Raw genomic sequence first — 40,539 nt, forward strand, 5'->3', positions numbered from 1 at the left:
GGACGTACGTCGACGGCACCGGCCGCGCGGTGCTGACAAAGGCGCAGGCTGAACCGGCGGGCAACCAGGCGGCGTCGCGCTGGGTCGGCACCGGCCGGACCGTCCACAACAACAAGGGCAACCCGATCAAGCAGTACGAGCCCTATTTCGCGCCCGACGAGACCTTCGACACGGAGGCGGAGCTGGTGCTGCGCGGGGTGACCTCGGTGCTGTACTACGACCCGCTGAACCGGCTGATCCGCACCGACAACCCGGACGGCACCTTCGCGACCGTGCGGTTCGACGCGTGGGAGGAACAGGAGTGGGACGGCAACGACACCGTGCTGGAGAGCGATTGGTACGCACAGCGGATCGCTCTGCCGACCGACGACCCGAGGTACACGGCCGCCAACGCCACCGCGCCACACGCGGCCACCCCGTCCCGGACCCGGTTCGACACCCTCGGCCGACCGCACGCGACCGTACGGGACAACGGTGCCGGGGTGCTGTTCGAGACCGTCACCGGGCGCGACGTACAGGGCCATGAGCTGACCACCACCGATCCGCGCGGACTACTGGTGCTGGAGCGGCGCTACGACATGCTCGGCCATCAGGCGTACTCCCGCGGAAGCGACTCCGGCGAGCGGTGGCAACTGCTGGACGTCGCGGAGAAGCTGGTGCTCGGCTGGGACGGCCGGGGCACGGCCACCCGCTGGCGGTACGACGCGCTGCGGCGCCCGACACACGCCTACGCCACGCCGGCCGGGGCCGCGGAACGCCTGCGGGTGCTGCATTTCTACGGGGAGTCGCAGAGCGACGGGCAGGCGCACAACCTGCGCAACCGCCCCTGCGCGGTCTTCGACGGTGCGGGGCTGCTGCGGACCCTGGACGTGGATCTGCAGGGCAACACCGTCTCGGAGGAGCGGCAACTGGCCACCGATGCGGGGACCGAGCCGGACTGGTCTCCGCTGGCGGAGATCGCAGACCTCGCGAGCGCTCTGACGGCCGCCGCCCCTCGGCTGGAGGCCACGCCGTACCGGACCACAGCCTCCTACGACGCCCTCAACCGCCCCGTCCAGGTCACCGCGCCCGACGGCAGCGTCACCCGGAACACGTACAACGAGGCCAATCTGCTGGAGCGCGTGGAGGTGCGCGAGGCAGGCGCGGCCGACTGGACGCCGATGGTGACCGACCTCGACTACAACGCACGCGGCCAGCGCACCCTGATCGCGCTGGGCTGCGGTGCCCGCACTGCCTACACCTACGAGCCGGACACCTTCCGGCTGTCCGTCGTGGACGCCAGAGGCGCGGGCGGTGAGCGGCTGCAACTGCTGCACTACACCTACGACCCGGTGGGTAACGTCGTCGTGGCCGACGACGCGGCACAGGACACCTTGTTCTTCGCCAACGCGGTGGTGCCCGCCTCCCGCGTGTACGGCTACGAACCGACCTACCGGCTGGCGACGGCGGCCGGCCGTGAGCACATCGGCCAGAACAGCCCAGGCCAGCCGGGGCCCGACGGCCCGACGCTGTACCAGGTGCCGCACGTCAACGACGCGACGGCGATGCGGCGCTACACCGAGACCTACCACTACGACGCGGCAGGCAATATCGAGCGGGTCGTGCATTCGGCGGGCAGCGACGGGAGTTGGACCCGGCGGTACTCCACGGCGGCCGATGGCAACCGCCTGCTGGCCACCTCGGTGCCCGGCGACGCGGACGGGGTGTTCTCGGCGGCCTACACCTACGACCCGGTCGGCAACATGACCTCGATGCCGCACCTCTCCCGGCTCGACTGGGACGCCGACGACCGTCTGGTCACCGCGGCCCTCGGCGGCGGTGGCACCGCGTCCTACCAGTACGACTCCCAGGGCGCCCGGGTGCGTGCCACGGTCACCAGCGGTGGCACCGTCGAAACCCGTGTCTACGTCGGCCAGTTCGAGCACTACCGGAAGACAGTCGCAGGCAGGACCGTAACCGACCGGGACACCTCGCATGTCATCGACGGCACGCACCGGGTCGCCGTCCTGGACACCACGACGATCGACGACGGCGCCACCGTCGCCGAGCCGTTGCCGGTGGCGCGCTATCAGCTCGCCGACCAACTCGGCAGCACCACCGTCGAGTTGGACGACACATCGGGCGTCATGTCGTACGAGGAGTACCACCCGTACGGCACCACGTCCTTCCGCTCCGCGAAGGGTGCCGCGCAGGTCAGCCTCAAGCGCTACCGGTTCAGCGGCAAGGAGAACGACGCCGAGACGGGGTTCTACTACCACGGAGCCCGCTACTACGCGGCCTGGCTCGGCCGATGGACCAGTACCGACCCGGTGCAGCCGAGCAGCAGCGGAAACCCCTACGCCTACGGTGCGTTCAATCCGCTGCGCTTCACCGACCCGGACGGCCGCAGCGAGAAGGACATCGTGTCGAAGATGGCGGACGCCTACCGGGGCAAGGCGGTGCAGATCAAGGAGTTCACCAAGCAGGCAGCCCAGGTGGGCGACATCAAGCCGTACAACCAACAGGGACGTGCGGGCTGGTCGACGGTCTGGCGGAACTGGCGCAAGGGCGTGCGGCTCACCGAGGCCGAACACCCGCTGGCGGGCGCGGCGGTCAAGGTTTTCAACAAAGCCTGGAAATACAAGGAAGCGACCACGATCGTCATCGAGCGGGATATCGCCACGATGAAGACGGTCATCGACAAGCGCCTGATCAAGGCGGTGAAGTCCGGGGCGATGGGTATGGCGGAATTCGCGGACAAGTCCAAGCGCGCCTTCCTGAAGGCCTACGACTCGAAACGCGCCCAGAATCCGTTCGGCGCGTCGGCCGCGCCCCGGGAGAAGGTCGTCGAGGCGATCGACAAGGCGACCCAGGAGGCGCTGCCCCAACTGGCCAAGAAGGGCGAACAGGCCGGTGCGAGCACCACGAAGATGCTGACCGCTCTCAAGAAGGAGGCGACCGGGGTGAAATCGTTCCTCGGGGAGGCCTCGCACGCGGTGATGCCCCAGCTGAAGTCGGTGACCGCGGCCTCGCACGAGGCGGCACCCGTACTCAAGGCGGTGGCCAAGGAGAGCAAGTTCGCCGGAAAGCTCGTACCCGGGATCGGCACCGCCCTGTCGGTGGCCGCCGTGGCGTCCGACCTGAAGAACAAGGACTACTTGCAGGCCGGTATCGACAGCATCGCGGCGGTCCCCGGGATCGGCAACGTCGTGGCCGGGATCGACATGGGCGTACAGGCCGTCGTCGATCACATCGCGATTCCGCTCATCCACACCAACAAGCCGTTCCGGGCTTTCATGACCCGGCTCTTCAACTGATCCAGCCGGCCAACTTATCTGACTGATCGTCAGTCCTGCGAGAACGTGGCGGTGTCACGACGCCCCGCAGGCGCGCGCAACGGCCCATGAGCTGCCACACCTCCGCTCACCGGCCTTCAAAGACTCAGGCGCAACAAGAACGGGTGGGACCATGACCAGCGAGGCCACTGAAGCCATCGCACGTACGGGAGTTGTCAGCGGCCGGGTGACCCATGCGGACGGCGCCCCCGCCGTCGCGGTGACCGTGTCCGTGACCGCGAGGAAACTGCGCTCGGCGGCGCCGTTGGGGCAGGTCGCCACCGACGCGTCCGGCGCCTATCAGTTGGAGTTCGTCATCCCGGCCGGTACCACGGCCTTCGTGGTGGAGGCGGACGCGGAGGGGCAGGACCCGGTCCAGGTCGTACGCCCGGTCTCCGGCCCCCTGGAGGGCGTCGACTTGACGCTGGCCGAGGTCCAAGGGCCGAGCGACTACGCCCGACTCCTCGCCGAGGTCACCCCGCTGCTCGCCGGCACCGCCCTGACCGACCTGGTCCAGGACGACACCCACGACGACCTGACCAATCTCGCCGTGGCCACCGCCCGGCTCCCCCGGCAGATCGGCGATCTCGCCGCCGCGACCCGCCTCGCCCAGGTCACCGGCCGGAGTGCGGAGGCCTTCTACGGCCTGCTGTCACAGGATCTGCCCGCCGACATCCCGAGGCTGGCGCACCGGACCACCGAGCAGGTGTCCGCCGCGCTGGCCAAGGCGGCCGACGTGGGCACGATCGCCTCCGCCGAGGGCGCCGACGCGATCCTGAAGGCGGTCCGCGCGGTCGACCTCGGGCTCGCCCCCGACGGTACGGCCGTCCCGTCCGCCACCGCGTCCGCCAACGGCGCCTCGGCCGCACCGCGGTCCCCGCTGGCCGCCGTCTTCGGCGTTGCCGTGGCCGACCCCGCAGACCGCGAGCGGCTGTACAACACGTACCTGGACGAGGGCCGGTCGGCCCGGTCGGCCGCCTTCGTCGCGGACCGGGCCCACGACGACCGCCTCAGCCTGGCGCTGCACGTGGGCTCGCTCACCGACAACAACGCGCCGCTGGTGCGGAGCGTGCTCGCGCGGTTCGACAGCGATGAGCTGACCGAGCCCCGTGATCTGGTCAAACTGGACGGCGCCTGGGAGCAGTTGGTCACCGAGACCGGCGGCGCACCCAGGACCGCGCCGCGTGCCCGGGCTACCTCGCCCACGGCCGACCCCGCCACTGGCGCCACTGTCACGGCCACCGCTGCCGCCTCCGCCGACGACCTCTCCGCGTACGTCGAGAAGATCCGCACCCGGGTAGCGAAGGCGTACCCCACCCCGCACATCGCCTACAAGCTCGCCTCGGACCCCGAGCACGCCGAGGCACCCGCCACCGGATTCCTCGCCGCCAACCCGGACTTCGACCTGATCACCACCCCGGTGACGGCCAGTGCCGTGCCCGACCCCGCTGCGCGCGCCGAACTGGGCGCCATCCAGCGGACGTTCAAGGTGGCACAGACCTACGACGCGATGCAGGCGCTGCGGGCCAAGGGCTACACCTCGTCGTACGACATCGCCTCGATCGGTGCCGACAGCTTCGCCCGGAACGTCGAGGGCAGCCTCGACGCCGTCACCGCCAGGCAGGTGCACGGGCGCGCCACTCAGGTGCACGCCGCCGCCGTGAACCTGCTCGCGGAGATGCGGACGGCCACACAGGTGCCGGTGCCGTGGCTGCCGGGCACCGGCGCCGCGACCGCTGCCGATGGCACGGCCCCTGGTTCTGCCGAGACCTCTGCCGACGCCACCGCGAGCCTCGTCCAAGTCCCCGACTGGGAAGACCTGTTCGGCTCGGCCGACTACGCAGTCGTCGAGGAGTACCGCTCCGTCTACGGCCAAGGCGCCTACCTGGTGGACCTGTTGTACTACCTGCGCCGGCTCGGCCACGGCCGGATGCCGGTCCCGGACCAGCCGGACGACCCGAGCGTCCCGCGCAGCCCCACCGAGGACGGCTACCTCGCGCTCGCCCTCTACGCGCGCCGCCCCGACCTGTGGGACCTGGAGATCACCAAGGAGAACACCGAGCTCTCCGTCCCCTACATCGACCTGGTCAACGAGCTGCTGGAATCGGCCGTCGCGCCGGACACCGAGGTGCCGGCCGCCGAACGCCAGAGCAGCGGCAGCGGCGACGAGCTGCGCATCCAGCCGCAGTTCGTGAACGCGGCAGCGTACGACAAGCTGCGGGCGGCCGTCTTCCCCTGGGACCTGCCGTTCGACCTGTGGCGGGAGCAGACCGTCACCTTCCTCGACCACCTCGGGGTGAACCGCCGCACTCTGCTGGACACGCTGGGCACCGGCACGCTCGACGCCGACCGGAGCAGCGCGCTGCGCACCGCCGAGAACCTGGGCCTGTCCTTCAACGCCCGGCGGATCATCGCCGGCGAGGCGCTCACCCCGAGCCGCAGTCTCGCCGAGTTCTACGGTCGTCCCGTCACCACCAGCGACCTCGACCTGGCGACCCGGCTGTCCAACGTCCGCACCCTGCTGGACACCGCGGGCCTGGGCTACGGCGAGCTGACGGACCTGCTCGGCACCCGGTTCGTCAACCCCGGCCGGACGCTGACGATCCTGGCGGACGCGGAACTGCCGTACGACACCACGAAGATGACACTCCAGGGTCTGAGCACCGCCGCCCTGGACCGTCTGCACCGCTTCGTGCGACTGCTGCGCGCGGTCGGTGGCACCGCCGCCGAACTGGACCGGCTGATCCAGGCCGCGGACGGCTCCGGGCTCCTGGACGCGGCGGCCCTGCGCTCGATCGCGGCGGCCCGCACCCTCGCGGACCGGCTGAACATCCCTGTGGAGCAGGTGCTTTCGCTGGTCCGGCCGCTGGACACCTACGTCCACCCGGCCGCCGACGAGCAACTGCCGCTGTACGACCGGCTGTTCCTGGACGCCTCCGTGGTCAGCACGCCGCCCGGCCAGGCCAGCCCGTTCGCGCTGAACGCCGACCGCACGGAGCTCGCGGTCACCGGCAGCCTGGACTCCCCGGCGGTGTCGGCGGCGCTGCTGGCCGTACTCCAGGTCTCCGACGCCGAGTTGACCGCGATGGTCGGCGGCCCGGACGCGGCCGTCGCGGGCAAGACACTGAACCGCGCCAACCTGACGATCCTGCACGCCGTCGTCACGCTCGCCAGGGCCCTCGACCTGAGCATCCCCGACCTGCTCCGGCTGGCCAGGATCAGCCCCACCGGCGCCGCCTGGGCGGCGCTCGCCCCGACGACCGCGTCCTCCTTGACGCGCTCCTCGGAGCTCGGCAGCGGTCAGGTCATGTCGCTGCCGGCCGACTCCGCAGCCCCGCCACCGCACAACGAGCCGGCCGCCGGGGACCTGTCCGGTCCGGCCGGCGGGGGAACCGGCGACGGGCCCCCGATCATCCCAGGAGCGGCGGGCATCGCCCTGGAGACACTGCTGGCCTCGGTGACCGCCTTCCTGGACCTCATCGGTCCCGTGCTGGCGGCCGGCTTCACCGTGCCGGACATCGACGCGGTCCTGACCGCGACCTACCCGGCCACCGGCGGCCCGGTGCCCGACGACGCGGCGCTCGCCACCACCCTCACCGCACTGCGGGCCGCGCTCCAGACCGTCTTCCGGCAGACCGCCACCGACACCGACGACAAGGGCACCCTGACCGGCAAGCAGCTCTCCCTGCTCGGCTGGGACAGCGCCCTGGTGCAGGAGGCGGTCTCCACCCTGCTGGGCTCCACCGTGTACAGCACCCCGCTGGCCGCGCTGCCCACCGCGGTGTCGCTGCCGCTGACCCTCCCGGTCCGCTACCAGGGCGGCGACCAGCCCGGCGAGGGCCGGCTGCTGTTCACCGGCCCGATGGACGACACCCAGAAGCAGCAGTTGCTCGACCTGTCCGCGCCGACCGACACCGCGTACCGCACGGCCGTCGAAGCTCTCTACCAGGCTCCCCGGACCTTCGTGACCGGCCGGATGAAGTGCTTGCGCCCGCCCGTGTTCAGCGGCCCGTTGACCGTGCTGCCGCCCGGCTACCAGATCCCGGCGGCCCTGTCGGGCAAGGTGTTCTACGACGCCACCGCACGGGCGCTGCGCTCCCGCACGTACCTGACCGCCGCCGAGCTGACGTCGCTGTCCACCGCGCCCGGCGCCGACTCGCACGTGGCCGACGCGGTGACCGCCCTGGGCACGGCTCAGGAGGCACCGGCCCAGCCGGGCAACGCCTTCCTCACGGCGGACGACCTCACGCCGCTGTTCGCCCCGGGCGTCACCCCCGCCGACCGCTTCCACCTCGCGCTCGGCCGGCTCAACCCGTATCTGCGGCGCACCCTCAGCGTGACCGCTGTCGTCCAGCAGCTCGGCCAGGCCGCGGCCCTGGACCCGGCCGCCGCCCAGGAGTTGATCGCGGGCGCGCTGCTCAACCCGGCGGGGAAGCCGGTCGTCGAGGACTTCCTGCTGCCGGAGTTCGCCGGCAGCGACACGGCGGTGACCGTCGGCCGGGCCGCGTTCGGCACGCAGTTCGACCGGCTGGCCCGGATCCACCGGGTGGCGCTGGTGGTCAACCGGCTGCGGCTGACCTCGGACCAGATCGCCTTCGTCGTCGCCTTCGACTCCGCCGGCGGCTGGCTGGACATCAACGCACTGCCGTCCACCCGGGTACCGGTCGCGGCCGGCTTCCCGGCCCTGCGCGCCCTGACCGAACTGATCTCGGTCCGCGACGCGACTCCCGGCGGCATGCCCACCGTCCAGGCCGCGGTCGGCCGCGCGCTGACCACCGGCGCCGCCGTGGCGGACGTACTCGGCGTCTTCGGCTCGTACGCCGCCTGGGACACCGCCGACCTGGCGGCCGTCGCGGCGAGCCGCCAACTCACCGCCGCCGCCCAACTGGCCAGGCCCGCCGCCCTGCTGGCCCTCATCCGGGGCTACCGCCTGCTCGGCAGGCTCGGCGTCTCCGGCGCCCGCGCCACGCTGTGGCTCACCCCCGAGCCCACGCCGGAGGCCGGACAGGCGGCCTGGGGCGCGGCCAAGGCGCTGCACTCCAACGCCGACTGGCTGAAGGTGGCCGGGCCGCTCCAGGACCTCGTCCGCAACAGCCGGCGGGCGGCGCTGGTGTCGTATCTGATGGCGAATCCGTTGACCTATGTGCCGTCCAGCGGCGGCGAGTCGCTGGCGCCCGCGGCCGCCGCCCAGGATCCCGTGCCGCACTGGACCGACTCCGACGGTCTGCACGACTACTTCCTGATCGACGTCGAGATGAGCTCCGGACAGCTCACCACCCGGGTCGCCCAGGCCGTCTACACCGTCCAACTGTTCGTGCAGCGCCAGCTCATGCACCTGGAGAGCGTCTCGACCTACGGTGACGACGAGCTGTGGGCGCAGTGGGAGTGGATGAAGCAGTACCAGCTCTGGGCGGCCAACCAGAAGATCTTCCTGTACCCGGAGAACTACTTCGAGCCCGACCTGCGCGCGGACAAGTCACCGATCTTCAGAGACCTGGAGACCGAGCTGACGCAGAAGGACCTCACCGACGACAACGTCCAGGAAGCCCTGGCCAACTACCTCGACGGACTGGACGAGGTGGCCCGGTTGCAGCCCAGCGGGCTGTACAACGACAAGGCGCCGAACAGCGCCGTCGGCGACTACTCCGGCGAGACCGTGCATGTCCTTGCCCGCAGCGAGTCCGACCCCAAGGCGCACTACTACCGCACCTGGGTGAACCGGCTCTACTGGACGCCGTGGCAGAAGGTCAACCTGGACATCAACGGCGACTCGATGACCATGGGGATGTGGAACAAGCGGCTCTACCTGTTCTGGCCCACCTTCATCCCGGACGCGGACCCACAGGTCATCCATGCGCTGCCGGACGGCACCAACACGGCCAACGACGTGAAGCCGGCCCCGAAGCACTGGCGGATCCAGCTCAACTGGAGCGAGTACCGAAACGGCGCGTGGACGCCCAAGCGGATCTCCGGCGAGACCCTCGACACGAACATCGTGCTGCCCGACTCCTATGCCTCCTACACCGACGACCACGCCGTCGTCGCCTTCAGTTCCGAGAACACCCAGGCGTACATGTTCCGCCCGGACGTGGACTACTACAGTCACGAACCGGTGATCTGGGCGCACTACAACCGGAGCTTGAAGGTGAAGAGCTCGGCCCCCGGCGCCATCGCGTCGTTCAGTTGGGTCTGGGGCCGGTTCAGGCTCAGCAAGCGTCGTGGCACGCTCGTCACCGATCAGCTGGAATGGGCCATCGCCGAGGTGGGCCGGCGGAAGAGCGGAACCCCCGACGACCCGATCGGCATGATCTTCGGAGAGGGCCGATACGGGCTCACCAGTGCACCGCCCGGAGCCAACACCGTCAACAACGACTGGGTGGAGGACCAGAGCGGCAAACAGGTGCGCAACCAGTTGTACGCGCCGTACGAGAGCTTCTTCTACGACAGCGCCGATGCGTCGACCGCTCCGTCGACCTGGCTGCTCCTGGAGAAGACCCCGACCTCCCTGCCGTTCCGGGTGGTCCGGGACCACCAGACGATCATGCTCCCCACCGACTACCTGCTGATGTTCGCCGACAGCGAGCGGACCTACGTGATGCGGACGCGGGACATCGAGGACCCGGAGGCGCGGATCTGGCACTACGAGTTCATCCCCAACTACCACCCGCACGTCGAGCTTCTGAAGACGCGGCTCGACGGCCTCGGTCTCGACTCGATCTTCGACCGGGACCTTCAGCTCAACCCCGAGGCGCAGGGCGTCTATCAGTCCTTCGCCGATCGCTATGCACCCGGCGACCTCGTGCAACTTCCCTACCCCGAGGAGCCGTTCGCCTTCGAGTCCTCGGCGCCGTACGCGGGCTACAACTGGGAGCTGTTCTTCCACGCCCCGCTGTACCTGGCCGAACGGCTCTCCACCGACCAGCAGTTCAAGGCCGCGCAGACCTGGTTCCACCGGATCTTCGATCCCACGGACCGGCACGGCGGCGGGGCACCGGGCCGGTTCTGGCGGACCAAGCCGTTCTATCTGACCTCCACCGACCCGGACGATCCCAACGGCTACCAGCAGCAGCGCATCGAGGAGATCCTCAAGAGGGTGGCGGCCGGCGGATCGGTGGAGTCCGCCGAGGTCGACGCCTGGCTGGCGGACCCGTTCCAGCCGGACGTGGTGGCCCGGATGCGGACGACCGCGTACCAGAAAGCCGTGGTCATGAAGTACCTGGACAACCTGATCGCCTGGGGTGACCAGCTCTTCCGGCAGGACACGCTGGAGTCGGTCAACCAGGCGACCCAGTTGTACATCCTGGCGTCGGAGTTGCTCGGGCGCCGCCCGGACGAGGTGCCGCAGGTGCCGGCCGCCGAGCCGATGACGTACCGGAAGATGACCTCCTCGCCGCTGTCGGGGGGTGGGACGGCGGGCGTCGCGGCGGCTCCCGTGACCGACCCGGCCCACGTCGTCGCCGAGAGCCTTCAGCCGGCCGCCGTCTCCAGCGCCGCGCCCTCCCTCGCCCCCGGTCTCGGCATCCGGTGGCTCGACTACTTCGGCATCCCCCGCAACGAGAAGCTGCTGTCCTACTGGGACACCGTGGACGACCGGCTGTTCAAGATCCGCAACGGTCAGAACATCGACGGAGTGGTCCGCCAGACCGCGCTGTTCGGCGCCGTCATCGACCCGTCCATCCTGGTCAAGGCGACGTCCGCGGGCGTGGATCTGGCCACCGTGCTGGACGACATGAGCGCGCCGCTGCCGCACTACCGGTTCGGCCCGATGATCGCCAAGGCCAAGGAGTTCACGAACGAGGTCAAGTCCTTCGGCGCCGCACTCCTGTCCGCACTGGAGAAGCGGGACGGCGAGGAGCTGGCCCGGCTGCGCTCCACGCACGAACTGTCGCTGCTCAACGCTGCGTTGGACGTGAAGAAGAAGCAGAAGACAGAGGCCGAGGACTCCTACAAGGCGATCAAGGACTCCCAGGCCATCGCGCAGGACAAGGAGCGTTACTACAAGCTCAAGACGCAGAACCGGCTGAACGACAAGGAGGTCACGGCCAGCGACCTCAACAAGTCGGCGGTGACCTACCAGACGGTCGCGGCGGGTGTGCACACCGCGTCGGCGGGTCTGTCGGTGTTCCCCGAGATCAAGATCGGCTCGCCGATGACGGTGGGCGCCAGCTTCGGCGGCTCCAACCTCAGCGCCTCGCTGTCCGGCATGGCCAACAGCATCCAGGCGTTCCTGGCGGCCGACACCATGAAGGCCCAGCAGTCCGCGACCCTCGGCGGCTACGACCACCGGTGGGACGACTGGGACTTCCAGCGGCACCAGGCGGTACTGGAGGTCTCCCAGTACGACACCCAACTGACCGCGGCCCAGGTGCGCAAGGACATCGCGCAGAACGAACTGGACAACCAGAAGCTCCAGATCACCAACGCCCAGTCCGACGGCGCCTTCCTCTACTCCAAGTACACCAACCAGGAGCTCTACGACTGGATGGTCGGCCGGCTGTCGACCGTCTACTTCCAGGCCTACCAGCTCGCCTACGACGTGGCCAAGCGCGCCGAACGCGCCTACCGCCACGAACTGGGCCTGGGTGACTCGAACTTCATCCAGTTCGGCTACTGGGACAGCCTGCACAAGGGGCTGTTGTCGGGGGAGCGGCTGGCCGCCGACCTGAACCGGCTGGACGCCGCCTACTACGAAGGCAACGCCCGGGAGTTCGAGCTGTCGAAGCGGATCTCACTGGCGCAGTTCGACCCCGAGGCGCTGCTCGGTCTGAAGGAGACCGGACGGGCGTACATCTCGCTGCCCGAGGCGCTGTTCGACCTGGACACCCCCGGCCACTACATGCGGCGCATCAAGTCGGTCAGCATCACGGTCCCCAGCGTGTCGGGCCCGTACAGCGGAGTGAACCTGACCGCGACGCTGCTCAGCAGCACGGTCCGGGTGGAGTCCCGGCTCAACAACGGCAAGTACGCCCGCAGCGCGTCCGACACCCGGTTCCGCGACTTCACCGGGCCGATCGAGTCGATCGTGACCAGCACCGGACAGGAGGACTCCGGCCTGTTCGAGACGAACCTGCGCGACGAGCGGTTCCTGCCGTTCGAGGGCGCGGGCGCGATCGGCGAATGGCAGCTGTCGCTGCCGGACGAGTTCCGGCAGTTCGACTACGAGACGATCAGTGATGTGGTGCTGCACGTGCGCTACACCGCCCGCGACGGCGGCAACACGCTGGGCACGGCGGCGGTGAGCGAACTGCGGTCGGCCGTCAACGGCTGGCTGCACGCGGGCGGTGGCAAGGGCCTGCACCGCACGTTCAGCGCGCGCCGAGAGTTCCCCGACCAGTGGAGCCGCTTCCTGGCCACCGCGCCGGGCACCCCTGCGGCGCTCACGTTCACCATCTCGCGGACCCGCTTTCCGTACCTCTTCCGCGACGAGACGATCAAGCTCGCCTCGCCGGAGCTGGTACTGGTGCTGTCGGCCGACCTCGTGGCCGACAACAGCAAGCGGTACGTGTCCGCCTACCCCGGTGGCGGCCGGCTGACCGTCACCCTCACGGGCCCGGGCGGCACCCCGCACGCGGACGGCACTCTCGTGGCCGATCCCGGGCTCGGCGGACAGCCGCACGCCGGCTTCGACAACATCGCCGGGAAGGTGACGGAGACCGGCCAGGACTGGGTGATCACCATTCCGGCGGCTCAAATCGCCGCGCTCGCACCCGAGTTGCTCAAGGACGGCCGGCTGAACCCGGACGCGGTGGCGGACATGCTGCTCGTCTGGAACTACTCCGTGGAGAAGGTGAACGAGGCGTGACGACCTCTTCTACGGCGCCGGGTACTACGCCGGTTGGGACGCCGGGGGTGGCAGTACCCGGTGTCGGGCCCGCGGTCGGCGGCCGACGGCCGGCTCGTAGCGCCGTGGCTCCCACGGGAGACTCGGCTGGTGCTCGGTCGGCGGTGGCCGCAACCGCAACACCAGCCGCAGCCGCAGCCGCAGCCGCAGCCGTCGCCACCGGCACCTGGTCCGCGACCACCCCCGCGCCCTTCGCCGGATTCTGGGCGCAGGCCGACGGCGCCGCCGTGCAACTGCTCGACGGCCGGGTGCTGATCGCGGGCGGCGAGGACGGCGGCCGCCACCCGTTCGCCGACGCGGCGTTGTTCGAGCCCGTCGGTGGTGCCTGGTCGCGTACCGGCTCCCTGTGGACCGCGCGCCGGCTGCACACCTCGACCCGGCTGGCCGACGGACGGGTGCTGGTGGTCGGCGGCATCGGCATCGCGCCCGCCTTCCCCGCCCAGGGGCTGGTCTCCGCCGAGATCTACGATCCGGCGACCGGTCGGTGGACCAGGACCGGCGACCTGCGTCAGGGGCGCTTCTCGCACTCCGCGACGCTGCTCAAGGACGGCCGGGTGCTGGTCGCGGGCGGCTGCGCGGCACGCTCGGCGCAGTCCAACGGGTCTTTGCGCTCAGCCGAGTTGTACGACCCGGGCACCGGTCAGTGGACGACGACCACGCCGCTCACCGACGCGCGCTTCGGCCACCCGGCGGTCCGCCTGTCGGACACCGGCGGCCGCGTGCTGGTGGTCGGCGGCGTGCTGACGATCGGGCAGGGCCGGCACGCGGCTCTCGGCTACTGCGAGGCGTACGACCCGGTCACCGCGAAGTGGACGCCGACCGCCAGTCTTGCCAACCAGCGCAAGAGCCACCAGGCCACGCTGCTGGGCGACGGCACGGTGCTGGTCACCGGCGGGGACATGCGGGGCTTTGTGCCGGACAGCTGGACCTACGACCCCTACAGCCAGTGGACGAACGAACGCTACGACCCGGTCAGGGACACCTGGACGACGGAGACCGCGACCCTGGCGTGGGGGCGCAGCCACCACCGCGCGGTCCTGCTGGCCAAGGCCAGGACCGTCCTGATCGTCGGCGGCACCGACGACTCGTCCTTCGACGTCGGCTACCAGAACGCCGAGATCTTCGACCCGGTGGCCCGCGCCGCCTCCGCCGTCATCCCCACCGTCGAGGGCCGCTGGGCCCCGGCGGCGGTCGCCCTCGCGGACGGCCGCGCCCTCGTCCTCGGCGGCATCACCCTGTCGGGCGCGGCGGCGCCGGTGATCGGCGAGAACGTCATCACGGCGACGGCGGAGATCTTCACGCCGACGGGGTGGGCGCCGCCCACCTCATCGACCGTCACGGCCTCATCGACCGTCACGGCCTCATCGACCGCCACGGTCTCGGCGACCGTCGCCACGCCGGGAGCCCCGTCATGAGCCGGCCGGCACTGCTCACGGGCGGCGGGGAACCGCTCGCCGCCTCCGCCGCGCCGGCCGGGACCTGGTCACCCGCGGGGACGCTGCCGACCGGGATGCGCTGGTACGGGCAGGACGAGGGGCCCCAACTGCTCAAGGACGGACGGGTGTTGGTGGCCGGCGGGACGAACGTCGACTTCGCCTCGGTGGCCGACACGGCGCTGTACGACGCGGCGGCCGGCACCTGGTCGGCCGCCGGCCCGCTCGCCACCGCCCGCCGGATGCACAGCCTCACCGCGCTGCTCGACGGGCGCGCGCTGGCCGTGGGCGGCGTCACCGGAGGCCAGTCGTTCCCGGGCCCCGGGCTGGCCTCGGCGGAGCTGTTCGACCCGGAGTCCGGCACCTGGTCGCCGGCCGGACCGATGACGTACCCGCGGACCGGCCACAGCGCGACGCTGCTGCTCGACGGCCGCGTCCTGGTGACCGGCGGCCAGCACGTGCGCTCCGCCCGCTCCGAGCTGACCCTCACCACGGCAGAGCTGTTCGACCCGGAGACCGGCACCTGGACCACCACCGGCGCGATGAACGACGCGCGCTGGCATCACCAGGCCGTGCTGCTCGGGGACGGCCGCGTCCTGGCCATCGGCGGGCTGGCCGACATCGGCTACGCGAACACCACGGCGCTCGCGCTGTGCGAGGTGTACGACCCGGTGGCCGGTACCTGGTCACCGGCCGCGACGACGAGCGCGCCGCGCTTCGCCCACCAGGCGGTACGGCTGCTCGACGGCAGCGTGCTCACGGTCGGCGGCGGCTCCGCCCGGCTGGCCGACGACGGCACCTTCGACCCGTACAGCATGGCCTCCGCCGAGCGCTACGACCCCGGCGCCGACCGGTGGAGCGCCGAGCCCGGCATGCCCTGGGGCCGCAGTTACCACCGGGGTGTGCTGCTGCGCTCCGGCGACTACCTCGTCATCGCGGGCGCCGACGACGCCAACCTGGACGTCGGCTTCCGGAACGCGGTGCGCTACGACCCCGTCACTCGGCGGTGGACCCCCACCGGCGGGATGGTCAGCGGCCGTTACGCGTTCGGTGCGACCGCGCTCGCGGACGGCCGGGCGATCGCGGTCGGCGGGACCAGCCGGATGGGGTACTCCTGCGCTGTCCTCGGCCACGACGAGTACGTGCCGACCGCGGAGGTCTACACGCCATGACGGTGTCTCTCACCGAAGCCGCCAACGCCGTCCAGGGCCCCGGCAGTTGGGCCTCCGTCGGCGAACTGCCCTGGGCCCGCAGCCACTTCGGGGCCGACGGCGGCGGCGCCGTGCTGCTGGCGGACGGCCGGGTGCTGGTCGTCGGCGGTGCCGACGGCGCTCTCACCGCCACCGCGGAAGCCGCCGTCCTCGACCCCGCGGCCATGACCTGGACGGCCACCGGACCCCTGGCCACCGGCCGCCGGATCCACACGGCGACGCGGCTCAAGGACGGCCGGGTGCTGGTGGCCGGCGGCCAGCAGGGGGCGGTCGCCGATCCCCTCCGTCCGCTGGCCTCGGCGGAGATCTACCACCCGGCGTCCGGGACCTGGTCGGCGACCGGGGCGATGGCCCAGGGCCGGTTCGGTCACTCGGCCTCGCTGCTGCCGGACGGCCGCGTGCTGGTGGCCGGCGGCCACGGTCTGCGCACCCCGTCCGCCAACACGCCTTTGTATACAGCGGAGTTGTACGACCCGGACAGCGGCACCTGGTCCCCGGCGGCGCCCATGAACGACGCCCGCTTCCGCCACCCGGCGATCACCCTGCCCGACGGCCGGGTGCTGGTCGTCGGCGGCCTGGTGACGTTCCGTCCCGGCTACGGCGTCGGCCTCGCGTTCTGCGAGATCTACGATCCCGACACCCACACCTGGTCCCCGGCCGGCACCATGGCCACCCCCCGGCACAGCCACCAGGCCACCCTGCTGTCCGACGGCACGGTCCTGGCCACCGGCGGCGGCGACCCGGGCGCGGGGGCCGACAGCGGTTACGTCGACCCGTACAGCCGGGCCCTCACCGAGCGCTATCTCCCGGCGACCGACACCTGGATCCCGGACACCCCCATGCCCACCGGGCGCACCCAGCACTGCGCCTTCCCCCTCGCCGGCGGCCGTCTCCTGGTCGCGGGCGGCACCAACGACGTCACCCTCGACACCGGCTACCGGAACGCCGTCGTCTACGACCCCCTGACCCGCGCCTGGACACCCGCGGCCCCCATGGCCCTGCCACGCTGGCAGAGCGCCTTCACCTCGCTGTCCGACGGTCGCGCCCTCGTGGTGGGCGGTGCCGTCCGCAACGGCTACGCCGCCGCGCGGCTGGGCGACGACGTCCTCACCGCGACCGCGGAGGTCTTCACCCCGCCGCCCTGAGCGGCAGACGCCCCTCCGGGACGGCCTACCCTTGTCGTATGACCACCAGCAGCGACCGGAGCCCGGCAGTGGATGTTCAGCAGTCGAAGACGTACGAAGTGCGCACCTACGGGTGCCAGATGAACGTCCACGACTCCGAGCGATTGTCCGGGCTACTGGAGGACGCCGGTTACGTCCGCGCCCCCGAGGGGTCGGACGGGGACGCCGACGTGGTCGTCTTCAACACCTGCGCCGTGCGCGAGAACGCCGACAACCGCCTCTACGGCAACCTCGGCCGGCTCGCGCCGCGCAAGGTCTCGCGGCCCGGGATGCAGATCGCGGTCGGCGGCTGCCTCGCGCAGAAGGACCGCGACACCATCGTGAAGCGGGCGCCCTGGGTGGACGTCGTCTTCGGCACGCACAACATCGGCAAGCTGCCGGTCCTGCTGGAACGCGCGCGCGTGCAGGAGGAGGCGCAGGTCGAGATCGCCGAGTCGCTTGAGGCGTTCCCCTCGACGCTGCCGACCCGGCGCGAGAGCGCGTACGCGGCGTGGGTGTCGATCTCCGTCGGCTGCAACAACACGTGCACGTTCTGCATCGTCCCGGCCCTGCGCGGCAAGGAGAAGGACCGCCGCACCGGCGACATCCTCGCCGAGATCGAGGCCTTGGTCGACGAGGGCGTCTCCGAGATCACGCTGCTCGGCCAGAACGTCAACGCGTACGGCTCCGACATCGGCGACCGCGAGGCCTTCAGCAAGCTGCTGCGGGCCTGCGGGAAGATCGACGGCCTGGAGCGCGTCCGCTTCACGTCCCCGCATCCCCGCGACTTCACCGACGACGTCATCGCCGCGATGGCCGAGACGCCGAACGTGATGCCGCAGCTGCACATGCCGATGCAGTCCGGTTCGGACACGGTCCTCAAGGCGATGCGCCGCTCGTACCGCCAGGAGCGCTACCTGGGGATCATCGAGAAGGTCCGCGCCTCGATCCCGCACGCGGCGATCACGACCGACATCATCGTGGGCTTCCCCGGCGAGACCGAGGAGGACTTCGAGCAGACGCTGCACGCGGTGCGCGAAGCCCGCTTCGCCCAGGCCTTCACCTTCCAGTACTCCAAGCGGCCCGGCACGCCCGCGGCCACCATGGAGGGGCAGATCCCCAAGGAGGTCGTCCAGGCGCGCTACGAGCGTCTCGTCGCCCTCCAGGAGGAGATCTCCTGGGACGAGAACAAGAAGCAGGTCGGCCGCACCCTGGAGCTGATGGTCGCCGAGGGCGAGGGCCGCAAGGACGGCGCCACCCACCGCCTCTCCGGCCGCGCCCCCGACAACCGCCTCGTCCACTTCACCAAGCCGGACGTCGACGTCCGCCCCGGCGACGTGGTCACGGTCGAGATCACCTACGCCGCCCCGCACCATCTCCTCGCCGAGGGCCCCACCCTCGACGTGCGCCGCACGCGCGCGGGCGACGCATGGGAGAAGCGCAACGCCGCGGAGGCCGCGAAGCCGGTGGGCGTGATGCTGGGCCTGCCGAAGATCGGCGCACCGGAGCCGCTGCCGGTGGCCACGGGGAGCGGCTGCGGCTGCGACTGACCTCACGGTCATCGACTTGATGGTCACCGACGTCATACCTCACCGACGTGCTCATCGAGGACTGACGCCCGCCAGCCCCGCAGGGCTACGCTGGCGATCATGCTTGTAGCCGCCGCAGTCTGTCCCTGCCCGCCGCTCCTGGTGCCCGAGGTCGCCGCCGGTGCCGCTGCCGAGCTGGACGTCGCGCGTGCCGCGTGCACGGACGCGCTCGGGGTGCTGGCCGCCGCCCGGCCCGACCGGCTCGTGGTCCTCGGGCCCGCCGAGCAGAGCGGGCGCGGGCCGCATCCCGAGGGCACGCCGGGTTCCTTCCGGGGATTCGGCGTCGACGTGGACGTACGGCTGGGCGGTCGGGGGTCGGACGCCCCGCCCGAAGGGCAGCTGCCGCCCTCGCTGGCCGTCGCCGCGTGGCTGCTGGAGCGGACCGGGTGGTCCGATGCCCCGATCGAGGGACTCGGCGTGGGGGAACCTCTCGCCGCCGAGCGGTGTATCCAAGTCGGAAGGGACATCGCGACCCGGGCCGAGCGGGTGGCACTGCTGGTGATGGGCGACGCCAGCGCGTGCCGCACGCTCAAGGCGCCCGGCTACTTCGACGAACGGGCGGCGCCGTTCGACGCGGAGGTCGCACGGGCGCTGGGCACGGCGGACGTGGCGGCCGTGAAGGCACTGGACAGCGAGCTGGCGTATGAGTTGAAGGCCTCGGGCCGAGCCCCTTGGCAGGTCCTCGCGGGCGCAGCCGAGAACGCGGACCTCACCGGCACACTGCTGTACGAGGACGCGCCGTACGGGGTGGGGTACGTGGTCGCGACCTGGTCTTGAGGCGGGTCGTCGACGCGGGCCTCGCGGATCCTGAGGCGGGTCCAGGGGCGGGCTGTCCGGGAGCCGGCCACGGCGGTCCCGGGCACGGTAGCTCCGAGACGGCAGCTCCGAGACGGAGGGCGGGCCTAGGGGCGGGCTGTCCGGGAGCAGGCCACGGCGGTCCCGGGCACGGCAGTTCCGGACACGGCGGACGGCCGGGAGGCCTTGGGCTCCGCGGCCGTCCGTCGATGTGTCGTGTCGGTCAGGTGGTCGGCGGGGGCGGAGTGTCCGGCGGCGGTGTCGGGCCGCCGCTCGGGGGCGTGCCCGTCGGGTCGTCCTTGTGGGCGAGCCGGTCCACGGCGCCCTTGGCCTTGCCCGTCCCCGTCTGGATCCGGTCGCTGTACTTGCCCTTGGTCTTCTCGTCGACGACCTTCGCGGCCTTGTCGATACCGGTCGAGATCTTGCCCCCGTGCTGCTGCGCGAGGCCCGAGACCTTGTCCTTGGCCGGAGAGAGCTTGGCCTTCAAATTGTCCAGGAGACCCATGGTCCACCTTCCGTGTGTCCCGGCCCCCGTGCGCCTGGCGGATACCCCGTCGGCGCACGCGTATGCCGGGCGGCTACGTGCGGGCGCCCTCGCCGGCCTCGCTGTCGGCCGTCGCCTCGGCGGACTGCTGCTTGGGGATCTCGACGCCCTCGCCGGAGCCGGCCTCGGAGTCCGCCGTCCCGGCCGGGGTCTCCGCCTGCGCCGCCGTCGGCTCGACCTCGGCCGCACCCGCGTCCTCGGACCTGACCTCGGACGCCTCGGCCGACCCCTTCGCCGCTGCCGCCTGCTCCGCCGCCGACTCCGAGCACGCCGTCAGCGCGCCGTCCTGAGCCTCGGCGGTCGACGCCTCCTCCGTGGCCTTCGACCTCCGGAGAAGTCGTGCGAAAACACCCATATCCACTCCATACGTTACTCGTGCGGGCGAAATCCCGCGTCGTCCGGTGCGCCCGTTCGCGTCACCCGCCCCGCCGCCTCCTGCGAACCGGCGGCGAGGACCTCGACCGGGCAACGACCCCGTCCCGTCACCGTCACGTAACTCGTTCGAGGAGTGCTCGCCGGGTTTGCGAGACTGGTCCGGTGAGCACCGCACCCCCCGCCCCCCGAGTCATCGCCGTCGTCGGACCCACCGCGGCGGGAAAGTCCGATCTGGGCGTCTTCCTCGCCCGGCAGCTCGGGGGCGAGGTCGTCAACGCCGACTCCATGCAGCTCTACCGGGGGATGGACATCGGCACCGCCAAGCTGACGCCCGACGAACGTGACGGAGTGCCGCATCACCTCCTGGACATCTGGGACGTCACCGTCACGGCCTCCGTCGCCGAGTACCAGCGGCTCGCCCGCGAGCGGATCGACGCCCTGCTCGCCGAGGGCCGCTGGCCGATCCTCGTCGGCGGCTCGGGCCTGTACGTCCGCGGAGCCGTCGACAACCTGGAGTTCCCCGGCACCGACCCGGAGGTCAGGGCCCGCCTGGAGGAGGAGCTCACCCTGCGCGGCTCGGGTGCGCTGCACGCCCGCCTCGCCGCCGCCGACCCCGAGGCCGCGCACGCGATCCTGCCCAGCAACGGCCGCCGTATCGTCCGCGCGCTCGAAGTGATCGAGATCACCGGCCGGCCCTTCACCGCCAACCTCCCCGGCCACGACTCGGTCTACGACACCGTCCAGATCGGCGTCGACGTGGCCCGCCCCGAACTCGACGAGCGCATCGCCCGCCGCGTCGACCGGATGTGGGACGCGGGGCTCGTGACGGAGGTGCGCGCGCTGGAGGCGCAGGGCCTGCGCGAGGGGCGTACGGCCTCGCGCGCGCTGGGCTACCAGCAGGTCCTGGCCGCGCTCGCGGGCGAGTGCACCCTCGACGAGGCGCGCACCGAGACCGTCCGTGCCACCAAGCGCTTCGCGCGCCGTCAGGATTCGTGGTTCAGGCGCGATCCACGGGTGCACTGGTTGAGTGGGGCCGCGGCGGATCTCACAGAACTTCCGCACCTCGCACTGGCGTTGGTCGAACGACCGGTCACAGCCTGATCACGTCATGGCATCGGGACGCTCCGGCCGTCATCGCGGCCTCCGGTGCCGTGCCATCATCGAGCTTCGATCGACCTAGTTCCTAAGTTGGGAGGGCGCGTGGCGATGGAGGCCGGCCCTCGCGACACCGCACACGGCACCGAGCCCCTGACCGCTGAGAGCAGTGGGCCGGAGCTGGAACTGGACGAGGACCGTCTGAGCCCCGACGGGCCCGACGACACCCAGGGCGGAGTGACCGCGGACGGTCCCGAGCCCGAGGAGATGTTCGCGAGCGGCCCCGAGGTCGAGGTCGAACTGCGCCCGCAGCGCCGACTGCGCATCTGGCAGCTCGCCCCCATCGTCGCCCTGGCCGCGGTCGGCTCCCTGATGTTCGCCTTCCCGCTCGCCTTCGACTTCGGCGACAGCGGCGCGGTGATCGCCATGCTGGGCCTGCTGATCTGCTCCTGTGCGGCCGGCTGGGGCATGATGGCCGCCCGCCGCGTCGGCTACACCGGACCGGGCCTCCCGCAGCGCGGCTCCGGCTCCCGGCCGGACTGGCGGGTCGTGCTGGCGTACGTGGTGGTCGTGGCCGCGGTGGTCGTGCTGGCGGTCTGGCGCGTGGCGCGGCTGCGCTGAGTTTTCAGGGGCGAGCGGAACCGCGCGCCCGGCCACGAAGGCGCCGCACGCGCCCACGGGCCGACACCACCCCATCACTTACGATCGGGACATGAGCACCCGCGCGCGGATCCCCTTCCTCAAGGGCCACGGCACCGAGAACGACTTCGTCATCGTCCCGGACCCCGAGAACAGCCTCGACCTGCCGCCGACGACCGTCGCCGCCCTGTGCGACCGCCGTGCGGGCATCGGCGGTGACGGACTGCTGCACGTGGTCAGGTCCGCCGCGCACCCCGAGGCGCGGGAGATGGCTGCCGAGGCGGAGTGGTTCATGGACTACCGCAACGGCGACGGCTCGATCGCGGAGATGTGCGGCAACGGCGTTCGGGTCTTCGCGCGCTACCTCCAGCGCGCCGGACACATCGGCGAGGGCGACCTGGTCGTGGCCACGCGCGGGGGTGTGAAGGCCGTGCACCTTGCCAAGAACGGTGACATCACCGTCGGCATGGGTAGGGCGCGGCTGCCCGAAGGAGACGTCACGGTGAGCGTCGGCGAGCGCAGCTGGCCCGCGCGGAACGTGAACATGGGCAACCCGCACGCGGTGGCCTTCGTCGACGACCTCGCGCACGCGGGCGACCTGTACTCGCCGCCGCCGGTCGGCCCGGCCGCCGCCTACCCGGACGGGGTCAACGTGGAGTTCGTCGTCGACCGCGGCCCTGGGCACGTGGCGCTGCGCGTGCACGAGCGCGGGGCCGGCGAGACCCGTTCGTGCGGCACGGGCGCGTGCGCGGTCGCCGTGGCCGCCGCGCGCAGGGACGGCGCCGATCCCGCCGTCACCGGCGCCCCGGCGACGTACACCGTCGATGTGCCCGGCGGGACGCTGGTGATCACCGAGCGGGCCGACGGCGAGATCGAGATGACCGGCCCCGCGGTGATCGTCGCCGAAGGCGAGATCGACGCCGAGTGGCTGGAAAAGGCCGCCAGTTGAGCGGTGTGGTGGCTTGGTATCCGAGGCGTCCACGCGTGCGTGGTGCATGAGCCGGCGCCGGTTGAGCGGTCGTGGGTTCGAAACCACGGGCGACCGCTTTCCTTGTGGCGCGAAACCGTAAACCTACAAACCTTCGCTCGAATGGGTGATCCGTTTCACGCTCGACGAGAGGCGGTCAGTCGCACGTGGTGGGCTCGGTAGCATCAAGCACCGGCCCGGACGGGGGAGTGTCGCCGCCCCCAGCGCCGTGTCCGCCCTGGGGCACCCCGTCCGCCGGTCCACGCAGCCGGAGGTGCCCATGAGTGCGGAGGCCACGAACCCCGCGACCCCAGGTCCGATGACCGGGTCCGCGGCTCGCTGGCGGGCGCGGATCGATCTGCGCCGACTGGGCCGGGCGGCCCTGCTCGGCCCCACGGCCCGTGACCGGCTGCCCGACGCCATCGGCCATGTCGCCGAGGCCCACCGCGCCCACCACCCCGACGCCGCCCTCGAACCCCTGCGCCGCGCCTATGTGTTGGCCGAGTCCTCGCACCGCGGCCAGATGCGCAAGAGCGGCGAGCCGTACATCACGCACCCCCTCGCCGTGACCCTGATCCTGGCCGAACTCGGCGCCGAGACAACGACCTTGACGGCCTCTCTGCTCCACGACACCGTCGAGGACACCGACGTGACGCTGGACCAGGTCGGCGAGGAGTTCGGCGCCGAGGTCCGCTATCTCGTCGACGGCGTCACGAAGTTGGAGAAGGTCGACTACGGCGCCGCCGCCGAGCCCGAGACCTTCCGCAAGATGCTCGTCGCCGCCGGCAGCGACGTACGCGTGCTGTCGATCAAACTCGCCGACCGGCTGCACAACATGCGCACCCTCGGCGTCATGCGCCCCGAGAAGCAGGCGCGCATCGCCAAGGTCACCCGCGACGTCCTCATCCCGCTCGCCGAACGGCTCGGAGTCCAGGCGCTCAAGACCGAGCTGGAGGACCTGGTCTTCCAGATCATCCATCCCGAGGAGTACGAGCACACACGGGAGTTGATCGTCGACAACGCCTCCCGCGCGGACGATCCGCTGGCGGAGATGGCCGAGGAGATGCGCGTGGTGCTGCGCGACGCCGACATCCCGGCCGAAGTCCTCATCCGGCCACGGCACTTCGTCTCCGTCCACCGCGTCGCCCGCAAACGCGGCGAGCTGCGCGGCGCCGACTTCGGGCGGCTGCTCGTGCTCGTGAACGAGGACGCGGACTGTTACGCCGTCCTGGGCGAGCTGCACACCTGTATGACGCCCGTCGTCTCGGAGTTCAAGGACTTCATCGCGGTACCGAAGTTCAACCTGTACCAGTCGCTGCACACCGCGGTGGCCCGCGGGGACGGTCAGGTCGTCGAAGTCCTCATCCGCACCCCCCAGATGCACAAGGTCGCCGAGGCCGGCGTCGTCGCGCTCGGCAATCCGTACGCGCCCGCGCCCGAGGACCCCGCCGACGGCGAGCGCGTCGACCCCACCCGGCCCGGCTGGCTCTCCCGCCTGCTCGACTGGCAGGAGGCGGCGCCCGACCCCGACACCTTCTGGTCGACCCTGCGCGAGGACCTCGCCCAGGACCGCGAGATCACCGTCTACCGCCCCGACGGTGGCACCCTGGGCCTGCCCGACGGCGCCACCTGCGTCGACGCCGCGTACGCGCAGTACGGCGAGGACGCGCACGCGTGCATCGGCGCCCGCGTCAACGGCCGCCTCGCGACGCTCAGCACGGCCCTGCGCGACGGAGACACCGTCCAGCTCCTAATGGGGCAGGACCCCGCCTCCGAGCCCTCCAGGGAGTGGCTGGAGCACGCGCACACGCCCGCCGCCCGCATCGCCATCCAGCGCTGGATCACCACCCACCCCTCGCAGGACGCCGCCGAGGAGGCCGAGGGCCCGGCCGTCACGCAGCGGCCCACCGCCGAGGCGCCGACCACCCGCCCCGCCACCGACCACGTCACCGTCGACCAGCCCGGCGCCACCGTGCGCCTGGCCGGCTGCTGCACGCCCGTACCGCCCGACGAGGTGACCGGCTTCGCCGTGCGCGGGGGCGTGGTGACCGTGCACCGCGTGGAGTGCGCCGGGGTGGCGCGGATGAAGACCGCGGGGCGCCCGGAGGTCGGCGTGCGCTGGGGCGACACCGCCGAGTGCCGGGTCACCCTGGTCGCCGAATCGTTCGTCCGACCCCACCTGCTGGCCGACCTCACCGAGGCCATGGCCCTCGAAGGCGCGGAGATCGTCTCGGCGACGGTCGAACCGCCGACGCAGCAGCAGGTGCGCCACACGTACACCGTCCAACTCCCGGACGCGGCCCACCTTCCCGCCCTGATGCGGGCCATGCGGAACGTGCCCGGGGTGTACGACGTGAGCAGGGCGCACACGGCGGGGCTGTGAGCGCGGGCTGGAAGAGCCAGGTGTGCGGGCGGGGCTCTGACGGCGGGCTCGCCTTCGTAGCAGCGGACCTTCGGCCTGCTGGCCCGCACCCCGCGAGGGGCGTGCGCGGTAGCTGACGCGCCGGGGTGTCACGCCATGCACCCCCGCCCGACCTACCCGTTCGGGTGGGCCGAACGCGCGCCGTCGCCGCAGCGCACGCGCGCGCTGGTAGGCCGTGGGGCATGCTGCTCACCCCCCGCGTCCGGGCGGCCCGCCCCCAGGCCGCCGCCCCGCACACCGCAGGCCCTCGCACGAGGAGCCCCCGCCGCCTCAGGGCGACCGCGCTGCTCGCCTCCGCCGTCTCCGTCTGCCTCCTCGCCGCGAGCGCCCCGGCGGCCCCGCTGGGCGTCGGCGACCGCCTCTTCCCGTACCTCGGCAACCCCGGGTACGACGTGGCGTCGTACGACCTCTCCTTCGTCTATCCGGGCTCCAACAGCAAGCCCCTCCAGGCGGTCACCACGATCGACGCCTGGACGACGACCAACCTGGACCGGCTCAACCTCGACTTCGCGCACGGCAAGGTCGAGTCGGTCGAGGTCGACGGCGAGCCGGCGTCGTACACCAAGGCCGGTGACGACCTCGTGGTCACGCCGCGGGAGCCGCTGACCGAGGGGAGCTGGACGCGGATCACCGTGCGGCACACCAGCGACCCGGTGCCCGCCGACGGGCAGGACGGCGGCTGGGTGCGCACCAAGGACGGGCTCGCGATGGCCAACCAGGCCGATGCCGCGCACCTGGTGTTCCCGTGCAACGACCACCCCTCCGACAAGGCGATGTTCACCATCAGGGTCACCGCCCCGAACGGCTACACGGCCGTCGCCAACGGCCTCCCCGCGGGCGTGGACCGCGTCGGCAGGGCGACCACCTGGACGTACCGCACCCAGCACCCCATGGCCACCGAGCTCGCCCAGGTCTCCATCGGCCGTTCCAGCGTGGTGCACCGCGACGGGCCCAACGGGCTGCCGGTGCGCGATGTCGTGCCCACCAAGGACCGCAAGGCGCTCGAACCGTGGCTCGCCAAGACGCCCGACCAGATCTCCTGGATGGAGAGCAAGGTCGGCCCGTACCCCTTCGAGACGTACGGCGTGCTCATGGCGGACGCGACCACTGGCTTCGAGTTGGAAACTCAAACCCTCTCCCTCTTTGAGAAGGACCTCTTCACCGAGCCCGCCTACCCGAAGTGGTACGTCGAGTCGATCATGGTGCACGAGCTGTCCCACCAGTGGTTCGGCGACAGCGTCAGCCCGCGCGCGTGGTCCGATCTGTGGCTCAACGAAGGACACGCCACCTGGTACGAGGCCCTGTACGCGCAGGAGAAGGGGGGCCGCTCGATGGAGGCGCGGATGAAGGCCGCGTACGGCGCCTCGGACCGCTGGCGCGCCGCCGGAGGACCGCCCGCGCGGCCCAAGGCGCCCGCCCCCGGCCAGAAGATCAGCATCTTCCGCCCGAACGTCTACGACGGCGCCGCGCTCGCCCTGTACGCCCTGCGCGAGGAGATCGGCCGCTCCGACTTCGAGCGCCTGGAACGCACCTGGGTCGAACTCCACCGCGACGGCACCGCGACGACCGCCGACTTCGAACAGCTCGCCGCCGAGATCTCCGGACACGACCTGGACGACTTCTTCAAGGGCTGGCTGTACGGCGAGAAGACCCCGCCGATGCCCGGTCACCCGGACTGGAAGGCCGTCGACCCGGGCACGAAGGCCGGGAAATAGGCGGCCGAGGCCTGAAAGGAAGGCGCTGGGACCGGGAAATAAGTCGGTGACGAGACGGGGCGTCCCGTGCGACCATCGTTCGGTCGGCGCGGGACGGGACACGGGAATCTCCCGGGGTACTCGGACGTTGAGATTGATGAGCGCCGTATCGCACTCCCTATCTACGTAAGGATCCAATGACCTCCTCTTCTTCCCCTTCCCAGGACGCCAAGCGCTTCGCGCACGACAACCCCGACGGTCTTCGGGCCAATGCCCTGATGGAAGAGGACGTCGCCTGGAGCCACGAGATCGACGGAGACCGGGACGGCGAGCAGTTCGACCGCTCCGAGCGCGCGGCCCTGCGCCGCGTGGTCGGCCTCTCCACCGAGCTCGAGGACGTCACCGAGGTCGAGTACCGCCAGCTCCGGCTGGAGCGGGTCGTCCTGGTCGGCGTCTGGACCACGGGAACCGCACAGGACGCGGAGAACTCCCTCGCGGAGCTCGCCGCCCTCGCGGAGACCGCCGGCGCACTCGTGCTCGACGGCGTCGTCCAGCGTCGCGACAAGCCCGACGCGGCCACCTACATCGGCTCCGGCAAGGCGACCGAGCTCAGGGACATCGTCCTGGAGACCGGCGCCGACACCGTGATCTGTGACGGTGAGCTCAGCCCGGGCCAGCTCATCCATCTCGAAGACGTCGTCAAGGTCAAGGTCATCGACCGTACGGCCCTGATCCTCGACATCTTCGCCCAGCACGCCAAGTCCCGAGAGGGCAAGGCCCAGGTCGCGCTCGCGCAGATGCAGTACATGCTGCCGAGGCTGCGCGGCTGGGGTCAGTCGCTGTCCCGCCAGATGGGCGGCGGCTCGGGCGGCGGCCTCGCCACCCGTGGTCCCGGTGAGACCAAGATCGAGACGGACCGGCGACGGATCCGCGAGAAGATGGCGAAGATGCGCCGGGAGATCGCGGAGATGAAGACCGGCCGCGACATCAAGCGCCAGGAGCGCAAGCGCCACCGGGTGCCGTCGGTCGCCATCGCGGGCTACACCAACGCCGGCAAGTCGTCCCTGCTCAACCGCCTCACGGGCGCGGGCGTCCTGGTCGAGAACTCCCTGTTCGCGACCCTGGACCCGACCGTCCGCAGGGCGGAGACCCCGAGCGGCCGGCTGTACACGCTGGCCGACACCGTCGGATTCGTCCGGCACCTGCCGCACCACCTGGTCGAGGCGTTCCGCTCCACCATGGAGGAGGTCGGCGAGTCCGACCTGATCCTGCACGTGGTGGACGGCTCGCACCCGAACCCGGAGGAGCAGCTGGCCGCCGTGCGCGAGGTGGTCAGGGACGTCGGCGCCACCAAGGTGCCCGAGATCGTCGTGATCAACAAGGCGGACGCGGCCGACCCGTTGACGCTGCAGCGGCTGATGCGGATCGAGAAGCGCTCCATCGCGGTCTCGGCCCGTACCGGCCAGGGCATCGCGGAGCTGCTCGCGCTCATCGACAACGAGCTGCCGAGGCCGTCCGTCGAGATCGAGGCGCTCGTGCCGTACACCCACGGCAAGCTCGTCGCCCGCGCGCACGACGAGGGCGAGGTGATCTCCGAGGAGCACACCCCGGAGGGCACCCTGCTCAAGGTGCGCGTGCACGAGGAACTGGCGGCGGAACTCACGCCGTACGTTCCGGCGCCGCTGGTCTGAGCGTCGTAGGACGTCTGTCGGTGTCGGCTGGGCATCCGGTGTCGGCCGGGTGTCCGCGGCGTGGGCATCCGTCCCGTTGAACGGCCCGAAGGCCCGCCCCTGTTGGTCAGGGGGCGGGCCTTCGGCTTTGCCCGCTCACTGACCGGCGAACTTCTCGCTCACCGAGTCGTACACGCCCTTCGCCACGTCGCCGAGCCGCGGACCGGCCAGCCAACCCGCGGTCACCGGACCGATCGAGGTGTTGGACACCAGCGCAGGCTTGCCGTCCGAACCCGTCGCGACCCAACCCCCGCCGGACGAACCGCCGGTCATGGTGCACCCGATCCGGTACATCGTCGGGTCCGCGGCATTGATCGACAGCCGACCCGGCTTGTCCTGGCACTGGTACAGCAGTTGGCCGTCGAACGGCTCCGCCGCCGGATAGCCGGTCGCCGTGATGCTCGACACCTTCGGCACGGCCGGAGCCTTGAAGTTCACCGGCAGCGCCGAACCGACCGTCTCCTCAAGGGACTTGCCGTTGCTGCCCTTCTCGGGCGTCACATGAATGACGGCATAGTCGTACGAGGCTCCGTCGCCGCCGGTCTCGCCGCCCTGCTCGATCCACTGCTGGGAGGTCTGCGCCCAGTCACCCCAGTACACGCCGTAGGGGGCGGTCTCCTCGCGGGTGGCGTTCTCCAACTCGGCGGCCGACTTGCCCTGGTCGTTGTACGACGGCACGAACGCGATGTTGCGGTACCAGCCGCCCTTCTTGCCGGCGTGCACGCAATGGCCCGCCGTCCAGACCAGGTTGGACTTGCCCGGGTGCGCCGGATCCTGCACAACCGTCGCCGAGCAGACCATCGTGCCCTCGGGGGAGTCGAAGAACACCTTGCCGGCCGTCGCCGCGTTGGCGTGGTACGTGGGCGGCACGGCCTTCGCGTCCACCGGCTCGGGCGTCGGGTCGGTCACGCCCTGGTCGCCCGAGAGGTCGCTGTCGTCGACGCCCTTGTCCGGGTCGTCGGCGTCACGCATCCGCTCCGGGTCCCACAGACCCTTGATGATCGGGTTGACGAAATCGTCGGCCTCGCGCAGCCAGTCCTCCTTGTCCCAGTTCTTCCAGGCGCCGTCCTTCCACTTGTCGATGTCGATCCCGTGCTCTTTGAGCTTGTCCCTGATGTCGTCCGGGATCTTGATCCCGCTGTCGTCCGACGCGGCGGCAGCGGCCGAGGCCCGCCCGTCCGCCTTGGTGTCGTCGCCGGAGCCACAGGCGGTGGCGGTGAGCGCCAGCGCGGAGGCGATCGCGACGGCGGTCAGCACGGGGGAGACTCTGCGGCGCGCACTCCTCCCCGGGCGGGTGGTGAAGGACGGCCGGATGGGTCGCATGGTCTGACTCCCCCTGGGTTCAACGGAATTCGGCGGAACGGCATCACAGACTATGGGTCCGCTGTGGGTGCCGTCCCACGGAACGGCAACGGTTCGGCTACAAGCGGTCTGACCTGGGTGTCGAGGGTTCTGAACTGCTTGAAGAGGGTGCGGAGGCGACCCGCTCCGCCGACCCGGCGGGCCCTGCCGAGCCGGACGGTGCCGATGGGGCTACGGTGTTCACCCATGGGGACTCGTCAGCCGCTGAACGCCCTGTCCAGGCTCGCCGGCGCGACGGTCCTCGGAGCCGTCGTCGGTGTGGGTGTCTGGCTGCCGACCGACCCGGCCCTGGGGGTGCTGGCCGGCATCGCCGCCACCGAACTCATCTTCGTCGTGACCGGCTGGGTGGTGCTGTGGCCGATGGACGCCACCGACACCCACCGCAACGCCCAGCGCGAGGACTTCCGGCCCCTCGTCGAGGAACTCCTGGTCGTCGCGGTCGCCCTGTGCGGGCTGGTCGCCATCGTGCTGCTGCTCGTACGCGGCCGATCCGACCCCGGCCACGCCGCCGCCACGACTGCCCTGTGCGGGGTCTTTCTGGCCTGGGCCGCGCTGCACCTGATGTACGCCGCGCGCTACGCGTACATGTACTACGAGACCGGCAAGGGCATCGACTTCAACTCCGACCAGCCGCCGGCGTACCGGGACTTCTTCTACTTCAGCTACAACCTCGGCATGACCTACCAGGTCTCCGACACCGACGTCTCCAGTCCGGAGATCCGCGCGATCGTGCTGAGGCACTCGCTGCTGTCCTACGTCTTCGGCACCAGCATCCTCGCCACCGCCATCAACCTCGTAGTGGGCCTCGTCGGTGGCTGAGTCGCTGTGTCCTCGTGCGGATTTTCCGGGGACCCAGCAGGATGGCGGAGAACGGACCCACCTCGGGCCCCATCGCGGGACCCGTCTCGGACAGGTTGAGGAGGCCGACCCGTGGTCGAGCCGCAGGCAGTGATCGTCCCGCCGGCCAGGGCCGCCATCTTTCTCGTGGTCACCATCGGGCCGGGGCAGGAGGAGACGGTCCGCGATCTGCTGGAGGACGTCTCGGGGATCCGCCGCTCGGTCGCCTTCCGCGCCCCCGACGACGAACTCACCTGTGTCGTCGGCATCGGATCGGAGGCCTGGGACCGGCTGTTCAGCGGACCGCGTCCGCGACAACTCCATCCGTTCGTGGAGCTGGCCGGTGACCGGCACCGGGCCCCGTCCACGCCGGGGGACCTCCTCTTCCATGTGCGGGCCCGGCGGACGGACCTCTGCTTCGAACTGACCCGGCTGTTCGTGGAACGGCTGGCCGGCGCGGTCACGGTCGTCGACGAGGTGCACGGCTTCAAGTACTTCGACGAGCGCGACCTGCTCGGCTTCGTCGACGGCAGCGAGAACCCCGAGGGCCGGCTGGCGTCCGACGCCGTGCTCATCGGCGACGAGGACCACGCCTTCAAGGGTGGCAGCTACGTGATCGTCCAGAAGTACCTGCACGACATGACGGCGTGGAACGCCCTGCCGGCCGACGAGCAGGAGAACGCCATCGGACGCACCAAGCTGACCAACCTCGAACTCCCCGACGACGTCAAACCCGCAGACTCCCACGTGGCCCTCAACGTCATCACCGACGAGGACGGCAACGAGCTCAAGATCGTGCGGGAGAACATGCCCTTCGGGACCGTGGGCACCGGCGAGTTCGGCACGTACTTCATCGGCTACGCCCGTACGCCCGACGTGACCGAGCGGATGCTCCGGAACATGTTCCTCGGCGACGGCGGGGCGAAGCACGACCGGATCCTGGACTTCTCGACGGCGATGACGGGATGCCTGTTCCACGTGCCGACCGCCGGATTCCTGGACGACCTGCCTGCGGCGCCGACGGGCTGACCTGGGCTGGTCGGAGGGGCAAGCGGTTCGGGCGGGAGCCTGTCCTGCCGAATCGCGTCGGCGTGGGCACTGTGGAATCGTAGATGTCTGGAAAGCGCAATTCTCCTGGTGCCTGCCCGCCCGGACGGGGAGATGGTGAGACCCGTGACCACCACGCACGACGGCCAGAACGGTCCGCAGCCGCACGTGGGGCCCGATCCGCAGGGCGAACCGCAGGCCCACCCCTACCGCCACCCCGCCGCCGGCTGGGGCGCGGCCAAGAGCGTGGGCAAGGTGCTGGCGCGCCAGGGCGCCCTCGTGGACGGGCCACGGGCGATCATGCGGATGAACCACGAGAACGGCGGCTTCGACTGCCCCGGATGCGCCTGGCCCGACGACACCAAGGGCCTGCACCTGGACATCTGCGAGAACGGCATCAAGCACGTCACCTGGGAGATGACCCCCAAGCGGGTCGGCCGTGACTTCTTCGCCGCCCACTCGGTCACCGAACTCTCCGGCTGGAGCGACTTCGACCTGGAGGACCAGGGCCGGCTCACCGAGCCGATGGTCTACGACCCCGAGTCCGACCACTACGTCCCGATCGGCTGGCACGACGCCTTCGAGACGGTCGGGCGTGCCCTGCGCGAACTGGACAGCCCGAACCAGGCCGCGTTCTACACCTCCGGCCGGCTCGGCAACGAGGCCACCTTCCTCTACCAGTTGATGGCCCGCGAACTGGGCACGAACAACCTGCCCGACTGCTCCAACATGTGCCACGAGGCCAGCGGGCGTGCGCTCACGGCATCCATGGGCACCGGAAAGGGGACCGTCGACCTCAAGGACTGGGAGGCCACCGACGCCCTGTTCATCATGGGCGTCAACGCCGCCTCCAACGCGCCCAGGATGCTCACGGCCCTGGCCGAGGCCTACCGGCGCGGCGCGCAGATCGTGCACATCAACCCGCTGGTAGAGGCAGCGGCGACCCGCACCATCGTGCCGCACGACTTCACCGACATGGCCCTCTTCAAATCGACGCGGACCAGCACCCTGAACCTGCAGCCGCGCATCGGCGGTGACATGGCGCTCCTGCGCGGGGTCGCCAAGGCGATCCTGGAACAGGCCCGGACCGACCCCAAGGCGCTGGACCAGGTGTTCCTCGACCGCCACACCGAGGGCTTCGACGCCTACCGGGCGCTGTGCGAGAAGACCTCCTGGGCGGAGATCGAGCGGCAGTCCGGGGTCGACCGCGACGACATCCTCAAGGTGGCGCGCGTGTACCGCGACGCCGACCGCAGCATCATCAGCTGGTGCCTCGGCGTCAGCCAGCACGAACACGGCGTCGACACCGTCCGCGAGATCGTCAACCTCCTTCTGCTGCGCGGCAATCTGGGGCGCGAGGGCGCGGGACCGTCGCCCGTCCGCGGGCACAGCAACGTGCAGGGCAACCGGACCTGCGGCATCGACCACCGGCCCAACGAGACGTTCCTGGAGCGCCTCGCCGAGGTCTGCGCGATCGACCCGCCGCACGAGCACGGTCTGGACACCGTCGGCACCGTCCAGGCCATGCACCGCGGCGAGGTGAAGGTGTTCGTCGGCATGGGCGGCAACTTCGCCCTCGCCGCCCCCGACACCCCGTACACCTACGAGGCGCTGCGCACCTGCGACCTCACCGTCCAGGTCAGCACCAAGCTCAACCGCAGCCATCTCGTCCACGGCGAACGGGCGCTCATCCTGCCGTGCCTGGGTCGCACCGAGAAGGACCAGCAGCGCCACGGCGTCCAGAGCACCTCGGTCGAGGACTCGATGAGCATGGTCCACCTCTCCCTCGGCATGAAGCGCCCCGCCTCGCCCCGCCTGCTGTCCGAACCCGCAGTCATCGCCGGAATGGCCCGCGCCGCCCTGCCCGACAGCTCCACCCCCTGGGAGTGGTACGTCGAGGACTACGACCGCATCCGCGACACCATGGCCCAAGTCCTGGACGGCTTCGAGGACTTCAACCGCCGGGTACGGCTGCCCCTCGGCTTCCGCATCAAGCAGCCCGCCCGCGAACTGGTCTTCCTCACCCCGTCGGGCCGCGCCGAATTCTCCACCGCGTCCCTTCCCGACGTGGTCCCCGCCCCCGGCACCCTGGCGCTGGGCACGATGCGCTCCCACGACCAGTGGAACACCACCATCTACTCCGACAACGACCGCTACCGCGGCATCGAGAACCTCCGCACCCTCGTCTTCATGAACAAGGACGACATGCGCGAGCGCGGCCTCGCCGAGTTCGACCCGGTCGACATCACCAGCACCGCCAAGGACGGCAGCCACCGCCACCTCGACGGCTACCTCGCCGTCCCGTACGACATCCCGCGCGGCTGCGCGGCCGGCTACATGCCGGAGATGAACGTCCTGTGCGCCATCGGCGACTTCAGTACCCAGAGCGACCAGCCCCTGATGAAGCACGTCAAGGTCACCATCGAACCGGCCGCCTGACTGGGCGACTTGGGGCACGACGACGTCAACGACCCTGTCAACGGCCCCTCTCCGGCAAGGATCTTGAGGCAAGCCGTAACTCCGTGCAGGCTGCACGGTTGGTACCGATGGGGGTCCAGCTGTCCGTGTCCGGTCCCCGTGATGGCGGGGCCGAGACCTCAACGCGCGTGCCGCTCTGCCGACTGATTTCCACATCTGCCTGTTGCCCCCCAACTCCTTGCATTCAGAACACCGGGACGAACCGCCAGCGCGAGCCAACCGCACGGCCCAGAACCACCTATGAGGAACGACCTTGAACACCACCTCCGCCCCCGACCCCCATGCACCGACGTCCACACCGGTGCCGCACCAGCAGGGCGATGTCCCGGCACAGGCCAGGGTTCCGGAGCAGGCCAAGGCGCCAGGGGCCTCGGTCCCGCCGCAGAGCCGAACCTCACTTGTCGAGCCACCGCGACCGCCTCACCCCCTCGCCGACCCTTTGGAACACGCCGACCCGGTCACCGCAGCCGACGCCGCCACCGTCGAGAACCTCCTCCGCTGCTGGGCACGCGAGGCCGACCTCCCCGCCCCCACTGACGGCACCCTCCGCATCCCCCTCCCTGCAAGCGGGACGACTCTGCACGCCCCGATCCACTACTGGTCCCCGACCGGCTGGCACCGTTTCGGCACCCCGTACTTCGCCAACACCCCTGACCCCGGCCGGTCCTCGCCGGCGGACGCGGTCACGATCGCGGCGCTGTTCGCCCGCGAGATGCCTGTCGGCATCGACGACTACCTCGGCGTCGAGGGCAGGTACGGCTCTGAGGGCGGGCAGGGCGGGCACGGCTCCGAGGGCGGACACGTCGCTGAGTCACCGGCGAGCCCCGCAGCCACACTTCATCCCACCTCTCCACCCGACCTCACCTCCACATCCGGCGCCGACCTGGTCGCCCGCGTCATCGACTCCCTCCGCCATACCGCCACCTTCCTCACCGACCGCCGCCGGCACCCTTCCGACGGCCCCGATCTCTTCCTCGCAGCCGAGCAGGCTCTCCTGCTCGGACACCCCCTGCACCCGACTCCCAAGAGTCGCGAGGGTCTCTCCGAGTCCGAAGTACCGCTGTACTCACCGGAATTGCGCGGCTCCTTCCCCTTGCACTGGCTTGCTGTCGCCCCGTCCGTACTCGCCACCGACTCCGCCTGGACCGAGCGCGGTCGCCTCGTCCCCGCGTCCCACCTCACGGCACGACTCGCAGGTGACGAGCGTCCGTTGTCACTGCCCGACGGCTACGCGGCCCTGCCCATGCACCCCTGGCAACTGCGCGAGGCTCGTCAGCGCCCCGAAATCGCGGCCCTGCTCGACGCCGGACTTCTCCGCGACCTCGGACCACATGGCCTCCCGTGGCACCCCACCTCCTCCGTACGAACCGTCCATCGCTCCGGCGCCCCCGCCATGCTCAAGCTGTCTCTGGGCCTCCGCATCACCAACTCCCGTCGTGAGAACCTCCGCAAGGAACTGCATCGAGGCGTCGAGGTCCACCGCCTGCTGCGCAGCGGCCTCGCGAAGCAGTGGCAGGCAGCCCACCCGGGGTTCGACATCGTCCGCGACCCTGCCTGGCTCGCCGTCGACGGTCCGAACGGTGTCCCGGTCGCCGGCCTCGACGTGGTGATCCGGCACAACCCGTTCAGCCCCTCGGACGACGTCTCCTGCGTCGCCGGACTCGTCTCGCCCCGACCGCGCGGCCCGGAGGCGGGCCGGCCGACCCTGCGGTCCCGACTCGCCGACCTCGTCACCAGCCTGGCTCGCCGAACCGGCCGTCCGTGTGGGGCCGTTGCCGCCGAGTGGTTCCTGCGCTACCTCGAACAGGTCGTCCGGCCCGTGCTATGGCTGGACGCGGAGGCCGGGATCGCGCTGGAGGCCCACCAGCAGAACACGCTGCTTCTGCTGGACGCCGAGGGTTGGCCCGCGGGCGGTCGTTACCGCGACAACCAGGGCTACTACTTCCGCGAGTCCCGTCGCGCGGACCTTGACGCCCGGTTGCCCGGCATCGGCGAGCAGAGCGACACGTTCGTCTCCGACGAGGTCACCGACGAGCGGTTCGCCTATTACCTCGCCATCAACAACGTGCTCGGCCTCATCGGCGCGTTCGGCTCCCAACGCCTGGCCGACGAACGCGTGTTGCTCGCCGCCTTCCGTCGCTTCCTCGGTGACGTCGCTTCCGGCCCCGCCCCTCTGCGCACCTCCCTGCCCGCCCGCCTGCTCGACTCACCCGTACTGCGCTGCAAGGCCAATCTCCTGACCCGACTGCACGGCCTCGACGAACTCGTCGGTCCGGTCGACACCCAGTCCGTCTACGTCACCATCGCCAACCCCCTTCATTCCTGAGCGGATGGGTCCCTGGGTCCCTGAGCACGAGCACCTGAGGGACATGTCCCACCCCCGCCTACTGAGACCTCTGAGACCTCTGAGGCCTCTGAGACCTCAGTGACCTCAGAGAGGAGCGTCACCGTGCCTCCCACCGACGCCGGAGCGAACGCAGCCCCAGCGCCAGCGTCAACCTCAGCCTCCGGCTCCGGCTCCGGCTCCGCAGTCTCTTCCTCCGCCGTCACCGACCTGGGCGCCGGCATCGGCTCCGACTGCGAGGACACGCTGGACCTGCGTCTGACCGACGAGTCGATCGCGCTCTTCGCTCAGGACACCAGCACTGGCATCGGTACTGGCACTGGGACTAGCACCTGTATCGGCACCTGTACTGATACCGCCGCTGGCCGCCCCAGCCTCGGTCGCGACCAGATCTCCACCGACGAACTCCTCGACCGGATCGCCGACTGGGGCCCGGCCTTCACGCCCGCAGGCGTGTTCCAACTCGTCCCCGTTCACACCGAGCGAGACCTTCCGCTGATCAGCCGATGGATGAACGACCCCGCTGTCTCGGAATTCTGGGAGTTGGCCGGCTCCCAGACCGTGACCGAGGACCACCTGCGGGCTCAGCTCACCGGTGACGGACGCAGCGTTCCTTGCCTCGGGGTGCTGGAGGGCACACCCATGAGTTATTGGGAGATCTACCGGGCGGATCTGGACCCACTGGCCCGCCGCTACCCCGCTCGACCTCATGACACCGGAATCCACCTCCTCATCGGCGGCGTCGCCGACCGTGGGCGAGGGCTCGGCAGCACGCTTCTCCGAACCGTCGCCGACCTCGCCCTGGACAAGAGGCCCGCCTGCGCGCGTGTCATCGCGGAACCCGACCTTCGCAACACCCCTTCCGTAGCCGCCTTCCTGCGCGCCGGCTTCCGCTTCTCCGCCGAGGTCGACCTGCCCGCCAAGCGGGCGGCCCTCATGATCCGAGACCGGTCCCTGCGCGACCTGTTGTAACGCCATATGGCGACGTCGCTACTTTTGGTACACCGCTCGGGTCGATCCGGTTCCCACTTCCGCCGAACCGATTTCCGCGCTCGTGGATGGGCTGGTGCCGAGGTGCCCGTAGATCAGTTGCTGCAGTGCCGAACACGGACGGAATGGCGCGTTGCCCGCCACGCTCCCGGTCCAGTTCTGGGAAGCCTGGCTCTCGGACACTCAGCTCTCGGACACTCCGCTTTCGGACACCCCACTCGCGGTCGTGTCCCGTGCGACCGCCCCCTTCCGCCTCCACCATTTTCCCCTCCCCCCACGCACCCCCGCCCGTCCCCACTCGCCCCCGCCCACGCCCCACCGATCGGATCCGATGCCACCCCAACCACAGCCGATCCCCACTCGGCCCCCATCCGATCCGACCCCGATCGGACTTCGACCCCACCCCGCTCCACCCCTGTCACCGGCCGAGACGGCCAAGGTCTTGATCCCGTCGCTCCCACCAGGCTTGATCGCCCGTTTGTCAGTCCCGGGCCGTAGGGTGGTCGCCCTATGACGAAGTCCTCACTCCCCGAACTCCTGCATGCTGCCGTCACTGCTGTCGGCGGTTCGGAGCGCCCTGGCCAGGTGACCATGGCCGAAGCCGTCGCGGAGGCTTTCGACGGCGGTTCCCATCTGCTGGTCCAGGCCGGCACCGGCACCGGAAAGTCGCTGGGCTATCTGGTGCCCGCGCTCGCGCACGGGGAGCGGGTCGTCGTGGCGACGGCCACCCTCGCCCTGCAGCGCCAGCTCGTAGAGCGCGACCTGCCGCGCACGGTCGACGCACTGCATCCCTTGCTGCGCCGCCGCCCGGAGTTCGCGATGCTCAAGGGCAGGTCGAACTACCTGTGCCTGCACCGCCTGCGTGAGGGAGTTCCGCAGGACGAGGAGGAGGGCCTCTTCGACCAGTTCGAGGCGGCCACGCCGACCAGCAAGCTGGGCCAGGACCTGCTGCGCATGCGCGACTGGGCGGACGAGACGGAGACCGGCGACCGCGACGACCTCACGCCCGGCGTCTCCGACCGCGCCTGGGCCCAGATCTCGGTCTCCTCCCGCGAGTGCCTGGGCGCGTCCAAGTGCGCGTACGGCGCCGAGTGTTTCGCCGAGATGGCCCGCGAGCGCGCCAAGCTCTCCGAGGTGATCGTCACCAACCACGCACTGCTGGCGATCGACGCCATCGAGGGCGCCCCGGTCCTCCCGCCGCACGAGGTGCTGATCGTCGACGAGGCGCACGAACTGGTCTCCCGGGTCACCGGAGTTGCCACCGGTGAGCTCACACCCGGTCAGGTCAACCGTGCCGTGCGCCGAGCCGCGAAGCTGGCCAACGAGAAGGCCGCCGACCAGCTCCAGACCGCCGCCGAGGGCTTCGAGCGGTTGATGGAGCTTGCTTTGCCGGGCCGTCTCGAAGAGATCCCCGAGGACCTCGGCTACGCGCTCATGGCGCTGCGCGATGCCTGTCGTACGGTGATCTCCGCGATCGGCGCGACGCGTGACAAGTCGGTCCAGGACGAGGACGCGGTCCGCAAACAGGCGCTCGCGTCCGTGGAGAGCATCCACGACGTGGCGGAGCGGATCACCAACGGCTCCGAGTGGGACGTCGTCTGGTACGAGCGCCACGACCGTTTCGGCGCCTCCCTGCGGGTGGCCCCCATGTCCGTGTCGGGCCTGCTCAGAGAGAAGCTCTTCACGGACCGTTCCGTGGTCCTGACCTCGGCCACGCTGAAGCTCGGCGGCGACTTCAACGGCGTCGGCGCCTCCCTCGGACTGGCCCCTGAGGGCACCGAGGGCGAGGACATCCCGCAGTGGAAGGGCGTCGATGTCGGCTCGCCCTTCGACTACCGCAAGCAGGGCATCCTGTACGTCGCCAAGCACCTGGCGCGCCCGGCGCGCGACGGTGACCGCGCGGACATGCTGGACGAGCTGACGGAGTTGATCCAGGCGGCCGGCGGACGCACGCTCGGCCTTTTCTCCTCCATGCGTGCGGCCCAGCTCGCCGCCGAGGAACTGCGCTCCCGGATCCCCGAGTTCCCCATCCTGCTGCAGGGCGAGGAGACCCTCGGCGAGCTGATCAAGAGCTTCGCGGCCGATCCGAAGACCTGTCTCTTCGGCACCCTCTCGCTCTGGCAGGGCGTCGATGTCCCGGGAACCAGCTGCCAGTTGGTCGTCATGGACAAGATCCCGTTCCCGCGCCCGGACGACCCCCTCATGAGCGCCCGCCAGAAGGCGGTCGAGGACGCCGGAGGCAACGGCTTCATGGCGGTCGCCGCCACTCACGCGGCGCTGCTCATGGCCCAGGGCGCCGGCCGCCTCGTACGGGCGTCGGGGGACCGGGGCGTGGTCGCCGTACTGGATCAGCGCCTTGCCACGGCTCGGTACGGCAGCTATCTGAAGGCGTCGCTGCCCGACTTCTGGTTCACGACGGACCGTAACCAGGTCCGGAAGTCCCTCGCCGCGATCGACGCGACCGCGAAGAAGGCCGAAGAGCAGAAGAAGGCCGAAGAACAGGCGAAGGCGGAAGAGCCGGCTGTCTCGGCGGACCAGGCGACCGCCGAGGTCGAGCCGGACGCGGACGACGAGTGATGGGGGGTGGCCTGACGCGAAACCGCGGACCGCCTTCGCCGGAGAACCCGCGCGAGGCGTCCGGCGACAATGTCAGCGTGAGCCGCATGCCC

Annotated in this window: 22 protein-coding genes (1 of these 22 cut by a window edge); 19 read left to right on the forward strand and 3 right to left on the reverse strand. The window is 70.8% G+C overall.

Annotated features, from left to right (window positions below):
• The 7 genes from ACWDR3_RS12305 to ACWDR3_RS12335 all read left to right on the forward strand — a co-directional run.
• Positions 1-3,296: the end of a SpvB/TcaC N-terminal domain-containing protein gene (locus ACWDR3_RS12305; protein WP_450352411.1), read on the forward strand. The gene continues 3,928 nt to the left of window position 1, outside the view; the window shows 3,296 of its 7,224 coding nt (coding positions 3,929-7,224); its start codon lies off the left edge, out of view; its stop codon occupies positions 3,294-3,296.
• Between the two features lie 151 nt (positions 3,297-3,447).
• Entirely contained in the window at positions 3,448-13,116 is a 9,669-nt protein-coding gene (locus ACWDR3_RS12310) for a Tc toxin subunit A-related protein (RefSeq protein ID WP_450352412.1), read from the forward strand.
• A 143-nt stretch (positions 13,117-13,259) separates the two neighbouring features.
• On the forward strand, positions 13,260-14,570 hold the full coding sequence (locus tag ACWDR3_RS12315) for a Kelch repeat-containing protein (protein ID WP_450352413.1): 1,311 nt from the start codon (positions 13,260-13,262) through the stop codon (positions 14,568-14,570).
• Positions 14,567-15,760 (forward strand): Kelch repeat-containing protein, encoded by a 1,194-nt coding sequence (locus tag ACWDR3_RS12320; RefSeq protein WP_450352414.1) that lies wholly within the window; start codon positions 14,567-14,569, stop codon positions 15,758-15,760. The genes ACWDR3_RS12315 and ACWDR3_RS12320 overlap by 4 nt, the downstream gene beginning before the upstream one ends.
• Entirely contained in the window at positions 15,757-16,944 is a 1,188-nt protein-coding gene (locus ACWDR3_RS12325) for a kelch repeat-containing protein (RefSeq protein WP_450352415.1), read from the forward strand. Before ACWDR3_RS12320 ends, ACWDR3_RS12325 begins: the two co-directional genes overlap by 4 nt.
• A 38-nt stretch (positions 16,945-16,982) precedes the next feature.
• On the forward strand, positions 16,983-18,512 hold the full coding sequence (miaB, locus tag ACWDR3_RS12330; RefSeq protein WP_450352416.1) for a tRNA (N6-isopentenyl adenosine(37)-C2)-methylthiotransferase MiaB: 1,530 nt from the start codon (positions 16,983-16,985) through the stop codon (positions 18,510-18,512).
• Between the two features lie 99 nt (positions 18,513-18,611).
• Positions 18,612-19,328: a class III extradiol dioxygenase subunit B-like domain-containing protein gene (locus tag ACWDR3_RS12335; RefSeq protein WP_450352417.1), complete on the forward strand. Its 717-nt coding sequence runs from the start codon at positions 18,612-18,614 to the stop codon at positions 19,326-19,328.
• A 241-nt stretch (positions 19,329-19,569) separates the two neighbouring features.
• Here ACWDR3_RS12335 and ACWDR3_RS12340 read toward each other — a convergent pair whose 3' ends face one another.
• Both ACWDR3_RS12340 and ACWDR3_RS12345 read right to left on the reverse strand, forming a co-directional pair.
• A complete protein-coding gene (locus ACWDR3_RS12340; protein ID WP_450352418.1) occupies positions 19,570-19,851 on the reverse strand; it encodes an antitoxin in 282 nt (93 codons plus the stop codon).
• Between the two features lie 73 nt (positions 19,852-19,924).
• The gene (locus tag ACWDR3_RS12345; RefSeq protein ID WP_450352419.1) at positions 19,925-20,245 is read right to left on the reverse strand and encodes a hypothetical protein; all 321 of its coding nucleotides are present in this window, start codon (positions 20,243-20,245) and stop codon (positions 19,925-19,927) included.
• A gap of 182 nt (positions 20,246-20,427) precedes the next feature.
• Between ACWDR3_RS12345 and miaA the strand changes: the two genes are divergently transcribed.
• From miaA to hflX, 6 genes are all read left to right on the forward strand, one after another.
• Positions 20,428-21,366 (forward strand): tRNA (adenosine(37)-N6)-dimethylallyltransferase MiaA, encoded by a 939-nt coding sequence (gene miaA / locus ACWDR3_RS12350; RefSeq protein ID WP_450352420.1) that lies wholly within the window; start codon positions 20,428-20,430, stop codon positions 21,364-21,366.
• Positions 21,367-21,471: 105 nt separating this feature from the next.
• Positions 21,472-21,981, forward strand: a complete 510-nt coding sequence (locus ACWDR3_RS12355) for a hypothetical protein (RefSeq protein WP_450352432.1) — start codon at positions 21,472-21,474, stop codon at positions 21,979-21,981.
• Between the two features lie 91 nt (positions 21,982-22,072).
• Entirely contained in the window at positions 22,073-22,948 is an 876-nt protein-coding gene (gene dapF, locus ACWDR3_RS12360) for a diaminopimelate epimerase (RefSeq protein WP_450352421.1), read from the forward strand.
• 298 nt (positions 22,949-23,246) lie between these two features.
• Positions 23,247-25,349 (forward strand): RelA/SpoT family protein, encoded by a 2,103-nt coding sequence (locus tag ACWDR3_RS12365; RefSeq protein WP_450352422.1) that lies wholly within the window; start codon positions 23,247-23,249, stop codon positions 25,347-25,349.
• Between the two features lie 221 nt (positions 25,350-25,570).
• The gene (locus ACWDR3_RS12370) at positions 25,571-27,103 is read left to right on the forward strand and encodes a M1 family metallopeptidase (RefSeq protein WP_450352423.1); all 1,533 of its coding nucleotides are present in this window, start codon (positions 25,571-25,573) and stop codon (positions 27,101-27,103) included.
• 176 nt (positions 27,104-27,279) lie between these two features.
• Positions 27,280-28,773 (forward strand): GTPase HflX, encoded by a 1,494-nt coding sequence (hflX, locus tag ACWDR3_RS12375; protein WP_450352424.1) that lies wholly within the window; start codon positions 27,280-27,282, stop codon positions 28,771-28,773.
• 135 nt (positions 28,774-28,908) lie between these two features.
• Here the strand turns inward: hflX and ACWDR3_RS12380 are convergent, their stop codons facing one another.
• A complete protein-coding gene (locus ACWDR3_RS12380) occupies positions 28,909-30,135 on the reverse strand; it encodes a trypsin-like serine peptidase (protein WP_450352425.1) in 1,227 nt (408 codons plus the stop codon).
• Between the two features lie 225 nt (positions 30,136-30,360).
• Here ACWDR3_RS12380 and ACWDR3_RS12385 point away from each other — a divergent pair, with 225 nt between their 5' ends.
• The 6 genes from ACWDR3_RS12385 (at position 30,361) to ACWDR3_RS12410 (ending at position 40,447) form a co-directional block, all read left to right on the forward strand.
• The gene (locus ACWDR3_RS12385) at positions 30,361-30,993 is read left to right on the forward strand and encodes a DUF1345 domain-containing protein (protein ID WP_450352426.1); all 633 of its coding nucleotides are present in this window, start codon (positions 30,361-30,363) and stop codon (positions 30,991-30,993) included.
• A 111-nt stretch (positions 30,994-31,104) separates the two neighbouring features.
• Positions 31,105-32,040: a Dyp-type peroxidase gene (locus ACWDR3_RS12390; protein WP_450352427.1), complete on the forward strand. Its 936-nt coding sequence runs from the start codon at positions 31,105-31,107 to the stop codon at positions 32,038-32,040.
• A gap of 132 nt (positions 32,041-32,172) precedes the next feature.
• A complete protein-coding gene (locus ACWDR3_RS12395; RefSeq protein ID WP_450352428.1) occupies positions 32,173-34,497 on the forward strand; it encodes an FdhF/YdeP family oxidoreductase in 2,325 nt (774 codons plus the stop codon).
• A gap of 292 nt (positions 34,498-34,789) precedes the next feature.
• Positions 34,790-36,862 carry an IucA/IucC family protein gene (locus ACWDR3_RS12400; protein ID WP_450352429.1) on the forward strand — a complete coding sequence of 691 codons (2,073 nt, stop codon included), beginning with the start codon at positions 34,790-34,792 and terminating at the stop codon, positions 36,860-36,862.
• A gap of 123 nt (positions 36,863-36,985) precedes the next feature.
• Complete coding sequence (locus ACWDR3_RS12405) at positions 36,986-37,852, forward strand: GNAT family N-acetyltransferase (RefSeq protein WP_450352430.1); 867 nt, start codon at positions 36,986-36,988, stop codon at positions 37,850-37,852.
• A gap of 528 nt (positions 37,853-38,380) precedes the next feature.
• Positions 38,381-40,447: an ATP-dependent DNA helicase gene (locus tag ACWDR3_RS12410; RefSeq protein ID WP_450352431.1), complete on the forward strand. Its 2,067-nt coding sequence runs from the start codon at positions 38,381-38,383 to the stop codon at positions 40,445-40,447.
• The last annotated feature ends 92 nt before the right edge of the window (positions 40,448-40,539 follow it).

The organism is Streptomyces sp. NPDC001002, from assembly GCF_053599215.1.

What these genes read in the sequence shown, in the direction of transcription:
- ACWDR3_RS12355 (WP_450352432.1), top strand. Translation starts at nt 21,472, where the DNA reads ATGGAGGCCGGCCCTCGCGACACCGCACACGGCACCGAGCCCCTGACC.
- ACWDR3_RS12345 (WP_450352419.1), bottom strand. Translation starts at nt 20,245, where the DNA reads ATGGGTGTTTTCGCACGACTTCTCCGGAGGTCGAAGGCCACGGAGGAG.
- ACWDR3_RS12365 (WP_450352422.1), top strand. Translation starts at nt 23,247, where the DNA reads ATGAGTGCGGAGGCCACGAACCCCGCGACCCCAGGTCCGATGACCGGG.
- ACWDR3_RS12380 (WP_450352425.1), bottom strand. Translation starts at nt 30,135, where the DNA reads ATGCGACCCATCCGGCCGTCCTTCACCACCCGCCCGGGGAGGAGTGCG.
- ACWDR3_RS12410 (WP_450352431.1), top strand. Translation starts at nt 38,381, where the DNA reads ATGACGAAGTCCTCACTCCCCGAACTCCTGCATGCTGCCGTCACTGCT.
- ACWDR3_RS12310 (WP_450352412.1), top strand. Translation starts at nt 3,448, where the DNA reads ATGACCAGCGAGGCCACTGAAGCCATCGCACGTACGGGAGTTGTCAGC.
- ACWDR3_RS12325 (WP_450352415.1), top strand. Translation starts at nt 15,757, where the DNA reads ATGACGGTGTCTCTCACCGAAGCCGCCAACGCCGTCCAGGGCCCCGGC.
- ACWDR3_RS12370 (WP_450352423.1), top strand. Translation starts at nt 25,571, where the DNA reads ATGCTGCTCACCCCCCGCGTCCGGGCGGCCCGCCCCCAGGCCGCCGCC.
- dapF (WP_450352421.1), top strand. Translation starts at nt 22,073, where the DNA reads ATGAGCACCCGCGCGCGGATCCCCTTCCTCAAGGGCCACGGCACCGAG.
- ACWDR3_RS12320 (WP_450352414.1), top strand. Translation starts at nt 14,567, where the DNA reads ATGAGCCGGCCGGCACTGCTCACGGGCGGCGGGGAACCGCTCGCCGCC.
- miaB (WP_450352416.1), top strand. Translation starts at nt 16,983, where the DNA reads ATGACCACCAGCAGCGACCGGAGCCCGGCAGTGGATGTTCAGCAGTCG.
- hflX (WP_450352424.1), top strand. Translation starts at nt 27,280, where the DNA reads ATGACCTCCTCTTCTTCCCCTTCCCAGGACGCCAAGCGCTTCGCGCAC.
- ACWDR3_RS12335 (WP_450352417.1), top strand. Translation starts at nt 18,612, where the DNA reads ATGCTTGTAGCCGCCGCAGTCTGTCCCTGCCCGCCGCTCCTGGTGCCC.
- ACWDR3_RS12385 (WP_450352426.1), top strand. Translation starts at nt 30,361, where the DNA reads ATGGGGACTCGTCAGCCGCTGAACGCCCTGTCCAGGCTCGCCGGCGCG.
- ACWDR3_RS12340 (WP_450352418.1), bottom strand. Translation starts at nt 19,851, where the DNA reads ATGGGTCTCCTGGACAATTTGAAGGCCAAGCTCTCTCCGGCCAAGGAC.
- ACWDR3_RS12395 (WP_450352428.1), top strand. Translation starts at nt 32,173, where the DNA reads ATGGTGAGACCCGTGACCACCACGCACGACGGCCAGAACGGTCCGCAG.